This is a genomic window from Pseudoalteromonas sp. SA25 (assembly GCF_011378705.1).
Taxonomy (GTDB): domain Bacteria; phylum Pseudomonadota; class Gammaproteobacteria; order Enterobacterales; family Alteromonadaceae; genus Pseudoalteromonas; species Pseudoalteromonas arctica.
In genome coordinates this window covers 1-57,671 of the sequence record NZ_WTKV01000027.1, presented here as the reverse complement: position 1 = coordinate 57,671, position 57,671 = coordinate 1, and the positions used below count along the sequence as shown (strand labels likewise).

Annotated in this window: 39 protein-coding genes and 1 pseudogene (1 of these 40 running past the window's edge); 26 read left to right on the top strand and 14 right to left on the bottom strand. The window is 39.5% G+C overall.

The features are described from left to right. Positions 1-1,648, top strand: partial view of a type I DNA topoisomerase gene (topA, locus tag GQR45_RS18465; protein ID WP_024592543.1) — the 3' portion only. Its footprint begins 1,061 nt before the window's first position; only the last 1,648 of its 2,709 coding nucleotides appear in the window; the start codon falls outside the window, past its left edge; its stop codon occupies positions 1,646-1,648. Between the two features lie 316 nt (positions 1,649-1,964). On the opposite strand, the gene GQR45_RS18460 is transcribed toward topA, so the two are convergent. Then, positions 1,965-2,207: a hypothetical protein gene (locus GQR45_RS18460; protein WP_165726692.1), complete on the bottom strand. Its 243-nt coding sequence runs from the start codon at positions 2,205-2,207 to the stop codon at positions 1,965-1,967. 240 nt (positions 2,208-2,447) lie between these two features. Here GQR45_RS18460 and GQR45_RS18455 point away from each other — a divergent pair, with 240 nt between their 5' ends. Continuing rightward, positions 2,448-2,993, top strand: coding sequence for a TIGR00645 family protein (locus tag GQR45_RS18455; RefSeq protein ID WP_007582598.1), 546 nt, complete (start codon positions 2,448-2,450; stop codon positions 2,991-2,993). 92 nt (positions 2,994-3,085) lie between these two features. On the opposite strand, the gene GQR45_RS18450 is transcribed toward GQR45_RS18455, so the two are convergent. Continuing rightward, positions 3,086-4,708: an alpha-glucosidase family protein gene (locus GQR45_RS18450; protein WP_165726691.1), complete on the bottom strand. Its 1,623-nt coding sequence runs from the start codon at positions 4,706-4,708 to the stop codon at positions 3,086-3,088. Positions 4,709-5,370: 662 nt separating this feature from the next. Between GQR45_RS18450 and GQR45_RS18445 the strand changes: the two genes are divergently transcribed. The 6 genes from GQR45_RS18445 (at position 5,371) to GQR45_RS18420 (ending at position 17,497) form a co-directional block, all read left to right on the top strand. Beyond that, positions 5,371-8,154, top strand: coding sequence for a TonB-dependent receptor (locus GQR45_RS18445; protein WP_165726690.1), 2,784 nt, complete (start codon positions 5,371-5,373; stop codon positions 8,152-8,154). 132 nt (positions 8,155-8,286) lie between these two features. Then, a complete protein-coding gene (locus GQR45_RS18440; protein WP_165726689.1) occupies positions 8,287-9,777 on the top strand; it encodes a tryptophan halogenase family protein in 1,491 nt (496 codons plus the stop codon). A 2-nt stretch (positions 9,778-9,779) separates the two neighbouring features. Continuing rightward, positions 9,780-11,630, top strand: a complete 1,851-nt coding sequence (locus tag GQR45_RS18435; RefSeq protein WP_165726688.1) for a glycoside hydrolase family 13 protein — start codon at positions 9,780-9,782, stop codon at positions 11,628-11,630. Positions 11,631-11,720: 90 nt separating this feature from the next. After that, positions 11,721-13,580, top strand: a complete 1,860-nt coding sequence (locus GQR45_RS18430; protein ID WP_165726687.1) for an alpha-amylase family glycosyl hydrolase — start codon at positions 11,721-11,723, stop codon at positions 13,578-13,580. Beyond that, the gene (locus GQR45_RS18425; protein ID WP_165726686.1) at positions 13,573-15,078 is read left to right on the top strand and encodes an MFS transporter; all 1,506 of its coding nucleotides are present in this window, start codon (positions 13,573-13,575) and stop codon (positions 15,076-15,078) included. The genes GQR45_RS18430 and GQR45_RS18425 overlap by 8 nt, the downstream gene beginning before the upstream one ends. 10 nt (positions 15,079-15,088) lie before the next feature. Then, positions 15,089-17,497 (top strand): glucan 1,4-alpha-glucosidase, encoded by a 2,409-nt coding sequence (locus tag GQR45_RS18420; protein ID WP_165726685.1) that lies wholly within the window; start codon positions 15,089-15,091, stop codon positions 17,495-17,497. A gap of 128 nt (positions 17,498-17,625) precedes the next feature. On the opposite strand, the gene GQR45_RS18415 is transcribed toward GQR45_RS18420, so the two are convergent. From GQR45_RS18415 to GQR45_RS21440, 3 genes and pseudogenes are all read right to left on the bottom strand, one after another. Further along, complete coding sequence (locus tag GQR45_RS18415; RefSeq protein WP_165726684.1) at positions 17,626-19,533, bottom strand: prolyl oligopeptidase family serine peptidase; 1,908 nt, start codon at positions 19,531-19,533, stop codon at positions 17,626-17,628. Positions 19,534-19,606: 73 nt separating this feature from the next. Continuing rightward, on the bottom strand, positions 19,607-22,792 hold the full coding sequence (locus GQR45_RS18410; protein WP_076923930.1) for a TonB-dependent receptor: 3,186 nt from the start codon (positions 22,790-22,792) through the stop codon (positions 19,607-19,609). A gap of 318 nt (positions 22,793-23,110) precedes the next feature. Next, positions 23,111-23,434: pseudogene (locus tag GQR45_RS21440) on the bottom strand (substrate-binding domain-containing protein); the annotation flags it as partial. A gap of 779 nt (positions 23,435-24,213) precedes the next feature. Between GQR45_RS21440 and GQR45_RS18400 the strand changes: the two are divergent. Further along, positions 24,214-27,141, top strand: a complete 2,928-nt coding sequence (locus GQR45_RS18400; RefSeq protein WP_165726683.1) for a TonB-dependent receptor — start codon at positions 24,214-24,216, stop codon at positions 27,139-27,141. Positions 27,142-27,348: 207 nt separating this feature from the next. Here GQR45_RS18400 and GQR45_RS18395 read toward each other — a convergent pair whose 3' ends face one another. Continuing rightward, positions 27,349-28,365: a LacI family DNA-binding transcriptional regulator gene (locus GQR45_RS18395; protein WP_007582612.1), complete on the bottom strand. Its 1,017-nt coding sequence runs from the start codon at positions 28,363-28,365 to the stop codon at positions 27,349-27,351. Positions 28,366-28,654: 289 nt separating this feature from the next. On the opposite strand from GQR45_RS18395, the gene glk reads away from it, so the two are divergent. The 6 genes from glk to GQR45_RS18365 all read left to right on the top strand — a co-directional run bounded on the left by glk (position 28,655) and on the right by GQR45_RS18365 (position 35,889). Continuing rightward, on the top strand, positions 28,655-29,647 hold the full coding sequence (glk, locus tag GQR45_RS18390) for a glucokinase (RefSeq protein WP_010555044.1): 993 nt from the start codon (positions 28,655-28,657) through the stop codon (positions 29,645-29,647). A 36-nt stretch (positions 29,648-29,683) separates the two neighbouring features. Further along, positions 29,684-30,697, top strand: coding sequence for a LacI family DNA-binding transcriptional regulator (locus GQR45_RS18385; protein ID WP_010555045.1), 1,014 nt, complete (start codon positions 29,684-29,686; stop codon positions 30,695-30,697). Positions 30,698-31,033: 336 nt separating this feature from the next. Next, positions 31,034-32,884, top strand: a complete 1,851-nt coding sequence (edd, locus tag GQR45_RS18380; RefSeq protein WP_007582619.1) for a phosphogluconate dehydratase — start codon at positions 31,034-31,036, stop codon at positions 32,882-32,884. A gap of 33 nt (positions 32,885-32,917) precedes the next feature. Continuing rightward, positions 32,918-33,538, top strand: coding sequence for a bifunctional 4-hydroxy-2-oxoglutarate aldolase/2-dehydro-3-deoxy-phosphogluconate aldolase (gene eda, locus GQR45_RS18375; RefSeq protein WP_002959756.1), 621 nt, complete (start codon positions 32,918-32,920; stop codon positions 33,536-33,538). 9 nt (positions 33,539-33,547) lie between these two features. Further along, positions 33,548-34,552, top strand: coding sequence for a type I glyceraldehyde-3-phosphate dehydrogenase (gap, locus tag GQR45_RS18370; protein ID WP_007582622.1), 1,005 nt, complete (start codon positions 33,548-33,550; stop codon positions 34,550-34,552). Positions 34,553-34,764: 212 nt separating this feature from the next. Continuing rightward, a complete protein-coding gene (locus GQR45_RS18365; RefSeq protein ID WP_010555047.1) occupies positions 34,765-35,889 on the top strand; it encodes a sterol desaturase family protein in 1,125 nt (374 codons plus the stop codon). Between the two features lie 77 nt (positions 35,890-35,966). Here GQR45_RS18365 and GQR45_RS18360 read toward each other — a convergent pair whose 3' ends face one another. The 4 genes from GQR45_RS18360 to GQR45_RS18345 all read right to left on the bottom strand — a co-directional run bounded on the left by GQR45_RS18360 (position 35,967) and on the right by GQR45_RS18345 (position 42,388). Continuing rightward, the gene (locus GQR45_RS18360) at positions 35,967-37,292 is read right to left on the bottom strand and encodes a leucine-rich repeat-containing protein kinase family protein (RefSeq protein ID WP_165726682.1); all 1,326 of its coding nucleotides are present in this window, start codon (positions 37,290-37,292) and stop codon (positions 35,967-35,969) included. A 41-nt stretch (positions 37,293-37,333) separates the two neighbouring features. Next, positions 37,334-38,047, bottom strand: coding sequence for a YebC/PmpR family DNA-binding transcriptional regulator (locus GQR45_RS18355; RefSeq protein ID WP_010555049.1), 714 nt, complete (start codon positions 38,045-38,047; stop codon positions 37,334-37,336). A 246-nt stretch (positions 38,048-38,293) separates the two neighbouring features. Then, the gene (locus tag GQR45_RS18350) at positions 38,294-40,372 is read right to left on the bottom strand and encodes a M13 family metallopeptidase (RefSeq protein WP_165726681.1); all 2,079 of its coding nucleotides are present in this window, start codon (positions 40,370-40,372) and stop codon (positions 38,294-38,296) included. Between the two features lie 240 nt (positions 40,373-40,612). Next, complete coding sequence (locus tag GQR45_RS18345) at positions 40,613-42,388, bottom strand: ABC transporter ATP-binding protein/permease (RefSeq protein WP_165726680.1); 1,776 nt, start codon at positions 42,386-42,388, stop codon at positions 40,613-40,615. 108 nt (positions 42,389-42,496) lie between these two features. On the opposite strand from GQR45_RS18345, the gene GQR45_RS18340 reads away from it, so the two are divergent. The 7 genes from GQR45_RS18340 (at position 42,497) to GQR45_RS18310 (ending at position 47,824) form a co-directional block, all read left to right on the top strand. Then, positions 42,497-42,958, top strand: a complete 462-nt coding sequence (locus tag GQR45_RS18340) for a hypothetical protein (protein WP_165726679.1) — start codon at positions 42,497-42,499, stop codon at positions 42,956-42,958. Between the two features lie 108 nt (positions 42,959-43,066). Continuing rightward, positions 43,067-44,905 (top strand): protein translocase subunit SecD, encoded by a 1,839-nt coding sequence (gene secD, locus GQR45_RS18335; protein ID WP_165726678.1) that lies wholly within the window; start codon positions 43,067-43,069, stop codon positions 44,903-44,905. Further along, positions 44,898-45,869, top strand: a complete 972-nt coding sequence (secF, locus tag GQR45_RS18330) for a protein translocase subunit SecF (protein ID WP_165726677.1) — start codon at positions 44,898-44,900, stop codon at positions 45,867-45,869. The genes secD and secF overlap by 8 nt, the downstream gene beginning before the upstream one ends. A gap of 183 nt (positions 45,870-46,052) precedes the next feature. Next, on the top strand, positions 46,053-46,529 hold the full coding sequence (locus GQR45_RS18325) for a GreA/GreB family elongation factor (protein ID WP_010555055.1): 477 nt from the start codon (positions 46,053-46,055) through the stop codon (positions 46,527-46,529). Between the two features lie 324 nt (positions 46,530-46,853). Next, complete coding sequence (locus tag GQR45_RS18320; protein WP_033015021.1) at positions 46,854-47,111, top strand: type II toxin-antitoxin system Phd/YefM family antitoxin; 258 nt, start codon at positions 46,854-46,856, stop codon at positions 47,109-47,111. Then, entirely contained in the window at positions 47,099-47,416 is a 318-nt protein-coding gene (locus GQR45_RS18315; protein WP_165726676.1) for a type II toxin-antitoxin system RelE/ParE family toxin, read from the top strand. Before GQR45_RS18320 ends, GQR45_RS18315 begins: the two co-directional genes overlap by 13 nt. Before the next feature lie 198 nt (positions 47,417-47,614). Continuing rightward, positions 47,615-47,824, top strand: coding sequence for a zinc ribbon domain-containing protein (locus tag GQR45_RS18310; RefSeq protein WP_007582647.1), 210 nt, complete (start codon positions 47,615-47,617; stop codon positions 47,822-47,824). 273 nt (positions 47,825-48,097) lie between these two features. Here GQR45_RS18310 and GQR45_RS18305 read toward each other — a convergent pair whose 3' ends face one another. Next, positions 48,098-48,436, bottom strand: a complete 339-nt coding sequence (locus tag GQR45_RS18305; protein WP_165726675.1) for a zinc ribbon domain-containing protein YjdM — start codon at positions 48,434-48,436, stop codon at positions 48,098-48,100. Positions 48,437-48,740: 304 nt separating this feature from the next. Between GQR45_RS18305 and GQR45_RS18300 the strand changes: the two genes are divergently transcribed. The 3 genes from GQR45_RS18300 to GQR45_RS18290 are packed head-to-tail and all read left to right on the top strand — an operon-like array spanning position 48,741 to position 51,773. Beyond that, complete coding sequence (locus tag GQR45_RS18300) at positions 48,741-50,135, top strand: RimK family protein (RefSeq protein WP_165726674.1); 1,395 nt, start codon at positions 48,741-48,743, stop codon at positions 50,133-50,135. A gap of 4 nt (positions 50,136-50,139) precedes the next feature. Next, positions 50,140-51,252 (top strand): GNAT family N-acetyltransferase/peptidase C39 family protein, encoded by a 1,113-nt coding sequence (locus GQR45_RS18295; protein ID WP_165726673.1) that lies wholly within the window; start codon positions 50,140-50,142, stop codon positions 51,250-51,252. Between the two features lie 8 nt (positions 51,253-51,260). Continuing rightward, positions 51,261-51,773: an MgtC/SapB family protein gene (locus GQR45_RS18290; RefSeq protein WP_007582656.1), complete on the top strand. Its 513-nt coding sequence runs from the start codon at positions 51,261-51,263 to the stop codon at positions 51,771-51,773. Positions 51,774-51,789: 16 nt separating this feature from the next. Here the strand turns inward: GQR45_RS18290 and GQR45_RS18285 are convergent, their stop codons facing one another. Together GQR45_RS18285 and GQR45_RS18280 are read right to left on the bottom strand one after the other, a co-directional pair. Beyond that, complete coding sequence (locus GQR45_RS18285) at positions 51,790-53,016, bottom strand: EAL domain-containing protein (RefSeq protein WP_165726672.1); 1,227 nt, start codon at positions 53,014-53,016, stop codon at positions 51,790-51,792. 88 nt (positions 53,017-53,104) lie between these two features. Next, positions 53,105-54,115: a helix-turn-helix domain-containing protein gene (locus GQR45_RS18280; RefSeq protein ID WP_007582660.1), complete on the bottom strand. Its 1,011-nt coding sequence runs from the start codon at positions 54,113-54,115 to the stop codon at positions 53,105-53,107. Between the two features lie 126 nt (positions 54,116-54,241). Between GQR45_RS18280 and GQR45_RS18275 the strand changes: the two genes are divergently transcribed. Further along, on the top strand, positions 54,242-56,149 hold the full coding sequence (locus tag GQR45_RS18275; RefSeq protein ID WP_165726671.1) for a beta-ketoacyl synthase: 1,908 nt from the start codon (positions 54,242-54,244) through the stop codon (positions 56,147-56,149). A gap of 44 nt (positions 56,150-56,193) precedes the next feature. Here the strand turns inward: GQR45_RS18275 and GQR45_RS18270 are convergent, their stop codons facing one another. Beyond that, positions 56,194-57,567, bottom strand: coding sequence for an IS4 family transposase (locus tag GQR45_RS18270; RefSeq protein WP_096058041.1), 1,374 nt, complete (start codon positions 57,565-57,567; stop codon positions 56,194-56,196). Between the last annotated feature and the right edge of the window lie 104 nt (positions 57,568-57,671).

Sequence of the window (57,671 nt, the reverse complement as noted above, 5' to 3'; positions counted from 1 at the left end):
ATACTTACCAAAAGATCCAATTAGCTACAGCTCTAAAGGCAATGCACAAGAAGCGCATGAGGCAATACGTCCTTCAAGCGTTACCGTGTTATCTGGTCATGTTGAAGGTGTAGACGCCGATGCTAAAAAGCTGTACGAGCTAATTTGGCGTCAATTTGTAGCGTGCCAAATGGTACCTGCTGAATACGATTTAACAACACTAACTGTTGCAGCTAACGACTTCCAGCTTAAAGCGAAAGGCCGTGTGCTCCGCTTTGATGGTTGGACAAAAGTACAACCTGCAATACGTAAGAAAAACGAAGAAGATCAATCACTACCGGCTGTTAAAGAAGGTGAAGTCCTTACTTTAATCGAACTTGATCCTAAGCAACATTTTACTAAACCGCCAGCGCGCTTTAGTGAAGCAAGTTTAGTAAAAGAGCTTGAAAAACGCGGTATTGGTCGTCCATCTACTTATGCGTCAATTATATCAACGATTCAAGATCGTGGTTATGTACGTGTAGAAAACCGCCGTTTCTTTGCTGAAAAAATGGGTGAAATAGTTACCGATCGCTTGGTTGAAAATTTCACTGATTTAATGAACTTTGATTTTACAGCTAAAATGGAAGGCCGTTTAGATGATATCGCTGAAGGCGAGCGTGTATGGACTCAAGTTCTAGATAAGTTTTATGCTGATTTTTCAACGCAATTAACTGTTGCTAAAGACGAGCCAGAGAACGGTGGCATGCGTCTTAACGAGATGGTTGAAACCGATATTGAATGTCCTACGTGTAGCCGAAAAATGGGTATACGAACGGCATCAACTGGTGTTTTCCTAGGGTGTACTGGTTACAGCCTTCCGCCAAAAGAGCGTTGTACTACAACAATGAACTTGGTGTCGGGTGATGAAGCAGTTGCAGCTGATGTAGAAGATGTAGAAACTGAAAAGTTAATGCAGATGAAGCGTTGTCCTATTTGTGAAACTGCAATGGATTCATACCTAATCGACGAAACCCGTAAATTACATGTGTGTGGTAATAACCCGGCATGTAAAGGGCATATAGTTGAAGAAGGTACCTTTAAAATTAAAGGCTATGACGGACCAATTATCGAATGTGATAAATGTGGCTCTGACATGGAACTTAAATCGGGTCGTTTTGGTAAGTATTTTGGCTGTAATAATGACGAGTGTAAAAACACACGTAAACTACTTAAAAGCGGCGAAGCTGCTCCACCAAAAGAAGACCCTGTTCACATTACTGAATTAGAGTGTGAAAAGTCAGATGCGTATTTTGTATTACGTGATGGCGCCGCTGGTATATTTTTAGCTGCAAATACTTTTCCTAAGTCTCGTGAAACACGTGCACCTAAGGTAGAAGAGTTAAAACGCTTTAGAGACCGTATCTCGCCTAAGTTTTATTACTTAGCAGATGCACCTGCTAAAGATCCTGATGGTAATCTTGCTGTTGTACGCTACAGCCGTAAAAATAAAGCTCAGTATGTTATGACTGAAGTTGACGGTAAAGCTACTGGGTGGACTGCTCATTATGAAGCAGGTAAATGGACAGAAGAAGCGAAGAAAAAGGCAGCACCTAAAAAGAAAGCTGCAGCAAAAAAGGCACCAGCTAAAGCAAAGCCTAAAGCGAAAGCTAAAAAAGAAGATGAATAAGCACGTTATCGCTTATTCATAACTTTTTATAGGTTTTAAAAAACCATAAAAAAACCGGAACGCACAGCTTGTGTCTATTCCGGTTTTTTTGTGCCTAGTTAAATATTTTCGCAACGGCTTTATTAGCAGTACATTCAACTAAGCGTATTAGAGATACCAATTTTATTAAAAAATGGTCATTATATTGCACTAAATAACCCACTCACTGCGTTAAAAAACATTCATATAAAACAACTATATGTCATGCTATTTCACTTGCTATTGAGCTGTTTTCTTAGCGCTAAAATAGATCACTAATTTAATGCAATTGGTATGATTAAATCTTAACAGAAGATACTTTTTTATAGCCTTCAGATTCAAGCTCATCATTTACGCATTTTAATACGTAGGCATTTAGCTCTTCATTGCTTACGTCATCATCTTTAGCCCAGTTAACACACATTTCTGTGTATTCTTTTACCATTTCGGCTGAAGCTGTTGGCGCATCGTCTGCTACCGCGTAAGTCGCAGATACAACAAATAGTGGAGCTACGATTAATGCTAGCAATGCTTTTTTCATTCGTTTATTCCTAAAAAAATGGTGTGATGACTGATTTACCCAGTTTAAGATTAGGTTTAAACCAGTAGTGCCCAATCCAGAACAACTCTGTTGGTATACTGATTTTTAAACGAAAACGAAATAAAAGATAACGAAATTTTTTTATCGTGAGGATGAGTAATTTACTTGTCAGGATTTCGCAGCATTGTGTTGCAGTGGTTTATAAGCTAAGGTCGCTTTTTTTAATTAAAAGACAAATCAATGTCATCACACACCCCTAATAAAAAACCACGCCAAGCTAATAAAGTAGAGCATGCATTAGAATCTTTTATTTTTAAAGGGCGTTGGCTACTAGCCCCATTTTTTGTGGGTTTACTATTTGCAGTTGTACTGTTGTTAATAAAGTTTTTTAAGCAGCTTTATTTAATGGGTATTGCGACATTTACAGCAACAAATCAAGAGTTACTTGTCGGTATTCTAACTTTAGTTGATACGGCATTATTAGCGGGGTTATTGCTGATCATTACATTTAGCGGTTACGAGAACTTTGTTTCTAAGCTTAATATTGATAATCATGAAGACAGACCATCTTGGATGGGAAAGGTTGGTTTTTCAGGTCTAAAGATGAAATTAATAAGTGCGATAGTCGCTATTTCTGCTGTTGAGTTATTAAAAGTATTTATAAACTCAGGCGCATATCCAAGTGATGAGCTACTTTGGAAAGTAACTATTCATGTCACGTTTGTAATGTCAGGCGTTTTATTTGCTTTAACTGACTACTTAAACAGTAAAACCCAAAGTCATTAGAAAAATTAAATGCACAAAAAAGCCCAAGTAATTTACTTGGGCTTTTTATGTTTAGAGCTTAGCTGTAATATTAAGTGTAATTATTGATGTCATTAACACTTTGCATAAAAGCAAGCGAAAGGCTCAAGCGTAAGTGTGTCTTGGCTTAATTTTGCGCTGTGGTGGCTAAGCTCATTGTATTCTTTAACGATTGATGTTGGCATATCAATACTTGTTTGTTGAGAGCTTAGATTAAATATGCACAGCATTTTTTGCGGTCCAAGCGTTCTATAAAAAGCAAGCACAGGCTCAGGCGTTTCAATAAACTCAATATCACCCTCAAGTAAAACAGTTTGGCTCTTGCGCCACGCCATAAACTCACGATAGGCGTTTAAAATTGAGTTGCTATCATTAGTTTGCACAGCGACTGATTGCTGTTTGTGTGCATCATCAACAGGTAGCCAAGGTTTTACGTCACTAAAACTCGCATGAGGTGAATCAGCTTGCTCCCAAGGCATTGGCGTTCTACAGCCATCACGCCCTTTAAAGTTAGGCCAAAATGTAATGCCATATGGGTCTTGTAAGTCTTCAAAGGCAACACTTGCTTCACCTAAACCTAATTCTTCACCTTGGTACATACATACACTGCCACGAAGGGAGGCAAGTAGGGCGGTTAGCATTTTACATTGCTGAGGGTTTATTTCGCCATTTTCGCTCCAGCGACTTGCTACGCGCTCTACATCATGGTTGCTAAATGCCCAACACGGCCAACCCTCAGTCATACGTTGTTCAAGAGTTTGAACCGTAGTTCTAATATATTCACTTGAATAATCATTTGTTAAGAGCTCAAAGCTATATCCCATGTGCAGCTTATCGCCACCTTGGGTGTACTGCGCCATTGTCGCCAATGAATCCTCTGATGAGATTTCGCCAAGCGATACAGTACCTGGGTATTTATTAAGTAATGTGCGAATGTCTTGCATAAACTCAATATTTTCTGGCTGAGTGTTGTTGTAGTAATGATACTGAAATGCGTATGGGTTATCTTCACTAAAACCACGACCCTGGCGCTTATCTTTTGGTTTAGCTGGGTTATCGCGAAGTTGTGCATCGTGATAACAAAAGTTAATAGCATCTAATCTAAAGCCATCAACGCCTTTTTTAAGCCAAAACTCTACGTTATCAAGTACAGCTTGTCTTACGTCAGGATTATGAAAGTTTAAATCGGGTTGTTCGGTTAAAAAGTTATGTAAATAATATTGCCCACGGCGAGGTTCCCACTGCCACGCGCCACCACCAAAAATAGACAGCCAATTATTAGGTGCTGTGCCGTCATCTTTAGCTTCAGCCCAAACATACCAATCCGCTTTATCGTTATTTTGATTTTCGCGGCTATCTGTAAACCATTGGTGTTGATCTGATGTATGGCTTAGTACTTGGTCAATTATAATTTTAATGTTGCGATCATGGGCTTGGCTAATAAGTTCATCAAAATCGTTTAAATCACCAAAAAGCGGGTCAATGTCACGGTAGTCACTAATATCGTAGCCAAAGTCTTTCATCGGCGATTTGAAAAAAGGTGAAATCCAAATTGCATCAACGCCTAAGCTTTTAATGTAATCAATACGATTAATAATCCCTTTTAAGTCACCAATACCATCGTTGTTGCTATCTTGAAAGCTACGCGGATAAACTTGATAAATAACCGCACCTTTATACCACTGCTTTTGGGTCATGCTTTTCTCCGTCATTCCACACAGTATTTAGACTATTCTTTATTGTGATTACGATTAATCACGTTATTTTCAAAAAGCATACGTGAAGCCTTTAATTCTGTAAAAAGTCTGCATACGTATGCACTAAAAATAATGCAATAAAATTATTTAAAATAAGCGCTTAGCGCCTCTTTGGCGGTGTTCGTTTTGTGTGTTTAATGTTTACCAATTATGTTATTCATTCATTTTTTAGTTAAATTTAACCTAACAGTTTGTACTATAAAGGAAATATACCCTTGGTTTTACTAAAAATGGTCTGACCAATTTAACACTTAGTGAATGTGCAATTGTTTAAACGTTATATAACAGCGCTAATTAATTTCATCTTGTTTACATTCAAGTAGGAAGGCTATTAGTTTTCTACAGAATAGATTTAATCTGCCATACTCTTTCAGTGTTTTTTGTTTTGTTTATTTTTAATTAAATCATATAGTTAAAATTATATGTGTGTAATTTATGTTAATGTTAGGCTATATTGAGATTGTTGAATACGTATGCATAAAGTTGTTAATAAAATAAATCTGGCGTTAATATTCATCCTGACAACAAAATTAGCTCGCCTTGTTTAACTATCACTTAAACATTGAACGCGGGTATCACAATATGGGTAACGGGAAAACATTATGTCTATGTTCAAACCAAGTATATTAACTTTGGCATTAACAGCTGCAGGCTTATCAAGCTTTGCTACACAGGCTGCTCAAGAAGATACAATAAAAAAAGATGATGTAGAAGTTATCGAAGTTAAAGGCTTTCGTGGCAGTGTGGTTGAGTCTATTAACACAAAACGCTTCTCTACACAGGTTGTAGAATCTATATCGGCTGAAGACATTGGCAAATTGCCAGATTCTTCAATTGCTGAATCGATTGCGCGTTTACCCGGTTTAACCGCCCAGCGCTTAGACGGGCGAGCAAGTCGTGTCTCTATTCGTGGTTTTGGCGAGAATGAAAGTGGCACAACGTTTAACGGTCGTGAGCAGGTATCGATTGGTGATAACCGCGGCGTAGAGTTTGACCTTTACCCATCAGAAATAATGAGCGGTGTAACTGTTTATAAAACGCCAAATGCAAGTATTGATGCTGAAGGTATTGCCGGTGTTATTAATATGCAAACCGTGCGCCCTTTAAGTAAAGGCGAGCGTGTTGTGCAAGTAAATGGGCAGTATGAGCAAACCAGCTTTGGTAAATTAAATCCAGACGGTAATGATGACGGCTATCGAGGCACTATCTCATACATTGATCAGTTTGCTGACGATACAATTGGCGTTGCATTTGCTTTAAATACAATGAGTTCACCAAATCAAGAAAAACGTTGGAACTCGTGGGGCTACCCAGAATTCACCGAAAATGGTAACGATTATTCAATTTTAGGCGGCGCTAAACCATTTGTACGTTCATCAACCCTTGAGCGTGATTCGGCAATGCTTGTTTTAGAAGCCGCCCCTACAGACAAATTAAACATGACGTTTGATGCATTATATGTAGATTTTACAGATGAAAAAATTCTACGCGGTATTGAAATTCCATTTGCATGGGGTCAAGGTAGTATTGATGCAAATAGTGTTGTAGTTGATGAAGCATCTGGCTTTATAACAAGTGCAGTAACACAAGGCCAACGTGTAGTAGTTCGAAACGATTATGAAGAACGCGAAGCGGAACTTACAGCTTTTGGTTTTAATACTAAATATGATATTGACGATTCGTGGTCAGTAGAGTTTGATGCAAGTTATTCACAAGTAGACCGTAAAATCTGGAGTGTTGAGAGCTACTCAGGTACAGGGCGTGGTGATGCTCGCGGTGTTGCAGATAACTTAGGTTATACATTTAATGGTGGAAATACCGGCGCAAGTTTTACTCATGACTTAGATTATAGCGATTATGGTTTAATACAGTTAGGTGGCCCGCTATCGTGGGGTGCAAGCTCTGCACTTAACGATAAATATGGTTTAACTGGTACTGAGTATGAAAACCAAGCGCAAGATGGTTTTATTAATGCACCGACCATTGAAGATGAGCTATCAACATTAAAAATAGCGGCTTCAAAGGTATTAGAAAACGAGTACATAAGTTCTATTGAATTTGGTATGTCTTACAAAGAACGTGAGAAAACAAAAGATTCAGAAGGTTACTTTATGACGTTATCTAGCTTTTCGCTTGATAACCCAGGCATGCTTAATGTGCCAGAACAGTACCGTAACGGAAGTGTTGATTTAGGTTTTATAGGCATGGGCGATATGATTGCTTATGACGTAAATGGCTTAGTTAACGACGGTTATTACGACTTACTGGCAGAGAGCTTAACAAATACAAGTCATGCGACTAAATCGTGGACTGTAAAAGAAGAAATTACTTCTGCATTTGTTCAAGCTAATATTAATGCTGAAGTAAGCGGCCTTGCATTAACGGGTAACGTGGGCGTGCGTTATGTACAAACTGATCAATCATCACAAGGTAATGCATTTAGTACTGTTGATGGTGTGGTTGTTACATCACCTACAAACATAAGTCATGATTACTCGCACGTATTACCTAGCTTAAACTTGTCACTTGCGATTGATGAGCAGCAAACGATACGTTTTGGTGCTGCTAAAACAATTTCTCGTGCACGCTTAGATGAAATGAATTCATCAGTTAATGCTTCATATAATCAAACACCTGATGAAAATGGCAACTATTGGTCTGTATCGGGTGGTAACCCAAATTTAGAACCTAAAGAAGCAACCGGCTACGATTTTACTTACGAGAATTACTTTAGCGATGAAGGTTACTTCTCTGCTGCGTTTTTCTATAAAGATTTAACTCAGTGGATTTTTGACGGCACGTACGCAATTGATATGTCAGGCGTAGCTGACCCTTCAACAGGTGAAGTTCCTGCAACATCATCAGGTACAGGCAGCGGTAAAATAAATGGCGGCGGTGGCGATTTATATGGTTACGAGCTTTCACTGGCGTTACCATTTAAAATATTCCATCCATCTCTTGAAGGTTTTGGTTTAATTGCCAGCCATACTGGTATTGAGTCTGATATTGAAGATCAAAACGGTAACGATTACGAGCTACCAGGTCTTTCGGATAAAATTCAAAGCTTAACAGTTTACTACGAAATGCATGGTATGCAATTACGTACCAGTATGCGCAAACGCAGTGCCTTTAAAGGTGATGTATATGGTTTAGGTTTTAACACTGAACAAGTTGATATTTCAGGTGAAACTATTTGGGATGTTCAAGCAGGTTATGACTTCTCTGAGGCCGGTATTGAAAGCCTTGAAGGTTTATCTGTTCAGTTTCAAGTACAAAACTTAACTGAAGAACCGTTTACGTCACTTTCTGGCGATAATGCTCTACAAGTACGTGACTACCAAGATTACGGTCGTACTTACTTGTTAGGCTTTAGTTACAAGCTATAATAAAAGTTGTGTGTAGAAGCCCTTGTGATTTGTTTTACAAGGGCTTTTTTATAGCTAGTTTATCAAACACTGATTAATACCAATTCGCTTAATTAAGTTTATTGAGCGCTGTATTAAAGCGTGGGCAATAATATGAAACCAATAAAACATGTCGTAATTGCAGGCGGTGGTACCGCAGGGTGGATAACAGCAGCACTGCTTAATAAAGTGTTAGGTAAAGTAATTAATATCACACTAATAGAATCATCAGCTATTGGTACGGTAGGAGTGGGTGAAGCAACGATACCGCCCATTATTCAACTTAATAACGCGCTGGGTATAAACGAGCAAGATTTTATTAATGCCACTAATGCTTCAATAAAATTAGGTATAGAGTTCGAAAACTGGAAAACGCCAGGGCATAGCTACATGCATGCGTTTGGCTCGTTAGGTAAAGATTTTCCCTTTTGCGATTTTTATAACTTTTGGTTAAAAGGTCAAATTACGGGTTGCGAAGACGACTTATGGGATTTTTCACTCAATTACCAAGCGGCTAAACAGCATAAATTTGCACCCCTCAATACAATTCCTAATACCCAACTACCTGGGCTGAGTTACGCATATCATTTTGATGCGACGCTTTACGCTGAATACTTAAAAAAGTTGGCTATATCGCGCGGTGTTAAACACATAGATGCAAAAATAAGCCACATTGAACAATGCGATACAGGCAATGTTAAAAGCCTAGCACTGGATAACGACAGTCAAATTAGTGGGGATTTATTTATAGATTGCACCGGGCTGCGTGCACTATTAATTGAACAAACACTAAATACAGGGTTTATTGATTGGTCTCATTACTTACCATGCGATAGTGCAGTAGCCGTACAAACAAAAAGTACTCATGAGCTTAAGCCCTATACGCGATCTATTGCACATAGTGCTGGTTGGCAATGGCAAATACCACTGCAAAATCGTATTGGTAATGGCCTTGTTTATTGCAGTAGATACTTGTCAGATGATGATGCTAAGCAGTTACTGCTAAAAAGCTTACCCGCTGAGCCAATTACAGAGCCCCGTATTATAAAATTCAAAACAGGTCGGCGTTTAAAGCAATGGCATAAAAATGTGGTGTCGGTTGGCCTCTCAAGTGGTTTTTTAGAGCCGCTAGAGTCAACCAGTATTCATTTAATTCAAACTGCGGTTACGCGTTTAATTAAGCTATTTCCACACAACGGTATTAGCGATGCGTTAGTAACGGAGTTTAATAAACAAAGCGTTATTGAATTAGAGCACATACGTGATTTTATTATTTTGCATTATAAACTCACCGAGCGAGAAGACTCCCCGTTTTGGCGTCAATGCATGCAAATGGATATACCAAATTCCCTTACCCATAAACTGAATTTATTTAAACACACAGGCAAAGTAATACGTGAAGATGATGAACTATTCGCCGAAGTTGCTTGGCAGCAAGTCATGATAGGGCAAGGGCTTATCCCTGATGACTATAACAGTATTGTTGATTCACTAAGTGATGATCAACTGAGCGATTTATTCTCTACTTTAAAAACGTTGATCAGCTCAACTGTAACGCAGTTACCAACTCACCAGAATTTTTTAGCCAGCATTAAAAAGGTATAACAATGCGATTTTTAAACACACTTTTACTAGTAAGCGCATGTAGCTTACCAAGCTTTAGTTATGCACTTAATGTAGAGCCTGCCAATTGGTGGGTAGGCATGAATAAAAATAACATTACAGTACTCGTGCATGAGCAAAATATAGCTAACGAAGAATTTAAATTAGATAAGTATAAAGGGGTTGAACTTAATAACGTAACACGTACCGACAACCCTAATTATGCTTTCCTACATTTAAATATTAGCGATAACGCAAAAGCAGGAACGCTCAAGTTTAACAGCACTAATACAGCGCATAGCTTTGAGTTTCCTTTATTTACCCGAGATAAAAATAGCGCGCAACGCCAAGGTTTCACAAGTGCAGATGCTTTATATTTAATTAACCCAGATCGCTTTGTAAATGGCGACTCCACAAATGACACCGTTAAAAGCATGCTAGAAGCTGCAAACCCAGGTTTTAAAGGCGGGCGACATGGAGGGGATATTCAAGGTGTGATTAACGCATTACCGTATTTAAATAATTTAGGTGTAACACAGCTTTGGCTTACTCCAGTGCTTGAAAACAACATGCCAGATTACTCTTATCATGGTTACGCGATTACAGACTTTTACAACGTTGATCCGCGAATGGGATCAAATAATTTATACAAAACGTTATCAATAAAGGCTAAAGAGCAGGGCATTGGGCTTGTTATGGATATGGTGCTTAATCACTTTGGTGCTGAGCACCCGTGGATGAAGGATAAACCAACTCAAGATTGGATTAACTTTAATGGGCAGTTTGAAAGTGGCAAAAATGCCACAAGCCATGCGCGCCAAACAATTCAAGATCCACACGCAAGTAACTACGATAAACGCCAGTTTAGCGATGGTTGGTTTGTCGCTAGCATGCCCGATTTAAACCAGCGCCAACCATTATTAAATGAGTATTTAATTCAAAATGCAATTTGGTGGATTGAATACGCAGATTTAAGCGGTATTCGTGTAGATACCTATTCTTATTCAGATAAAGTGTTTTTAAGTGATTGGACCAAGGCCATTATGGATGAATACCCACACTTTAATATTGTTGGCGAAGAGTGGACTTCAAACCCTGCAATAGCGTCGTATTGGCAGCGCGGTAAAGTAAATCGAGATGGGTATGTGTCAAGCTTACCCAGTGTGATGGACTTTTCGTTGCAAGAGGCGGTAATTAGAGCTTTAAATGAAGACGAGGGTTGGAGTACAGGCTGGGTTAAAGTATATCAGTCATTAGCTAACGATTTTTTATACCCAGACACCAATAATATTATGGTGTTTGCTGATAACCACGATATGAGCCGTGTATATACGGAGCTTGGGCAAGACTTAGCTAAAACTAAAATGGCGATGACTTTGTTTTTAACAACGCGCGGCATTGCTCAAATATATTATGGAACCGAAATATTATTGGATAATACGCCGAGTAAAGATCATGGTGATATACGCATTGATTTTCCTGGTGGGTTCGAAAATCAAAACGCTAATGCGTTTACTGGAGTCGGGTTAAGTAAAGATCAGCGCGATATGCATGAAACTATAAGCACGCTACTTAACTTTAGAAAGCAAAGCCCGGCGCTTGCAAAGGGTAAGCTCGTTCATTTCAGTCCGAACAATGGTGTTTATAGTTATGCTCGCGTTAGTGATACGCAAACAGTATTGGTTTTTATGAATAAAAACAAAGTAACACAAAAGCATAATCTTGATTACATGCAAGAAGCCATACCAAAAAATGCCAATGCGCAGGTATTATTCACACAACACACTTTTAAACTAACTAACAGTATTAACTTAGAGCCAATGACTGCTACGGTATTAGTGATTAATACGCCGTGAATGTTTAAGTGAATACGTATGCAGCAACTGTATGCTTGCTGCAGATATCTTTAGTATAAAGCTATAACACTACTGACAAAAAGACACACAATGAAAAAATCAGTTTATGTACCCGCATTACTGTGTAGCGCACTTATAACAAGTGCGTGCTCAGACAATAATGAAACCGAACAACAGCAAGCCCCTAAACAGGCACAAAATGAGTTAACAAAGCCTGTTGTATACCAAGTATTTACACGCTTATTTGGTAACACACAGACCGCGAATGTGCCCTGGGGTACAAAAGAGCAAAATGGCGTAGGTAAATTTGCCGACTTTAACGATGCTGCACTTAAAGGTATTAAAGAATTGGGTACGACCCATGTTTGGTATACCGGTGTTTTACATCATGCGCTAGTGGGCGATTATACCGAGTATGGGATTACGCAAGACGACCCTGATGTAGTTAAAGGCCGTGCAGGTTCACCTTATGCAATAAAAGATTACTACGACGTAAACCCAGATTTAGCCATAAATGTGACCAATAGAATGGGTGAGTTTAGTGATCTGATTGAGCGCACTCATGAGCATGGCATGAAAGTGGTTATAGATATTGTACCTAACCATGTGGCTCGTAATTATAAATCAGTAGCAAAACCAAAGGGAATAAAAGACTTTGGTGAGCAAGACGACACCAGCAAAGAGTACGACAAAAATAATAACTTTTACTATGTCCCGGGTCAGTCTTTTCAGGTTCCAACATCACAAAGCTATACAGTTTTAGGGGGTAATACTCACCCTTTAGCTGACGGTTTTTTTGATGAAACGCCAGCGATATGGACGGGGAATGGTGCGCGTGCACCCAAGCCAGATATTAACGATTGGTACGAAACCGTAAGAGTGAATTATGGCGTTAAGCCTGATGGCAGCTATGACTTTCCTGTATTACCTAAAGAGCTAGAAAACCAAGATTATCGCGCTCATTATGCGTTTTGGCAAAATAAAGAGCTTCCTAATAGTTGGTATAAATTTAGAGACATCACTTTGTACTGGCTTGATAAAGGCGTAGATGGCTTTAGGTACGATATGGCCGAAATGGTGCCGGTTGAATTTTGGAGCTTTTTAAATTCATCAATAAAAATGCAAAAGCCCGATGCGTTTTTATTGGCTGAAGTTTACAACCCACAAATGTACAGAGCGTATATTCAGCAAGGAAAAATGGATTACTTGTATGACAAAGTCGGCTTTTACGACACATTAAAAGCCATTATGCAGGGTAAGCAAGCGGCTAATACTATTTTTGCAGCCCAAAGCCAAGTGGCTGATATTGAAGCGCACATGCTGCACTTTTTAGAAAATCACGACGAACAACGCATTGCTAGCCCTGATTTTGCAGGTGATGCACGCTGGGGGAAACCAGCAATGGTCGTTTCTAGCTTAATGAGTCGCGCACCTACTTTATTATATTTTGCCCAAGATGTGGGGGAGGACGGATCTGAAAACGCAGGTTTTGGCACATCTACTCGCACCAGCATTTTTGACTATATTGGTGTACCAGCGCATCAAGCATGGATGAACAACGGAAAATTCGACGGCGCTAACTTATCGAGCGAGCAAGCATCACTTCGTGATTATTATAAATCAATAATGGCTCTTAATCGTTTACCCGCTGTTGTAGGTGGAACCATGTCAGAGCTTTCACTTAGCAATAGCGAACGCGTTGTTGGTTTTGTACGCTCGCTGGGACAGCAATCTGTTTATGTTTTTAGTAATTTTAGTGAGGAGCCACAAACGGTATTAATTAATTTAACACCAGAGCAAGCAAATACCTTTGAGCGAAATAAACCGCTACACGACTTACTTGAACAAAACACGGTAAAGATCATCACTGACAAAGAAGTTACAAAGCTTATGCTTTCGCTAGATGCATTTAGTAGCGCAGTTTTAACTAATAAGGCTAATCATGAATAATCAAAATAATAATTATGACAGCAACAAACCAAATCTAAGTTTTTGGCAAATATGGAATATGTGCTTTGGCTTTTTAGGTATTCAATTTGGTTTTGCACTACAAAACGGCAATGTGAGCCGTATTTTTCAAACCCTAGGCGCACAAGTGGATGATATTCCTATTTTATGGGTTGCAGCACCGCTAACGGGCTTAATAGTGCAACCAATAATTGGTTATTGGAGTGATAAAACATGGGGGCGTTTTGGTCGTCGTCGTCCATTCTTTTTCATAGGGGCGGTACTTACTACTATCTCACTCTTTATCATGCCGCATTCACCAACTCTTTGGATTGCTGCAGGTATGTTATGGATTATGGATGCCTCAATCAATGTCACTATGGAACCTTTTAGAGCACTTGTAGGCGATAACCTGCCAGAAAAACAACGTGCTACGGGCTATGGCTTGCAAAGCTTTTTTATTGGTATTGGTGCGGTATTAGCCTCAGCGCTACCATGGATGATGACCAATTGGTTTGACGTAAGTAATACCGCTGCGCCAGGGCAAATCCCTGAATCTGTTAAATATTCATTTTATTGGGGTGGAGTCGTATTGCTAGTCGCAGTTCTTTGGACAGTTATGCGAACCAAAGAATATAGCCCTGAGCAATTAGCTGCTTTTGAAAACCACACTGCCAAACCGACTAACACCGCATTAGTAGATATCAACTTCAATAAAGGTGCCATTATTTTTGTGGTACTAGGTTTAGCAACCCTTGCATTAGTAATGGGTTTATCGCTTGAAAAAGAGTTATACCTACTTGCTGGTGGCTTACTAGCGTTTGGTATTGTGCAGTGGATTGCAGCAGCGCTTAAAAGTGCTAACAAAACTCGAGGTGGTTTTTACCAAGTAGTACAAGATGTATTTACCATGCCAGAAGCCATGAAGCAGCTTGCATGGGTGCAGTTTTTTAGCTGGTTTACGTTATTTGCCATGTGGATTTATACCACAGCCGCAGTAACAAGCTTTCATTACGGCAGCAGTGATGCAACAAGTAAAGCCTTTAACGATGGGGCTGATTGGGTCGGTATTTTATTTGCAGCTTACAATGGCTTTGCAGCTATTGCCGCTATGTGTATTCCATTTTTAGTTAAAAAAATGGGCTTAAAAGGCGCACATTGCTTTAACTTATTACTAGGCGCATTGGGCCTTGCGAGCTTTATGTTTATAACAGATCCAAAAATGCTCCTTATTCCAATGATAGGCGTTGGCTTTGCATGGGCTTCTATTTTATCGCTTCCTTATGCAATGTTAAGTAACGCACTACCGAGTAATAAAATGGGCGTGTATATGGGGATTTTTAACTTCTTTATTGTTATACCGCAATTGCTTGCTGCTAGTATTTTAGGGCTTATTTTACGCCACGTATTTTCTAACCAGCCTATTTACGCATTATTAATTGGTGCTGCATCATTCGTTGTTGCTGCGATTGCTGTAATGCGCGTTAAAAATTCAAACTAAGGGTCACACAATGAAAAAATATAACCTTATTACTACCGCTCTTTTAACTTTGGGCTTAACAGCCTGTGGTGCACAAAATACGAATAACGAAAATATTGACGCTACAGTTTCAGCAGCTCCTGGCGCACCAGGTGTTGAACCATTTTGGGCTTACGCGGGTAAAACCGGAATTGGTACTTCTTTTGAGCAATACCAAAACGGCCAATATAATAACAACGCTGCGACAGGTGAAGTATCAAAAGTATGGTTTTCAATTGCCAAAGGTATGATCACCGAAACTATGTTTGGACTCATTCACCAAGCTCAAATTAAAGATATGCAGTTTGTAGTAACCGGTAAAGATTTTACAGTCACTGAAGCTGACGACTTAGACGTTACAATTGATTACTTACATAAAGACGATAAAGGCAGACCACTATCGCTTGCTTACAAAGTAACAAGTACAGATAAGAAAGGGCGTTTTACCCTCGAAAAACACATATTCACCGACCCTGACGGACAAACATTGTTTGTACGCAGTATTTTTAATACATCACTTAAAGGCGTGAAAGCGTATGTTGCTGTTAATCCTTATATAAACAACAACGGCTTAGGTGATTTTGCAAAAACCACTGAGCAAGGCTTAGTAGCATGGGAAGATGATAATTTTTTAACGTTGCAATCATCTACGTCATTCAAAATGCAAAGTGTAGGCTTTACAGGTGTGAGCGATGGCATCACCTCACTTAAAAAACAACACACACTAAGCAAAAAATATTCAAACACAGGCGATAAGGCCGGTAACGTCACTCTGCTGGCAGAGCTTGGTACTATCGATAGTAATACCACATTTGATTTAGCACTAAGCTTTGGTAAAACGCAGCAGCAAAGCCAGCAACAAGGTGCACAGAGCTTATCTAAAGGTTATCAAAATGTGCTTGATGCCTACAACGGTAAAGGTGAAGCGCTAGGCTGGGAAGATTATTTACAAAGCCTTGAGCCATTAAATACAATGGTTAAGCAAACAGCCGATGACGGTAAGCTACTTTATACCAGTGCAATGGTACTAAAAGCGCAAGAAGACAAAACTAATGCAGGTGCGCTCATTGCCTCACTTTCTAATCCTTGGGGTGAAACTGTTTCAGCCAAAGAGGGTTCGACTGGTTACAAAGCGGTATGGGTTCGTGATTTTTATCAAGTAGCGATGGCATTTATGGCCTTAGGCGATACAGCGACAGCAAAAACGGCCTTCGAATACCTTGAAAAAGTACAAGTTACTAGTAAAACCCCGGGTAACAATGGTGATACAGGATGGTTTTTACAAAAAACACATGTTGACGGTGAACTTGAATGGGTAGGGGTACAGCTAGATCAAACGGCTATGCCAATTATGCTCGCGTGGAAGTTACATCAAGCAAACGTACTAAGTGATAACGAACTTAAAGATTGGTACGCACGCATGCTAAAACCGGCAGCTGACTTTTTAGTTGATGGCGGAAGAGCTAAAATTTTATGGAACAACATGCAAATCACTCCACCTGCAACACAGCAAGAGCGCTGGGAAGAGCAAAGTGGTTATTCTCCCTCTACAACGGCTGCCGTTGTTGCTGGCCTTATAACAGCCAGTGACATAGCAACACTCAGTGGTGATACTCAAAATGCAGATCGTTATTTAGCAACGGCTAAAAAGTACAACAGTGATATAGAATCGCAAATGTTTACCACCGAAGGTAATTTAAAAGGTGATAGCACCGATGGCGAGTATTTTATTCGTATAGGTCAAGACACCGACGCTAACTCTAATACTAAAATTAACGCCAACAATGGCCGTGAAGGTTTTAACAAAAAGCAGATTTTAGACGGTGGTTTTTTAGAATTAGTCCGCTATGGAGTAAGAAGTGCCAACGATTCAAGTATAGTTAAAACCCTGCCTGAGTATGACGACGAAACGCTTGAAGATAACTTACAAGTTAAATACAGCTTTAACTTTACCGATGGTAGCGGCACATTTGCAGGCTATCGCCGTTATGGCAACGACGGTTACGGCGAAGATGAAACCACAGGTACTAATTACGCCGAAAGTGGGAGCAACACGCCAGGCCAACGTGGTCGTGTATGGCCATTTTTTACAGGCGAACGCGGACACTATGAAATAGCGGCCGCAAACGCAAATAATACGCTAGATGATGCAAAACAAGCGGACATTAAAAATAGCTACGTAAAAGGCTTAGAGCAGTTTGCCAATAGCGGCATGATGCTACCTGAGCAGGTATGGGATGGCGTTGGCGTAAATAAAGCAGGTTATGCGTTAGGCGAGGGCACAAACTCAGCAACACCTCTAGCTTGGACACACGCAGAATACATCAAGCTTGTACGCTCACTCAGTGATAAACAAGTTTGGGATTATTACCCTGTGGTTGCCGAATCGCTTAAAGACTAATATAAAGCATGCTGTAGTTATTAAAAAAGGCTTCTAAATAAATTTAGAAGCCTTTTTGTTATGTACTCACTTAATATTAAAACAAAAGAATGCTCTTCAAATAAAATGAGTGTCACTTTTTAGTTACATTATTTGAGGCCACACTTATTATCAAACCATGATAACAACTCGGTATAAAATTCTTTTTTATGATCGTAGAAAAGCGTATCAGAAAAGTGATCGGCATCTTCAAGCTCAATATATTTAAAGTCTTTTTTGTACTTTTCAAGCTCAGATACGAAGTCTCTACTGTGTTTTACTGGAACACGACTGTCGATATCACCATGCACAACCAGTATAGGAATATTTACTTTATTTACTTGCTCTACAGGGGATACACCTGTAATCGTAGGGCGTTGTAAAATACTTAAAAAGCGATTTTCGTTAAGAGTTGCATTAATACGGCTTAAATCACTTACCCCTGCACCGGCAACAACACATTTATATATGTTGTTTTCACGCATAGATGCAGCAAATGCAGCATAACCGCCATAACTCCAACCAAATAAAGCAAGCTTATCTTTTGTTGCTAAACCTTTATCTATTAAATATTGTGCCGCGTCGTCTAAATCATCTTGTTTTTTCAAACCCCAGTTATTATCACCGGCTATCCAATGCTCCAGACCGTACCCCGTAGATCCACGATAGTTTGGTTGAATAACTACGTAACCATGATAGGCGAGTAACTGCGCCCAGTCATCAAATACAACAGAGTCACGCACCCAAGGACCACCGTGAGGAAGTACTATCGCAGGGTAAGGACCTTTAGTCGCAGGGATGGTTACATACGCTTTTATTTTGCGTCCATCTCTTGCTTTATAAGAGATATATTTAACGGATCCTAATTTACTTTTATCAATAAACGGAAGTCGGTCACCAATTTTAGTCAGCTTCTGCTTATTAGTAACAATGTAATAGCTGCCTGGGTTATCGTCAGCAGATACTCTGACCACTAATACGTTATCGTTATCAGAGCTACTAATGATTTGTACAAATTTATCTTTAAATAAAGAAGCAACAGATTCGTTAAGTGCTTGAAGGTTTGGGTCTGTGAAATAAAACTTAGGCTGCTTGGTTGTATAGCGAAAGCCTTGTAAAGTACCGTCGGTATCAAGTATAACACCGTCTGTATCTACAGATTTAAGACCAAATTGACGTTCAGAATACTGACCTGTTTTAATATTGTAAATATAAATGCCAGTCGTATTTTCGCCTAAGTTGGCGTTAACATAAACTTCGTTAGGATTACCTTTTGCAAATCCTAATATCTCAAAGTTTTCACGCTTTTTAGGACTAACTTGCTTAATTACTTTCCAATCATCATTGCCTTTATCTCGGGCATAATAATCGATTGCGTTATCAGATTTATTCCAACCTTGGGCTATTCTTATTTCACCATCGTAGTCAGAAACAAACGAGCCTGATACTTTTTCATTTCCGCGCATTACAGTAACGCTTCGTCCAGTGTTAATATTAAATCTCACTACATCTGGAATGTAGTTATTATTAATATCAACTTCTACAAGTACTTCATCTTTTTTGTCTGGAAGTATATTTATTATATTAAATTGAACATTTCGCTTTTTCTTAAATGGTAATAACCAGTCGCCTTTACCATCAGCATCAGTTATTGCAAACTTATTAACCCAGTATTTGCGACTTCCATCTTCTAGTATTTGTCTAAACATAACGCCAATTTTTTCATCGTTTAACCATACGATGGAAGATATCAGCATTTTATCAGCGCCCAACCTTACGGGGTCTGCTTCTAGGTTATTTGGATCTCTTATCTCAATTATATAGTCACCATTTTTGGTAGTCGCTCTTAAAATAGCAAGCTTCTTACCATCAGGTGATGCTACAACACTACGGATAGCCGATGACATTGAGAAAGCATCGATACTGCTCATTTGTGTCGCATCTTCAGTTTCGCTATTAGCGAAAGAAGATAGGCTTAGTAAGGTAAATCCTACTAACATTCTTTTTTTAAGTTTCATTTTTTATTCCCTCAAAAAAAATGGCCTAAAATTTTAGGCCATCTGGATTGAATATATACTCAGCCAATTCTAATTAAAAAGAAGCTGTAAAACTGATGTATGGGCTACGTCCTGAAGTATCATAACCAACACCTAGAGGGATGTTAGTATTTGAGAAAGAGCCACTTGGATCTACTTTTGGTGGAGCTTCATTAAATACGTTACGTACACCAAAGTTCACTTTATAAGCATCGTTAGACCAAGTCATACCGATGTTATGTACAAAGTAGTCATCGGTGAAACCAACAGGGCGACATTTAAGTGGAGCACCATTTGCGTCAGTTAAACCACGACAACCTGCAGTACCTTCTTCGAATTCACCTAAATCATCTTCATCTTCACGACCTTTACCGATGAAACGTGTTTCCCAGTTAAATCTAAAATCAGAATATTTAAGTTGTAAGCGTGCTGTACCGCGCCATTCTGGTGAATCTGGCTCACCCATATTGTCATCAATAGTACCAAGTACATCAAAAACTTGCTCTGTCATGCGCGTAGCTTGAAGGTCTAGTGTAATACCTAAGTTTTCTTCTGCAATTACCGTATCTGTTTCAAAGTAGATATTGTAATCAAAACCTTTAGATGAGATTAAACCAATATTGATAAAGCTAGCATCAACTAAATCAATTTGACCATTTTCGTCACGGCCGATACGGCTACAGAAAGCATCATTACCATCAGCAGAATAACACTGACCAATACTGTAACCAGCGCTTGGCTCTGCAATACTATTTGTTACTTCAATATCAAAACGAGTTAATGACATTGTTAAATCAAATGCATCAGTGAACGGTTGTTCAAAGATAAAACCGTATGTTTTAGCCACTGATGTTTCAGCACTAAGCTCAGTTGTACCGCCAGTTTCAATCTCAGCGCTATAAGTTCCAGTATATGAATCAGTCCCACCTTGACCTAAACCAAGAGTAGTTGGATCAATACCTGATGCTTGACAAGCGTTTAGTACCGCTGTATCACGTGTTTCTTCAGCCGCATTATATGTAGCTGCTGAACCTGGGTTCAATGGGTCTATATTACGAGCATCTTCCGGAACAACACATGGATCGGCAACTGTATTAAAACCAGACGTACCGTTTAAGAAACGTTCACGTAAGTTTGGCGCTCTATAAGAAGTACCTTTTGTTGCACGTAAAGTAAACCAATCAACAGGACGGTAGATAGTTTTAAGACTATAAGTTGATTCAGCATCGTAGAAAGATTCTTCAGAAACACGGCCAGAAGCTGTAAATGTAAGTTCTTCAGCACCTTTAACTCCTTTAAGTAAAGGGAAGTCAACTTCTGTGAATATTTCTTTTAGATTACGAGAACCATCAGCACCTTGGTCAGCAAAGTAGCCCCATAGTAAGCCTTGTGATGCTGCTGCATTAGGATTTGATTCAATCTCATCACGACGATATTCAATACCAACGATACCTGCAACAGTTTCGTTATTCCATGGTAGTGCAAAGAAGTCACCACCCATGAATGCATTAAAAACAAACTGGTTTACTTTAGTTTCGATGTCGCGATCAATAAATAAATAGGCCGCTTCTTCAGGTGAAAGCGTACCGCCGCCTTCTTGGTAAATACTGTCTGCAAATAAATTAACAGGAACACATCCATCAGAACCCGTACCACAGGTAACAGTCCCATCATCATTAAGAACAGCGGTTTCTAATGAGTTAATTAAGCGCTCTTCATCAATACCAACACGGTGGTCAGTACCTTTTGATGCGCTGTACGATACAGACGCGTCGTAGTACCAATTGTCTAAACCAATGTTTTCAAACATACCGAGGTTACCAGTAACACCAGTAACTAAACGATATTGTGAAACTTCAACCTCAGTTTGATCACGGTCACCACGAATGTTGATGATTGGCTGAACGGCTTCAGGTCCACCAGGGCCCACACCTAACACGCCAAAACAGTCAATACCGTTTGTACCACAAGGGTTATACGGATTTGATGCCGCTACTTGTTGAAATATTTGTGCACCAGGGCTAAAAATTGGTGATTTACGACTAGCGTATAAACCTTCATAGTAGAAAGTTGTGTCGTTATCGTCTTGGAAGTTGTATTCACCATTAAGCATTAGTGAAATACGTTCATTTTTACTTCTGTAATCACCACTTTTGTAGTAATCAGATTGTTGGAAAGCGTATAGAGGGTCTTGGAAATCAACGTCACGGAAACCATCTCCGTTACCATCAACAAATACACCATCATTAATACCATCGCCATCGAAATCGCCAGCTACCCATGAAGGTAAAAATCCTTCAAGACTTGATGGTACAGTTGATTCGCTGAAGTTTGGAATACCAGTGTTTGTAAAGTTAGGAGTGTAATAAACACTACCAAAGAAAGAAGGTACGCTAATACGGTTTGTTAGAGGGAAAATATCACATGAATCTTCACCACTCGCCACAGGACCATAGCCACTGTTTCTCGTTACGATACTGCCATCTTCAGCTTCCCAAATACGCTCTTCACACCCTTTAACAAAAGGGTTACCAGATAAAGATTGAGATTTTTGTTCTGAATATTCAACGCCTACAGTGATAAAACCATTATCCATGGTTTTGCCCCACATACCCGAAAGTACAGTTTCTTCACCGCCTTCACCTTTAGGTTGACGATAAGATGCATCAAAAATAAAACCTTCCACATCTTTTTTTAATATTACGTTAGCTACACCCGCTACCGCATCAGAACCATAAACGGTTGATGCGCCATCAAATAAATTCTCTACACGCTCAATCATTACGCCAGGTATTAAGTTCAAATCAGGGGATGTTGGTGCACCACCAACGCCAGCAGGAGCCATTCTTCGGCCATTAATAAGTACAAGAGTTCGTTCAGCACCTAAACCACGAAATCCGATTGTTGCAGCGCCCGGACCGTTATCTAGTACAAAACCACCAAATGTATTATCTATTTGAGCACCAGCCGCTTGGCTGGTCGATTGAAGCATTGAGCCTGCATCAAATAAACCCATTTCACGAGATAAGTCGCCATTGATAATTTGAATTGGTGATGCATTTGAAAATTCAGCTTTTCTTATACGTGAGCCTGTTACAACTATTCGTTCAGGTGCTTCTTCTTCTAATTCTACGTCTGAATTCAAGTCATTTTCTTGAGCTAGCGCGTTAGGCGCTAAGGCTACAGAGCCTAGCAATAAAGAGTATCTTATTGCATTTGATAGAGCTTTAGTTTTAAACATATGTAAATCCCTGAGATATTGTTGTTATTTAGGCTATAAAGTTACAGATCAAGATCATAGCGGCACAATAAATTTACATTATAGAAACAAAATAGTAAATGCAGTTAACAGTTTGCTGTTGCTAAGGAATGTGTAATTGATGTTTTTTTGATGAAAAAGTATAGTTTTTTGGGTGGTGTTTTTTTTAATTTATTGTTTATTATATGATTTTATTGTTTGTAAATGAATGTGAACAGATGTAATCAGTATTTGCTTAATTAAGAAGGCTCAGCTTGACCTTTTAGGAGTGAGAATAGGATTTAATAGGGCACTTTGTACTTATTCACCACATATCAATTTTAATAAGTTCTCTACTACATTTGCCCAGCAACAGTGGTGTTTCGATCTATTGTAGTTAGTTGTGAGTTTACGTAATTTGCAATGACTGTAATAACAAAGCCGATGCAACAAATTTTGGTACGTTAATATTAGCTTCTTTAAGTGCACGTATAGCGCCAATAGCAATTAAGTCGCTTGCAGCAAATAAGGCGTTAAATTTAATATTATTAGCGATAAGTGAACGGCGTGATACCTCAATTATTCAGTGGGTATAGTATTAGCCATTTTTCGCTCTCTTATTTTAACGTTATTAGCAAGTAATGCGCTAAATGATGTAAAACAAGCTGATATTAAAAATAGTTATGTAAAAGAGTTAGGGTAATTTGCTAATAGCGGCATTTTTTTACCAAAATAAGCGTGGGATGTATAGGTGTAAATAAAGCAGGTTATAAGTTGGGTGAGGACACAAACTCAGCTACACCTAAAGTCTGGATACATGCAAAATATATTAAGCAGGTACTTTTACTCAGTGGTAAACGAGTTTGGGATCATTATTTGGTGGTTTTCGAGTCATTTAAGTAATGATTTTGAAATTATATGACATAAAAAAAGATTTTAATTAGGCGTTTTTTTTTCTAAATTAAATTCCGTTTTTTGCAACGGTATAGGGTTTGTGAAGTGTGGTGTGAATATTTATGCTAATTAAGTGGGATAGTATTTTGATAGGAGTTTTAAGTCAATTGTATAAGAGTTTTTCTTTAATAGTGTTTATGGCGCTGTTTTTATAAATAATGAAGCCTGCTTTTTATTCATTTTGTTGGTTTTGCAAACAACCAACAATGTAAATTATATGTTTATTTTTTTTTGTTTTTATTTTGTTTTTTGGTTTTATCCTTGGTTTTTTGTTAATTTATTGTTTTTTATGGTGATTTTCCTGTTAATTGCTGTCGCATTTTGTTGGTAAGTTTGTTTTTATTGTGTTATTAATTTGTTTCTCCTTACACGTTAAGGGGGTTAAATACTTTAAATTAGTAGGCGTTATATAAAGTATTTAACGTAAGACATAAAAAATAATAATCTAATTATCTAGGGATAAATCAAAAATGAACCATAATTTTTCTAAGACATTTAAACGCTCATTCACTGCTGCAGCAGTTGCAATGACGTTAAGTGCGGCAATGCCAGCAATGGCAGATAACGTTAATGGCGCTATCAAAGGTAGCTTAACGGCTCAGTCAGGTGTTTCATTAGCGGGTGCATCAATAACAATAACAGATAAAAGCAAAGGTTATTCTAAAACACTAACTGCTGATGCAAATGGTGAGTTTGATCTTAAGCAAGTGCCAGTAGGTAAGTATGATATTACAGTATCCCAATCTGGTTTTGACCAAGCTCAAGTTAAAGATGTTGTTATAGGGGTAGGTAAAACAGCTCTCATTCAAATTCCACTAACTACAGGTAATATCGAAAGAATTGCTGTTGTAGGTGGCTCTATTCGTGCAATAGATGTTTCTGCATCAGAGTCTTCATTAAATATTAGCTCTGAAGAACTAGCGCTACTACCAATATCTCGCTCAGTAACTTCAGTAGCATTGCTTGCGCCTGGCGCAACTGAAGGGGATAGTCGTTTTGGCGACCAAGCTTCATTTGGTGGTGCTTCTGTAGCTGAAAATGCTTATTACGTGAATGGTCTAAATATGACTAATTTCCGAAATGGTCTTGGCGGTGCAACAATCCCATTCACCGCGTACGATAGCTTTCAAGTTAAAACGGGTGGTTATTCTGCAGAGTTCGGGCGTACTACCGGTGGATTAATCTCATCAGTTACTAAATCTGGTTCTAATGATTTTCACTTTGGTGTTGAAACGATTTATTCATCTGACTCGTTAAGTGAGCAAGCTCCTGATTCACTTTACAAACAAAATGATCGTTGTGACGATGCAGACGGGCATTGTATTGGTGATTTATATGTTAATAACCAAGACGACTACGACAATTCATTTGAAACAAGTATTTATGCTTCAGGTGCAATAGTTGAAGACACATTATTCTTCTATGGTATTTACACTGCAAGAGATAATGACTATGAATACGGTAATGCATCACAAACAGATTTAACAGTTGAAAAAGATGATGACCCATATTACCTAGCTCGTTTTGATTGGAATATTAACGAAGATCATCAGCTAATGCTTTGGGGCTTTAGTGATAAGCGAACTTATTCTGAAAAAACAATTTCAGATCCTGAAGGAAATGGTAATTATACTGAAGATGGCGGTACAGCTTTTCACAAGCGAGGCGGAGAAAGTTTTGCAGTTCGTTATACTGGTAATCTAACAGATGACCTAAGTATGTCAGCAATGTATGGTCAGGTTAAGTTTTCAGAAACTGATTACTCAGACTTTGATGATTGTCCTACAGGTTATGATGCCGATTTAGGTGAGGATACTACGTGTTATGTAAACTTTACCGTTGGTGAAAATGAAGATAAACGTGAGCAATTGCGCGTTGACTTTGATTACTACCTAAACGATGAGCATACGTTAAAATTTGGTTATGATTCTGAAACTAATACAGCTGATTCAACAACACAAAACTCTGGTGGCGTTTACTACTATTATCGTACATACGAAGAAGGCGCTAGACTGGCTAATGGTTATGTCTTACCTGAAGAAATGAAGACAACACGTGTACGCGATTATAAAAATGGCGGTTCGTTTGAAGTAGAAAACTGGGCTATTTATATTGAAGATCAATGGTCAGTTACTGAAGATTTAACATTAACATTAGGCCTTCGTAATGATAGTTTTACTAACTACAATGCAGATGGCGAAGAGTTTGTTTCTATCGATAACCAAATTGCCCCTCGTATAGGTGGTTCTTGGGATATTAATGGAGATGGCGATAGTAAGTTATTCTTCACTGCTGGTCGTTATTACCTACCGGTAGCAGCTAATACAAATATTCGTTTAGCGGGTGCAGAAACATTTATCCAAACTTGGTACGCTTTTGAAGGGTTAAATGCTGACGGTACTCCTGTAGGTTTAGGTACTCAGCTAGGTGATCCTGCTATTTCTAATGGTGGTGACGGTACTGCAAAACCATCAAATACCTTATCTGATAAAGATCTTGAACCAATGTATAACGATGAGTATATGATTGGTTATCAAGCAGCAATTAATGATGATTGGTCATGGGGTATCAAGGCAACTTACCGTGTTTTAGGTAATCAAATTGATGATGGTTCTTATATCTTTAATGATGAAAATGGTGAGTATTTAGGTGAGAACTGGTTCTTATTTAATCCTGGTAATGGCGCTACTTTCAATTTCGATCTTGATGGTGACGGTACCACTGAAGAATATAGCTTTACTGCACAAGAGTTAGGTTACCCGGAAGCTAAGCGTAAATACGCATCAGTTGATTTAACATTAGAGAAAACATGGGATCAGGTTTGGTCTTTAAAAGCGCTATACACATGGTCTCACAACTATGGTAATACAGAAGGTTTTGTTAAATCTGATAATGGTCAAGATGATGCTGGTCTTACGCAAGATTGGGATTACCCTTATTTAATGGATGGTGCTAATGGTAATCTACCTGCAGATCGTCGTCATAACATTAAAATTTATGGTGCTTTTGCTGTTACAGAAGACTTCCTAATTGGTGCTAATGTTAATATCGCATCTGGACGTCCTTGGACTGCTTTAGGCCAAGGTTATACTCCAGATCCTGATCAATACCAATATGGTGATACTTACTACGTAGGTGACAAACGTTTCCCTCGTGGCAGCATGGGTACTACACCATGGACAGCTCGTTTAGATCTTAACTTTACTTATAACCTTCGCTTTAACGATCAGAAAGTTCGTTTAGCTATGGATGTATTTAACGTATTTGATGCTTCTACTGAAACTCGTTACGACGAAGCTGCAGAAATAGCTGCTGGCGATGGAAATGCTACATTTGGTTTAGCTCAGTCTTACCAGTCTCCTCGTAGAATTCAATTATCAGCGTCTTACGATTTCTAATAACTTGCTAGTATGAGTTAAAAGTTGTTTAATAAAAAAGCCTCGTTAGAGGCTTTTTTTATATCTAAATTTTGAATTTTTTTGAGATATGAATACATCAGAAAGAAAAGTGAAATGAATAGATAAAAATATACTGAATAAAATTTAAGTAGTTGTAACTGCCAATTAAAATGGTTTGTTAATTCTGCTTTATTTTATCAGGCAGGCTCAGCTTGACCTTCTAGGAATTAGAATAGGAGCTAATAGGGTACTTTGCACTTCTTCACCACGTATCAGTTTTAATAAGTTCTCTACGAGCATTTGCCCAGCAACAGTGGTGTTTTGCTCTATCGTCGTCAGCGGTGGGTTTACATAACTAGCAATGGCTATGTTATCAAAGCCGACTACCGCAACATCTTTTGGCACGTTAATATTTGCTTCTTTAAGTGCACGTATAGCCCCAATAGCAATTAAGTCACTTGCAGCAAATAAGGCGTTAAATTTAATATTATTAGCGATAAGCGAACGAGTGGCGTGATATCCAGATTCTTCAGTAGATATAGCATTAGCCATTTTACGTTCGTTTATTTTTACGTTGTTAGCCAGTAGCTCATCTTTAAAGCCCTGAAAACGACTAAAGAATTCAGGGCTATGATCAGATGCATCACCAATAAAAGCGCAGTCAGTTCTGCTGTGAGCAATAAAGTGCTCAGCGGCAAGCTTACCGCCACCGTAGTTATCACAACAAACAGTTAAATCTGGGCGATTATCGACCGTTGCACCCCAACAAACAAACTTAGTGTTTTGTTCAAGTAAGGTATTAAATTTTGGTTGGTAATCAATGTAATCGCCATAACCGAGTAAAATAATACCATCGGCTCTGTGGCTATCTTCATAGTCTGCTTGCCAATCAGCACTGGCCGATTGAAATGATACTAATAAATCGTAACCTTCTTTAGCGCAAGCACGGGTAATGCTGCCAAGCATGGCTAAAAAGAAAGGATTAATTTGTGACTCATCAGAAGTAGGGTCTTCGAAAAGAAGTAATGCAAGTGTGCTGCTTTGTTGTGTACGCAAGTTGCTGGCATTTTTATCAACTTTATAATTAAGCTTTTTAGCTATATCGAAAACACGCTTACGTGTTTCTTCATTAACAAGGTGGCTGTTACGTAAAGCGCGAGATACAGTTGATTGAGATACCCCAGCATAGTGGGCAATATCAAATGAGGTGGCTTTACCTTTCATTGTTACAACTTAATTAATTTGATAAATAATTGTGTCATTTTCGTTTATTAATGAATAATTTCAAGCTTTTTGTGAATTAACGTATATTTTTATTGATAAACGGCTGACACCGGTGTCATAATGTAAATGTTTTATCATTTTGTTGTCAAAACGTATTCGCTGTTTATATATTTTAGGCAGCATTTTTTACTGTGATAGCTACTTTGAGGTGATAGCTCAAAGTATAAATAACAATGGTATACCATTGTAAAATAATAAGCACGAGTCGCTTAACAAAAGAGATAATACTATGAGCCTAAACTCTTCTGCCCAATTTGATCCCATCTTAGTTGCTGATGTTGGCGGCACTAATGCCCGCTTTGCTTTAATAACTGCTTTTAATGAGCACACTAACCAATTTGTAATAGAGCACATTAATATTTTTCCTAGTGCTAATTTTGGTTCACTTGAAAGTGCGCTTGAGCAATATTTACAAACAGTCTCGCATATTACACCCAAACGCGCATGTTTAGCCGTTGCAGGTCCAATAAAAGCTGGGCAGGTACATTTAACCAATTTAGGTTGGCATTTTAGTGTTAGTGAATTTAAAACTCATTTTGATTTACAGCAACTAGAAGTCATTAACGATTTTGCTGCTTTTGCATATGCGGCTCCTTACTTAGATCCTAAACAAAATGTCATTGTTAAATCAGGTCAAGCTGATGACAATGCTAACATTGGTGTTATAGGTCCAGGTACTGGTTTTGGTGCCGCGTGCTTAGTTAGAACGTCGCAATCTACCGCTGTTTTAAGTTCAGAAGGGGGGCATATATCGCTTGCACCTGTTAATGAACTCGATACTTTACTATTAAATGAATTACGTAAAGATCATCCCCATGTTTCTATTGAAACTGTATTTTCAGGCCCTGGCATAACGCATTTATACAAAGCGATGTCTGCGGTTAAGGGTGTAACAGCTAAAAATTTAGATGCTGCGCAAATAAGTAGCCTAGCAAATAGCGGTGAATGTGCTGTGTGCGATGCAACTCTTAATCAATTTTGTGATTGGATCGGCAGTGTAGCTGGCGATTTAGCCGTTGTTTACGGTGCTTTAGGCGGACTATTTATTGGCGGTGGAATACTGCCTCGTATGCAAGCAAGACTTCTTGAGAGTCGTTTTGTTGAACGATTTTCTCAAAAGGGTATTATGTCGCAATACGCAGGGCAAATTCCTGTAATACTTGTAACACAAGATAATATTCCACTAATTGGTGCCGCAGCGTGTTTGCACAACAGCAAATAAGGAGCTTTCCTTGTTCGCATTTGGAAAAATAGAGTGATGAAAAAAGTAACAATAAACAGTGTGGCAAGTCATGCTGGTGTTTCTAAAAAAACCGTATCACGCGTTTTAAATAACGAGCCTAATGTTAGTGCTGCAACCCGAGAAAAGGTGCTTGCGGTATTTAAAGAACTCGATTACACCCCAAATCCAATTGCACGAGGCCTCGCACAAAATCGTAGCTTTATTATTGGGTGTCTTTACGATAACCCAAGTAAAAGCTACATTACTCGCGTGCAAACGGGTGCTCTAGAAGCATGCAAAGAAAATAACTATAATTTATTGATACACCCTTGTGAGTTTCGTGGTGAAGCCCTTATAAATAATATTGAGCAATTACTACAGACTTCTCGATTAGATGGCATTGTGCTAACACCTCCTTTTGGTGATTTTGCTGAGCTTGTTGCTTTTTTAAAATCTAAAAAAATTCCTTACGCAAGAGTTGCGTCAGCTTTACTCCAAGATGATTCTATTTCAGTTCGTAGTAATGATGAGCAAGGCGCATTTGAAATTACTGAACATCTAATCAGTCTTGGGCATAAATCTATAGCGTTTATTAAAGGACATCCAGATCACAGTGCCACGCAACAACGCTTTAAAGGCTACAGGCGTTCACTTGCAAGCCATGGAATAGAGTTTGATGAGCGCTTAGTAGAGGAGGGTAACTTTAGTTATCACTCAGGTGTAGATAGTGCACGCAGTATTTTAGATTTGTCTCCTAGGCCAACAGCTGTATTTGCATCAAACGATTACATGGCGGCAGCGGTATTAAAATTAGCTACCCAGCGCCAATTAAAAGTGCCTGATGATATTTCAATAGCCGGCTTTGATAATGCACCCATTGCACGTCATATTTGGCCTGGTTTAACGACTATTGCACAGCCTGTTGAAGAGATGACTAAACAAGCCGTAACTCAACTTATTTCACACATAGCTCAACCGCAAGAACAGCCGTATCAGGTAACGCTTGAGTCACGCTTGATTACACGCGAGTCTACCTCTGCGATAAAATAGTGAGTTAAAAACACTTTCACAGTAGCCCGAATATGAGTGACGCTTATTCGGGCTTTTTTTTGCTCTGAACTTGCTAAAATATACTTTGTGCCTAAAAATCAATTAGGTCATTATTCGGTCATGTTAAAATATTAAACTATTTTTGTTACCTGGGGTTGACACCGGTGTCATTGCTATGCGTTAATACAGTGACACCGGTGTCAGGGCTGTTGTGAGAGGCTCCCTGGTAGCGTACCTTTGAACGGGTAAATCAAAGATGCTCAGTACAGTTATTTACGTGGAGTCTGTAGTTGCTACTGAGCCTTTATCCTCTAACTAATAGAGATGAGTTAAATTATGTTACATCCTCGTATTCAAGAAGTTACCCAGCGCGTTATCGAACGCAGTAAAAATACCCGTCAAGATTATTTAGAACGTATTTCGCACGCAAAAAAACAAACAAGAGTTCGTGCCGGTTTAGGTTGCGGAAATATAGCCCATGTTATGGCTGCATGTAGCAGTGATGACAAAGCGCGCTTAAAGGCTGATGAGCAGCCAAATCTTGCTATTATCAACTCATATAACGATATGTTATCGGCTCATGTGCCATACAAAGACTACCCAGATTTAATTAAAGACATTGCTACCAAATACGATGCTACAGCACAAGTTGCTGGTGGCGTTCCTGCAATGTGTGATGGTGTTACGCAAGGGCGTGACGGCATGGAACTTTCGCTTTTTTCTCGTGATGTAATTGCTATGTCTACGGCAATTTCTCTTTCACACGATGTGTTTGATGGCGTTTTTTGTTTAGGCGTTTGCGACAAAATCGTTCCGGGTTTATTAATTGGTGCATTGTCGTTTGGTCATTTACCTGTGTTCTTTTTACCAGCAGGTCCAATGCAATCAGGTATTCCTAATAAAGAAAAAGCACGTATTCGTCAAAAATTTGCACAAGGTCTAGTAAGTCGCGAAGACTTATTAGAGGCTGAAAGCGCGTCTTACCACAGCGCAGGTACTTGTACGTTCTACGGTACTGCAAACTCAAACCAAATGTTAATGGAAATAATGGGCTTACACCTTCCAGGTAGTTCGTTTATTAATCCTTACACTGAGCTTCGCGATGGTCTTACAGGTAATGCTGTAGAAACTATGCTTAAGCAGCTTACAGATGATAAAGAAAGCCCGTGTTTGGCCGATGTGATCAGCGAAAAAACGATCATAAACGGTTTAGTAGGTCTTCTTTCTACAGGTGGTTCTACTAACCATGCAATTCATATTGTTGCGATAGCAAAAGCGGCGGGCATTCAGGTTACGTGGAAAGATATGTCTGATTTATCAGAAGTTGTACCACTACTTACACGTATTTACCCTAACGGCTCTGCAGATGTAAACCACTTCCAAGCAGCTGGTGGTATGGGTTTCTTAATGCGAGAGCTAGCAAGCGCTGGTTACTTACACACAGACGTTAAAACAATGCTAGGCGATGGTTTAGCACCTTACATGACAGAGCCTCGTTTGGATAAAGACGATAGTCTGATCATGAGCAACTCAACCGGCCCAACTAAAGTTAAATGGGTAGATTGCCCAGCAAACTCACATGATGAAGAAGTACTTCGCCCAGTGAGTAACCCTTTTAGTAAGCAAGGTGGTCTGCAACTTCTAACGGGTAACTTAGGTAAAGCTGTTATTAAAGTGTCAGCTGTTGCTATCGAACATCAGGTTGTTACTGCTCCTGCAAAAGTATTTAGCTCACAAAGTGCTCTGCAAGATGCATACACGCGTGGCGAATTAAACCAAGACTTTATTGCCGTACTAAAAGAGCAAGGTCCTAAAGCGAAAGGTATGCCAGAGCTACATAAATTAACGCCAGTAATGGCAACGCTTCAAGATGAAGGCTTTAAAGTAGCCATTGTTACTGACGGTCGTATGTCGGGTGCATCAGGTAAAGTACCAGCTGCTATTCACTTAGCACCAGAGGCAGTAGAAGGCGGCATTATTGCTAAAATCCGAGAAGGTGATTTAGTGACACTTGATGCGCCAAACGGAATATTAAAAGTACACGTTAGCGACGAAGAACTTGCTAAACGTGAAGCAGAACTTAGCCTGCCAAGTGCAACATTTGGTACAGGTCGCGAATTATTTACTGGATTTAGAAATATCGTAAGCAGTGCCGATTTAGGCGCGAGTGCTTTTGGACTTGAATAAATATTAGCCATACTGGGTAATGAGGAACAAGTAATGAGTATTGAAAAAATCTTAGCATCGGCACCAGTGGTGCCAGTGGTTGTAATCGAAAAATTAGAAGATGCAGCACCACTTGCAAGAGCGTTATATAACGGTGGCTTAAAAGCCTTAGAGATCACACTTCGTACACCTATTGCTGCAGAAGCTGTAAAGCTGATGAAAGCAGAAGTACCTGAAGCCTATGTAGGTACTGGTACGGTAGTAGATAAAGCAAGTTTTGATCTTTCGGTTGCCGCAGGTGCAGATTTTATGGTGAGTCCAGGTGTGAGCGATGAGCTTATTGCTTTGGCTAAAACATCAGATATACCATTTTTACCGGGCGCTGCAACTGCAAGTGAAGTTATGCAACTTGCGTCGCATGGTTTTAAGTATTTAAAATTCTTTCCTGCAGAAGCTGCAGGCGGAACAGCAATGCTTAAATCAATCGGTGGCCCATTACCACATATTACTTTTTGCCCAACTGGCGGCATTAGCCTAGCAACTGCACCGAACTATTTAGCGCTTAACAACGTTATTTGTGTTGGTGGTACGTGGATGCTAGATAAACAACTAATTGAAAATAAAGACTGGCAAGCAATTGAAGCGCTTGCTCGCCAAGCAAGTGAACTTAAATAGGAGTCTAAAATGATTAATGTAGCAATTAACGGTTACGGCCGTATCGGTAGAAATGTTTTACGTGCACTTTATGAGTCAGCTCAAAACAGCGAAATTAAAATTGTAGCAATTAACGATTTAGCACCTGCTAACGTTAATGCACATTTAACGCAGTATGACTCAGTTCATGGTCAATTTTCTAAAAAAGTAACACTTGAAAATAACACCATGTTAATTGACGATGACGTAATTACGTTAACGCAAGAACGCGACCCTGCAAATTTACCGTGGAAAGCATTAAACGTAGATATCGTTTTAGAATGTACTGGCTTTTTCACTAAACGTGATGACGCTGCTAAGCACATTACAGCGGGTGCTAAAAAAGTAATCGTTTCTGCTCCAGGTAAAGATATGGATGCAACAGTGGTTCATGGTGTAAACAGCGATGTAATTAACGCTGATAGCCAAATCATCTCAAATGCATCGTGTACTACTAACTGTTTAGCACCACTTGCAAAAGCAATTAACGACACCGTAGGTATTGAAAAGGGGAGTATGACAACGATTCATTCTTATACGAATGATCAAAACTTATCTGACGTATACCACCCAGATCTATACCGTGCTCGTAGTGCAACTCAATCTATGATCCCAACTAAAACAGGTGCTGCGGCAGCTGTTGGTTTAGTATTACCAGAACTTGCAGGTAAATTAGACGGTATGTCGGTACGTGTACCAACAATCAACGTATCTTTAGTTGATTTTACGTTTATTACTAAGCGCGATACGACTGCAGAAGAAATCAACGCAATCATGAAAGAAGCATCAACGGGTTCAATGAAAGATATTTTACAATATAATGAGCTTCCGCTTGTTTCTATCGACTTTAACCATAACCCAGCGTCATCTATCTTTGATGCAACGCAAACTAAAGCCGATGGCAATCTAGTTAAAGTAATGGCTTGGTACGACAACGAATGGGGTTTCTCAAACCGCATGTTAGACCAAGTTAAAGCATTAGGTGCGTTTTTATAATACAGCCCTAATGATGTAAAGTTTTAGCTTTATCCAACCAAGCCACGCATTGCGTGGCTTTTTTGCGTTTGGTTTATCTGTATATTTGCAACTCAGACTATGGAGGGAACTATTTGTATTTTTTATACCCTAAATTTTGTTAATATGTGGGTGTGTAAATCAATGGAATTTCGTTGTATTTAATCAACTCAACGAAGCAAGGAATAATAAAAATGATCAGAGCTTTATCACGAAAGGTATTTCGCACAAATCATCTTCAGATAGGTGAGGGCAACATAAGTGGCTACATAGCCTGCTTTTTAGCAATACTGAGTTGCTTAGGCGTATTAGCGTTTCACTTTCCTGAATACTTAACCACACCAGAACTGAGAAAAAGCTACAGTGTCGACTTTTTACGTCAGCTTATGTTTGCATCATTATTGGTCTCGGGCAGTTTAGGATTACTTAACTTTGTACGCAATACCAATAAGCGTTTAGGGGCTACAGCGTGGTTTTTTATTATTCTGGCAATTATGTTTGGCGGACCAAACGTTGAGGTAAACGAGTTTGCCACCGACACACCTTACATAGGGCTCGATTGGTTTATTTTAGATTTACTCGGCTCAACACTCATATTTATTGTTATTGAAAAGCTGCTACCCCATCGAAAAGAGCAAAAAATATTACGTAGCGAATGGCGAGGCGATTTAAATCACTTTTTTGTAAACCATTTAATTATTGGTTTTGTATTACTCGTTACTAACCACTTTGTGCATTATGGCTTTGGCTGGGCTGTATCATCTACAGTACAAGGTTATATAGAGCAAACACCATTTGTAGTGCAGTTGTTTTTAATAATACTCGTGGCCGATTTAATGCAGTATTGGGTGCATCGTGCTTATCACGAAGTTCCTTTATTATGGCGCTTTCATGGCGTACATCACAGTGCTAAAGAAATGGATTGGTTAGCGGGCTCTCGCCAGCATATTTTTGAAATACTCGTAACGCGCAGTTTAGTGCTCACGCCCATATTTGTACTTGGATTTTCACAGCAAATAATTAGTTTATACGTAATAATTGTGGGTTTACAGGCTGTGTTTAACCATGCAAATGTACGTGTGAAATTTGGTTGGCTAAAATACTTTATGGTTACACCGCAGTTTCACCATTGGCATCATGCGTCAGATAAAGCCGCGATTGACCGCAATTACGCTGCGCATTTTTCGTTTTTAGACTACGCGTTTGGTACTGCTGTTAAAGGCCAAAAAGAGTGGCCAGAAGCGTATGGTGTAGTCGGGGATTACATGCCGGTAGGTATGCTTAAACAACAGGTTTACCCATTTAAGCGCACTAAATGAGCTCGATTAATTCAATAAACATAAACTAAAAAAGTAGCAACGTGCTACGCGTTGCTCTTTTTTATGACTCTACTCAATTATATGTTCAGCTCTTCTAATAACTCAGTAAATGTAGGTCTTTGATTTAATGAAGGTTGCATAGCACACTTTGCCATATCGGACATTTCACCAAATAGCTCACTTTGCCTATCATTGCCGGTTACTGTGCCTAATAAGTCTTCAATTAAACAGCCCAAAGCTCTTACTTCTATCCACTCTAGTTGCTTTTGTTGATACTCACTTAGCATCGTTAAATTAGTTGCAGCACCAAAATCACCAAACAGAACGTCATGGTTTTGGTTAACCATAGTGTTATGCGCATAAATGTCGCCGTGACTTACTTTACGAACATGTAAGTGATGCAGTGTATTTACCATTTGCTGTGCAATTTTTAAAATAGCGTGAGTTGAGTAATGGCAATCATTGTTAAAGGTATCACGCGTACAGGTTTCAAGGCTTGGAGGCAGACCTAAATTAGCAAAGCTTTTATCTATTAGCTCCATCACTAAACCTAACTGATCACTTTGTTCAATGTAGGCAAGTACTTTAATTAAATTAGCGTGATCGCCTGCTTGTAAGCAGCAATTTACTTCATCAAGCGGGTAGCCGTCGCTGGTAATTGCACCTTTAAATAATTTAATTGCTACAGCGCTATTAGCAGCTTGCGCTAAATGAATAACGCCCGATGCACCTTGGCCAATAACATGACTAAGCGTGTAATCGTCAAGAGGCTTATTTTCTAAGCTGCACTTTGTAAGGCACTGGGCTTTATTAAAATCGTTACCGGCAAACGCAAGCCAAGCAAGTTTAGGCAGTTCAAACAGCCAGTCGTCTACGTGTGTTAAGTTATTAGCAGAGAGCCTAACAAGCTCGAGGTTTTTACACTGCGCCATACTACTTGGCAGTTGCTTAAGTTGATTGCCCGCAAGCGCGAGCTTTTTAAGCTGGGTGTAATTACCAAAGTCTTCAGGCAATTCGCTTAACGTATTATCGGTGAGTATGAGCCACTCAATATTTTTTGGCAGGCTGTTTAAAGCAAATTCAGAAATTTGGTTACCTTTAAACGCAACCATAATTAAAGCAGGGCATTTAGCCAGCACAGCAGGAATATGCTTAAACTGATTAAATGACAAAAATACTCGCTTAAGGCGTGTTAAGCAGGCAAATTCATCAGGTAGTGTTGATAAGTTATTATTTGATAAATCGAGTACTTCGAGCGTGTCAGCTAAGCTAAAAATCTCTTCAGGGAATATTGTTAACTCTTCTACTAATTGCAGGTGAGTAGCACCAGCAAGTTTGCCACTTTTAAGCTCTTTAAGGGAGTTCATATTTATACCACGTTCTAAAAATGAAAAAGCCAACATAGCTGTTGGCTTAAAGTCGTTCTAACTTACTAAATCGTTCTTTAGAATTGCGCGTTATGGTAAACGTTTTGTACGTCGTCGCAATCTTCTAACATTGCTAAAAAGCGTTCCATAACTTCAACGTCTTCGCCTTCAATCGGCGTTTCAATTTGTGGCACAAAGCTAATTAGGTCTTCGTCAAATTCAGTCACACCCATTTCTTCAAGCGCTGTACGCGTATTGTTGTACTCTGTGTGAGGAGCAAAAACAGTAACTTTACCGTCATCAACTTCTACGTCAGTTACATCAACATCAGCCATCATTAATGCTTCAAGTACTGCTTCGTCGTCATCACCGTCAAATACAAAAATAGCAAGGTGATCAAATAAATGTGAAACAGAGTTTTGAGCGCCAATTTTAGCATTTGCTTTGGTAAAACAAACACGTACATCAGCAAAGGTACGCTTGTTGTTGTCTGTTAAACAGTCAACAATAATCATACAGTTACCAGGGCCGTAACCTTCGTAACGTGTTGCTGAGTAGTCTTCGCCGCCGCCACCTTTTGCTTTGTCGATTGCGCGGTCAATAACGTGTGCTGGTACTTGGTCTTTTTTAGCGCGTTCAATTAAACGACGTAATGATAAGTTACCATCTGGATCTACACCGCCGTTTTTAGCACAAATATAAATTTCTTTGCCGTACTTAGAATAAACTTTAGTTTTAGCACCCGCAGTCTTAGCCATTGAATCTTTTTTGTTTTGGTAAGCTCTTCCCATCTGCGTTTCGCCTTAATATATGTAAATAATAGAATAAAATTATAATGCGTATTCTAAAGGTAAATGCATTCAAGGGCTAGTAAGTATTAAAGCCGATTAAAACTGTAGCGTTTAAAGTCCATCTAAAGTGCATTTTAGTGAGGGATTTAGACGTTGGAATTATATCTATTATTGTAAATTTAACTCAATAAAAAAGGCAACCTGTATAACAGGTTGCCTTACTAAGTAATAAAAAGTAAGAATTACTTACCAAATACGTACACGTTCATCTTCAGGAAGGTATAACTCATCGCCTGGTTTTACATCAAACGCTTTGTACCATGCATCGTGGTTACGTGGCGCTTGTGCTCTAAAGCGACCTGGGGCATGTGTGCCACCACGAAGTTGGTTAAGCATGCTTTGCTCAGTACGTTTTTCTTTCCATACTTGTGCCCACGCAAGGAAGAAACGTTGATCCCCAGTAACGCCGTCAATAACAGGCGCTTCTTTACCATTTAAACTTAGCTTGTAAGCGTGATAAGCCATCGACAAACCACCCACATCACCAATATTTTCGCCAAGGCTATTGCGACCATTAACAAAATTACCTTCAATTGGCTCGTATTTACTGTACTGCGCAGCCAGTTGATCGGCTTTTTTGTCAAATGCAGCGCGGTCAGCATCAGTCCACCAATTACGTTGCACACCGTTTTCGTCTGATTTTGAACCCTGATCGTCAAATCCATGACCCATTTCGTGACCAATTACAGCGCCAATACCGCCATAGTTTACAGCCGGATCGGCATTTGGATCGAAAAACGGCGGTTGTAATATCGCAGCCGGAAATACAATTTCATTAAACGAGCTATTGTAGTAAGCGTTTACGCGTTGTGGCGTCATGCCCCAGCGGTTACGGTCTGTTTTTTGTAGCTCTTTTTCAACACTTTCTGCGTGGAAAAACTCACGCATGTTTTTCACATTACCAATTAAATCGTTTTTAGTAATGCTTAAACCGTCATAAGACTGCCATACATCGGGGTAACCAATTTTTGGTACAAATGCAGCCAGTTTAGCGCGCGCATTTACTTTAGTTGCATCGCCCATCCACTCTAGGTTATCAATACGTTCACCAAGGGCTGTACGAAGGTTTTCAACTAGCTCTGACATTTGTTGTTTTGATGACTCAGGGAAGTAACGCGCTACGTATATTTTACCAATAGCAAAACCAAGCGAACTTGTGCCCGACATTTCACTTATTGCACGTTTCCATCGAGGACGAGGTTCTTGTTGTCCGTTTAATTCTGTACCAAAAAAAGCAAAATTAGTATTAAATACGTCTTCTGATAGTAAACCTGCGTTACCGCTAATAGCGTGATACGTTAGGTAGTCTTTCCATACTGCAATATCTTCTTGATTGATTAGCTCAATCATCGCTTTTATTGGCTCAGGCTGAGATACATTTAACTGAGGTACTTTATAACCTGTTTGCGCAAAGTATAAATCCCAGTTAAAGCCAGGGTAAGCAGTGCTTAAATCGGCACGTTCAACTTGGTTTAGGGTTAAATCGCGATTACGGCGCTTTTCACGAGGCCAGTGACCTTGTGCAATTTTGGTTTCAAGGTCAAGAATAGCTTGAGCGCGCTCAGTTGCATTTTCAGTGCCTGCAAACTCAAGCATGTCAGCAATGTGAGCAACATAAGCTGTACGGGTTTTTACAAAGCGCTCAGCGTCTTCAAGGTAGTAAGAGCGATCTGGTAAGCCTAACCCACCCGCACCTAGTGACATTTCATATTTGTTAGGGTCTAGGCGATTAAACCACATGCCGCCGCCCAAAGGGGCTTTATTACCGGTTAACCAAGACTTACCAAACATTTCAGCTAAATCGTCAGTTGACGCTATATCACTAATTTCACTTAACAATGGCTTAATAGGCGCTACACCGAGTTTATTAAGTGTTTCGGTATCCATATACGCATTGTAAAAATCAGCGACTAGTTTTTCTTCTGCGTTTAAATCTTTACGTGCGGCTATTTCTTCAATAATAGCTTTAACATCGTCTTCACTGCGCTCAGCTAATCCTGAAAATGCACCGTAGCGGGTTTTATCTGCAGGCATTACGTAGTTGTCATACCACGTGCCACTGGCATACATAAAAAAGTCATCGCCTGGTTTCACGGCTTCGTTACGGGCTGTTAGGTCAACACCAAAACTACCTAACTCTGCTTTTTGTGTCACTGCTGCAGTGGCTACTTTAGATTGTTGCTCGTCTGTTTTTGTTGTTTGCGGCTCTGAACAACCGATAATAAATGTGGCAGCTAATGCTGCGGCAATTAAACTCTTTTTCATTACTTACTCCTGAGTATCACTGATTGAATTAAAGCAGCAGTGAATCATTTTTATTGTTACGAATATTTAACTTATCGATTGTTATTGATATTAATCATACAAACAAACCTTTTGAGGTGAATCACCACAGTGCTCGATAAAACTAATATAGAGGAAAAGAGAAAGGCTAATAGGTGCTATAAAAGCTTTATTTAGCTCGAATACTTGAAAGTATCCGAGCTAAGAGGGGTCACACACTATTTATTTTTTATGCTGAAGCTCCCACATACGGGCATATTCTCCGGCGAGAGTAAGTAACTCGTCGTGTTTACCTTGCTCAATAATTTTTCCGGCTTTGAGCACAATAATAGTGTCTGCATCGGTAATAGTAGAAAGGCGATGAGCAATAACAACGCTAGTATGGTTACTGGCAACTTCACGCATTGCTGCTAGTATTGCTTGCTCAGAATGAGAATCGAGTGCAGATGTTGCTTCATCAAAAATTAAAATAGGGGACTTTTTCAAAATAGCGCGTGCAATGGCAATACGTTGTTTTTCGCCGCCGGATACTTTTAAACCACGCTCGCCAACCAGCGTTTTATCGCCTTTATCAAGTGTTGCTATAAAGTCTTTTAAATGCGCCATTGCAATGGCTTCGTCAATTTCAGCATCGCTTGCTGATGGTCTACCGTAAGCGATATTTTCACGAATGGTGGTGTTAAACAGCACGGTGTCTTGCGGCACAATAGCAATGGCTTTTCGTAAACTATTAAGTGTTACTGAGTTTATTGCTTGATTATCGATACTAATTTCACCGGCGCTTACATCATAAAAACGATAAAGCAGTCGCGCTAATGAGCTTTTACCAGCTCCGCTGGCACCAACAATGGCTACTTTGCTGCCTGCTTTAACGCTAAAGCTAAGGTTATTAAGAATAGGGCGATGGGTATCGTAACTAAAATTTACATTATTAAATGTTATTTCACCTTGGCTAATATTGAGCTCTTTAGCATTAAGTGCATCGGTTATTTGTGGTTTTTTGTTAAGTAGCCCAAGCATGTTTTCAAGGTCGGTTAGGGCGCGTCTTATTTCGCGGTACACAAAACCTAAAAAGTTAAGTGGTAAAAATAGCTGAATCATATACGCGTTAATCATCACAAGTTCACCAATAGAAAGCGTACCTGCAACTACCTCGGTTGAGCCCAACCACATTAAAGCGGTAATAGCACAAGCGATAATAAGTGCTTGGCCTGAGTTAAGAGCGAGCAACGACATTCTATTTTTTAAACGGGCTTTTTCCCAGTTTGCTAAAAAGGTGTCGTACGTTTTTGCTTCAAACTGCTCATTATTAAAATACTTTACAGTTTCATAATTAAGCAGGCTGTCTATGGCGCGGGTATTACTTTGATTGTCGGCAGCATTTGCTTCTCTAATAAAGCGGTTTCTCCACTGAGTAACCACCACAGTAAAGGTAATATAAATAGCAACTGCCAGTAATGTAATAAGCGCAAACCAAACAGAAAACAACGTGCCAAAAATAATAGCGACAGTTAGTATTTCAAATAAGGTAGGCACAATATTAAACATTAAAAAGCGCATTAAAAAGCTTAACCCGCTAGTACCGCGCTCTATATCACGGCTTATACCACCAGTTTGCCTGTCTAAATGAAAGGCAAGCTCAAGCGAATGTAAATGCTTAAATACCTTTAAACCAATATCGCGCATGGCGTGTTCGGTAACGCGAGAAAATACAGCATCTCTTATTTCACCTAAAAACACGCTAGCAAAACGCAGCGCGCCGTACATCAATAATAAAGCAGGAATAACTAACAGTGGGTTAATCGACTTATCTACCGAGTCTATTATTTCTTTAAGCGCCCAAGGCATTAAAAGCGTGGCACCTTTTGCGCCTATAAGCGCCATAAGTGCAATAAAAACACGGCCTTTAAATTTTGTAAGGTAGGGCCACAGTGTTTTTACACTTTGGCGTAAATTCATGGCGTCTGGTCGTTTTTCACTGCTTTGTCTGGGGCGCATTAAAAGTCTCAGTAAAATTAAATTAGATAGTAAATAGCTAAGGGCTATTGTATTTCAAATACTAGCCCTTATATACTACGCATCCCTTATTTTAGTTTTAAAACGTGAATGTTTAAATTTAGAGTGTTTTTAACTGCCTTTTTGCTACTTGCTGCACTTTTTAGTGTGCAGAGCAATGCTATGGGCGCCTCACAAAATTTAAATATCAATATTAGTACGCAGGTTTCGCTTACTGATATTGGCGATTTAACTAAAATACAGCCTATTAGTAAGTCTGTAGATATTCCGCAACATAAAAAAACGCATCAAACCGATTTTGACGCGCACCAACCAAGGTTAACTGCCAATAATTCATCATTGTTTTTGCACACTGTTCAAAGTGAGCCAGAATACGATGTGGTTTTTGAATTTTTTGCTCAAAATCTTGTTAGGCATATATTTTTAAAACCACGCGCTGTTAACCCTATACAACCTTGGTATACGTTTGTAACTAATAGTAAAAAGTCGCGTTTGAGTGGCTGGAAAGACGTTAACTTACTCTACAAAGCTGTAACTACCTACCACGCTTAATTTTCCTTATTTAATTTTATTAGGTTTTAACTTTTAAAGTTTTAGCCTGCAGATTAATTGTGCTTTTAAAAAGTACGTTGCTAGCTTTGCTGGCAATAAGGATTCAACATGTTAAGTTTTAAAAAAGATAAAAAGCCGTCTACGGCTAAGTTCAAATTAAGCTATATAGCCATGCTAATTGTATTGGTTTTATTAGCTATCAGCGCATTACCAAACCTATATCCAAATAAATCGTGGTTGCACGTAAGTAGTACGCCGCACAGCGAAACGCAATCTTTACCAAGCACTAAAACCCTAGTTACTTTTTTAAATAACCAAGGGTTAGAGGTTGAGCAGGGCTTAGATAAGCAATCAACTATTAATATACTTTTAAACGAGCCAACTAAAAGCGCTCAGGCGCAAGCGGCTATAAAAGCGCAGTACCCAAACACGCAAGTTAAAATTGTTGAGCATGCAACCAGCCCTACATGGTTACAAGATTTTGGTTTATCACCAATAAAGCTGGGCCTTGATTTAAATGGCGGTGTGCTATTTGTACTAGACGTAGATTTAGATAAAGCCGTTGATGAGCAATTAGTCAGTGCGTATCAACAAGCTAAATCAATCATTATTAAGCAAAAAGCACATGGCGTAAAAGCGAAGCAAACTCAGCACGGGTTTGAAATAAACGCATTGCCTAATGCAACCGACAAGTTAACCCCCGTTATTAAAGAGCTACAAAGCCGATTTGCTAATTTAGCCGTTGTAACAAGCAATAATGGCAGCGTTAAAACTGCCAAATTTAGTTATTCAGAGCAAGGCCGCAGCAGCTTTGATAAAGAAGTAATGGGGCAAACACTTACAACCCTTCGTTCACGTATTGAAGAGTTAGGCATTACCGAAGCGGTAACACAGCAACAAGGCAAACATCGCATTCGTATAGAGCTTCCTGGCGTGCAAGATCCAACCGAAGCTAAGCGTATTATTGGTGCAACAGCATCGCTTGGTTTTTATCAATTAAAAGAAATAGGCGGACAAACATTTAATATGCAATCGGGCGGAACGATAAAGCTCGATCCTGTGCCAATTTTTACAGGGGACCATATTAATAATGCAAACATAGGCCGCGACGATTGGGGTAAACCACTTGTACAACTAAGCCTAGACGGCCAAGGTGGGGATGCAATGTCGGCATTTTCAAAAGCCAATATTGGTAAGCCAATGGCGACGGTTTACTCTGAGTACTCTCAAAATGCTAAAGGTGAAGTAGTTAAAAAAAGCGAAGTTATTAATGTTGCCAATATTGCTCAGCATTTAAGTTCGCGTTTTAGTATTACCAATATGAAAAGCCAGCAAGCGGCAGCCGATCTGGCATTGTTATTACGTGCAGGCTCGCTTACCGCCCCCGTTACAATTGTGCACGAACAAACAATAGGGCCAAGCCTCGGCCAAGAAAACATTAGTAATGGCTTAGCCGCGCTTATGTTAGGCATGGGTATTACCCTTGCATTTATGGCGCTTTGGTATCGCCGTTTAGGCCTTATTGCAAACGTAGCACTTATATTAAACTTAACGTCCCTTGTGGGCTTAATGTCATTATTACCAGGGGTTGTATTAACGCTTCCGGGTATTGCAGGCCTAGTATTAACCATAGGTATGGCGGTAGACACTAACGTAATAATTTTTGAACGTATTAAAGAAGAACGTCGCCAAGGCCGTGCACCATATCAAGCTATTCAAGAGGGTTATAAACAAGCCGGAAATACAATATTTGATGCCAATATAACCACCATGATCACCGCACTTATTTTATACGGCATAGGCTATGGGCCCGTTAAAGGTTTTGCCATTACATTAGCACTGGGGCTTTTAACGTCTGTATTTACAGGTGTGTACGTATCAAAAATATTAAGTCAAACGTTGTATTTAAAAATGGGTAAAAAAGCAGGAGTAAAAGCACATGCTTAACACTTTTTTGAAAGGTGAAAAGGGTACACGTTTACGTTTTATAGGCATGCTTTTAAGCGCCATGTTAGTGTTGCTATCCGTATTTACGCTTACGCAAAAAGGTCTAAATTTTGGCCTAGATTTTACCGGCGGTTATTTAACTGAGTTTACAACCAGCCAAAGTGTAGATCTAAAAGAGCTTAAATCGTTTATTGCTAAAAATCACAGCGGTGAGTTTGAGCTAACCGCGCAAGGTAATAGCCATTTTCAATTAAGAGAAGCGCCAAGTGCATCAACAACATCAACAACATCAACAACATCAACAACATCAACAACAGCTAATAGCCCTGATTGGCAAAGCGCTGTTACACAAAACGATGATATAAACGCACAGGTTTTATCGTCAGCTTATATTGGCTCACAAGTGGGCGATGAGTTATTTGATCAAGGCTGTTTAGCCATGTTTGCTGCAATGATTGCGGTAATGATTTACCTTGCAGTGCGTTTTGAATGGCGCTTAGCGGTAGGGTCTGTGGTAGCGCTAATGCATGATTTAATACTCGTACTTGGGTTGTTTTCACTATTACAAATTGAGTTTAACCTGACCGTGCTGGCCAGCTTACTGGCTATTATTGGCTACTCACTTAACGACTCAATAATAGTAGGGGATAGAGTGCGTGAGCTTTTACGTGTTCAATCAAACAATATACTTAGCCCAGCGACTATTATTAATAATGCGATTAAAAGCACACTAACACGTACCTTAATAACGTCGGGTACCACACTTGCAACGGTTGCGAGCGTTTGGTTACTTGCAGGCGCACCACTGCAAGGTTTTGCTATTGCATTATTTACCGGCATTGTAGTAGGTACGTTCTCGTCTATTTGTATAGCGGCAACCTTGCCGGAGCTATTGGGCTTAAGCGCTAAAAACTACGAAGTTAAAGTAGATGCCCACACGCAGACATTGTTAGATATGCCATAAGGTTTTTAATAAAGCACAAGCAAAGAGCTGCACCAACTAACGGCTCTTTGCTTGTTTAATGTTTATTTAAACCCCGCACAAGTATTCCCACCTAACTTGCGGGGTTTAAAACAATGGTTTTAAGCCTCGCAAAAATGTTAAACTAGCGGCCTTATTTTTACAGCCTGTATTTTACTAATCCCCATGAATAAAACCCACGTTATCGAACACCTTCGTTTTGCGCTAGAAGCGCAGCTTACAACAGCAAAAGTAGCGGCAAAAACCGCGCACGACACCGCCACACATGAAGAAAACATAGCCGAAAATAAATACGATACCCTAGGGCTCGAAGCCGCTTATTTAGCACAAGGCCAAGCCCAGCGCGTAAACGATTGCTATAAAAGCATAGAATTGTTTGAGCCTGCCTTTAACGAAAAACCAACCGACAAAATAGCTATCGGTTCGCTGGTGTGTTTAGAAGATGATAACGCAGCGCAAAAATGGTTTTATTTAGGCCCTGCAGCTGGTGGTTTAACAGTAAACGTTAAAAAGCACGCAATTGCTGTTGTAACACCCGGCGCACCAATGGGTAAGCAGTTATTAAATAAACAGATTGATGATGAAATTACGTTAACAATTGCAGGTAAAGCCCACGAATATGTGGTGGTAGAGATCTTATAAAGCTTTGGTTTTTTAAGAGAAGCGTTTGCTGGCAGAGCCATACCAACGTAATAATCGCTTATTTATATTCATAAATTAATTGTCGAATGGCATGGCTCCGCCATTTATCCAACCTACAGCTATGTTTTTATAGCGTAACGTGGTGTGTATTTCAATTTCTACAAAGGCATATAATGAGAAGTACCTAATAGTTTAAAAGTGAGCAGGGTTGACGTTAGGTGCTCCCTTTTTAATTGATTTTAGTGGTTAAACAGCCTCGTTAGTTGTATTTCCCAAGTTGGCTACTCGGTGCTACTATAGTGATACATTTGTTTGGGGATTATTATGAGAGTAGAACTAGTAACAACATTGAAGCGTCAAGCAACGAAGATATTATCTGAACTTCATTCCTCTAAAGAACCTGTGTTGATAACTGAACATGGACAACCATCTGCATACTTAGTAGATGTTGATGATTATGAATTTATGCAAAAGCGTATGCAAATTCTTGAGTCTCTTGCAAAAGGAGAGCAGGCAATAAGTCGTGGTGAAACCATCTCGAATGTTGAAGCTAAAGATAAAATGAATAAATGGCTGAAATAATTTGGACTAATCCAGCTTTGGATGATCTTAACGATATCGCTGAATATATCGCATTAAGCAATTTGCAGTCAGCGAAAAAATTGGTTGCCAAAATATTTGAAAAAGTTGAACGTCTCGAACTCTTTCCTGAATCAGGTAAAAAACCAATTGAATTAGCTAACCTAAATTATCTTGAATTGGTCGTGGATCCTTGTCGTATATTTTACAAAAAAGATAATGATAAAGTATATATTTTGCACGTAATGAGACAAGAACGAGACTTACGAAAATTTTTGTTGTTAACGCAATATACAGCTAACAAGTAGGTAATCCCTGAGTGAAATTAGTATGACCCTCATACTAATTATTATAAAAAGCAATTATTAAAAAGCCATCCAAACATCTATCAAAATTCCAACTTAACCAATATAAGAACTAAATTATGGTTTGTTTATTAAAAAAATTGCTACACACGTTCCTTAAGTGTTTAATATACCGTACATAAATAATATGGAGGTTGAAATATGAGACATAACAATTGGTCTTGCTCTAAGTGTAATAATAACGAATTTGATACCGGTGAAATAAGAGTTTCGGGTGGCTTTTGGTCAAGAATTTTTGATGTTCAAAATAAAAAGTACACCGCTGTGACATGCAGTCGATGTAGTTTTACTGAATTTTATAAAGGTTCATCATCAACACTTGGTAACGTATTTGATTTCTTTACTGGGTAATCAAAGCTTAAAAAGCACTTTAACTGAAATGTAAACTGATCAGTTCAAGAGATACCTCCTCATTAAGCTGAGGAGGTTAAATGCTTAAATATACCTAAGCGATAATTCGCCTTATTAAATGTATGGTGGACCTTTAGATATACACCAACTAATAGCAGTTAAACAAAATCTATTACACGCACTAATAATAGGCTTCAATAACAGGCCATAAGGCTTGGATGAATTTATTTTTATGATTTTTCATCTAACATCCTATATTTTAAATATTTAATTTTAGGTAGTTTTTTTCACAAACTTCGCTGTTACCATCATTTCGCCAATGCCTTCTACTTTACAATCAAGCTCGTGATCTTTTTTATCAAGCACTCTTCTAACTACCGCTTTGGTGCCAATTTTAATTACTTGCGAGCTGCCTTTAATTTTTAAATCTTTGGCTACTGTCACTTTATCGCCATCATTAAGTAATGTGCCGTTGGCATCTTTAACTAAAATAGCGTCTTCATCGTTTGTATTATTTGGGTTCCACTCATGGGCGCACTCGGGGCAAATAAGCAGTTGTTGGTCCTCGTAAACATATTCACATTGGCATTTTGGGCAAGCAGGCAGCGACATTTTTAAACTCTCATAAGGTATTGTTTTGCGTATTTTAATCTGCATTTATAGGAAAATATAGTTAATCAATATTTTTCATCTTCACGCTAAAAATATCTCGTTTGTGCGTTTTTAAAAAAGGGCATATAAAGCACATGTCGCTTAAGCAATTTAAGCGCTAACTCGTACAGTAGGTACCTGTTAAAGCACCCATCATATTAAGTGATTCGCGCAATGCCCACTTAGTACGATGGGTGTTTCTATTTATAATGCTTAGTATTTTACTAAGCATGCTTTTTATATTTTGACTTAACTAGGAAAAGTCGTGTTTAAAACCTTAATTGTGGTTGATAACAACGAGCAAACGCTTGCTCAATCGTTCGAAAATGTAATTACGTTTAATACCTACTTACGTGATTACCCAAAACATAACGAACCAAAAACACGCATTATTAATCTGTGCGACTCAAGCCAATACTTGAGCAAAGGTTACTATTGCTCGTTACTTGCAGAGGCGCGCAAGCACCAAGTTTTACCCAGTGTAAAAACCATTAATGCTCTTCGTAGTGGCCAAGCACCTATGTCAAATGTGGGCCAAATAGATGGCACACTTTACTTTGGCAATGCCCAAAACGATTTACAATCAAAAGCGGCAAAGTCGGTATTTAAACAATACCCAACGCCTATTTTATTTGTTGATGAGCAAGGCTTATTACAACAAGGCTCGATGTCGTCTTTAAGCGAGCAACAGTACAGCGAATTTGTAGCCAAGCTAGATAACTTTACTAAAACGCAGTGGCGTATTAGTTCGGTACAACGTCGTTTTAGATGGGACATGGCAATACTTGTTGATCATAACGAAAAAGTACCGCCGAGTGATAAAGACGCCATTGCACGTTTTATTAAAGCCGCGGCTAAACACGGCATTAATGCACAAGCATTAAGCTTTGACGAAATTGATAACATAGCCCAGTTTGATGCGTTATTTATTCGCCAAACTACAGCGATTGACCATCCAACGTATCGCCTTGCAAGCAAAGCGCAAAGCCTTGGTTTAGTGGTTATTGACGATGCTGAGTCTATTTTACGTTGTTGTAATAAAGTGTATTTACACGATGCGTTTAATTACCAAAAAGTGCCAAGTTTAAAAACGGTTGTAGTGGCTGATCAAGCAAATGAAACGCTTGAGCAATTAGAAGAAACGTTTACGTATCCGCTTGTTTTAAAAATGCCTGAAGGGTCGTTCTCAAAAGGTGTATTTAAAGTTTCAAACCGTGATGAGCTAGCAGCTAAGCTTACAGAGCTGTTTGAGTTTAGCGCATTAGTGCTTGCACAAGAGTACATGTATACCGAATACGATTGGCGAGTGGGTGTGTTAAATGGCCGTGCAATTTATGCATGCCGCTATTTAATGGCGCGTAACCATTGGCAAATTTATAACCACGACGCGAAACGGTTTTTCTCTGGCGGCTTTGAAACTCTACCAACCTTTGAGTTACCAAAAGCGGTATTAGATGCAGCATTAAAAGCATGTAAAACAGTGGGTAGGGGTTTATATGGCGTAGATGTTAAAGAGCATCAAGGCAAAGCATACGTGCTTGAAGTAAACGACAACCCAAGTATTGATCACAAAGTAGAAGACGGCTATTTAGGCGATGAGTTATACATGATCATTATGGATGAGTTTAAACAACGCTTAGAAGCACGAGGCCGTGGGTAATAACATGAGCAACCTTGTTATTCGAAAGGCGCTTAGCAGTGATTTGAACGCACTGATTGACGTTGAAAACGCCTGCTTTAATAACGATAAATTAAGCCCGCGTAGTCTAAAGCGCTGGCTTAGTGCAAAACACGGTATTTTGCTCGTTGCAGAAAATAGCGAGCAAGTATGTGGATATGGGCTAGTGTGGTGCCATAAAGGCACGCGTTTAGCGCGTTTATATTCGCTTGCTGTAAAACCCACAATGCAAGGTAAGGGGATTGCAAAAGCACTGCTTACTAGCCTAGAAAAAGAAACGTGTGAGCGGGCTCGTATTTACCTTCGTTTAGAAGTGGCTGTAAATAACGAAGGTGCGATTGGGCTTTATAAAAGCTTAGGCTACAGAGTATTTGGTCAATATAGCGATTATTACGACGACCACAGTGACGCACTACGAATGCAAAAAAACATTCGACAAACGAGTGAGTTAAAAGTGGCGCGTTTAACGCCGTGGTATCAGCAAACTACCGAGTTTACGTGCGGACCTGCTGCACTATTAATGGCAATGGGCGCACTTGAGCCTACTACTGAGCTTAGCCAATCACATGAGCTGGCACTTTGGCGTGAAGGTACCACCATTTTTATGACATCGGGTCATGGAGGGTGCCATCCATTTGGTTTGGCACTTGCCGCTAATAAGCGTGGTTTTAAAAGCGAAGTAATGGTTAATACCACCGAGCCTTTGTTTTTAGATGGCGTACGCAACGAGAACAAAAAAGTGGTACTTGCCACCGTGCATCAACAATTTGTAGATGGTATTGCACAGGCAAATATACCGCTTACACATAAAGATGTAGAGCTTGAGCATATTGAGCAGTGGTTAAGTAAAGGCTTTAGTGTGCTGTTATTAATTAGCACATACAGTTTTGATGGTAAAAAATCGCCACATTGGGTGTGTGTAACGCACCTTGATGAGCACTGCGTGTATGTTCACGATCCGTTTTGTGAGCCCGGTAACGATAAACAGCTCGCAATAGATTGCCAGTATGTACCTATTGCACGAAGTGATTTTAGTAAAATGTCAGCGTTTGGTAGCCAACGTTTAAGAACGGCGGTGGCTATAGCTAATAAAATATAAGGTTAACAGTGACTTTTTTAGATTTAATTGATGTAGCCCCGTATTCGTGGGCAGCTATTGGTACTGCGGCTTTTTGCGGTGCCATTATTGGTATAGAGCGCCAGTTGCGCGGCAAACCTGTAGGCATTCGTACCTCTGCGTTAATAACCTTGGGTACGTATTTGTTTTTATCCACTGCGTTTAATTTACAAGGGGATGTAATAGATCATTCTCGTGTAGTTGGGCAAATAATTACAGGTATTGGCTTTTTAGGGGCAGGCGTTATGCTCGCAAAAGATGGTGCGGTAGTTGGCGTTACATCAGCTGCAACCATTTGGGTGCTTGCATCAATAGGCGTTATGATAGCGACCGAAAACCTTGGCGCTGCAATAAAACTCTCGGTGCTGGTGGTCGGTATTTTATACGGTGTTGACGTACTTGAGGCTAAATTTAAAAGCTTAAGCAAAGGCGTACACACTAAAGTAAAAAACTATCAAAAGCGTTATTATCGAAAGGAATTTAACGACACAGAACGCCACTAAAAGTGGCGTTTTTTAATTAGAGCGTAATTGTTTGATATCGGATGGCATCTTCAATAGGAGCTGGGCGCCCAATAAAATAGCCTTGTACGTTATCAACGCCTAGTTTTCTGAGTGTGTTTAATTCATCTTGATTTTCTATACCCTCAGCTACAATTGAGCAATTAATAGCTTTAACAAATCCGCATAGTGCTTTAGCTAATAAAAACTTTCTACGGTCTGTGTTTATATTTTGAGTGAGGCTTATGTCTAACTTAATGATATCTGCCTCTAATTCTAAAATATGCTGAAAAGATGAAAATCCAGCACCTACATCATCGATAGCTAGCTTTAAACCCCGGTTTCTTAATGGTCGAAGTGCGGTTCTCATAGCTTGGTAGTCTAAAATAGGTGAATGTTCAGTCACTTCTAAAATTATTCTATTACAATCAATGCTTTGTAATACTTTGTCTATTGAGCCTGATAAAATATGCTGAGGTGAAGTATTTATAGTGATATAAGCTTTTTCATCAAATTGATCTAAGCAATGTAATGTATTTTGTATAGCAAGTATTTCTAATGCTTCTCCTAAACCCAGTTTTTCAGCATCTTTAAACCAAATATCAGGTGTTTTATAGGGTTCAATAAAAAAGCGTGACAGAGACTCATAACCCGAAAGTTGATTGGTTGATAAATTAAATATGGGCTGAAAATAAATCGTAATATCGTTTGTTTTTATAATATTTTCAATAAGCGACTTTGACTCATTATTTAAAATGTCAGATTGAACTTTTTTTTCGATTAACTCAGTAGCTATTTCAGAAATCAGCCTAAGAAATGACAAATCTCTGTCGTTCAAGGTATTGTCTAATACGGTTTTATAACAGCAAAAAGTTCCATAAATCTTTCCGGTGGATAAGATAATGGGTACACCAATATAAGAGCCAATATTTAGCTTTTCTGTCACTGGCATGTTGCGGGTTATTGGGTGCTCAAGAGTATTAGGGATTATTTGTTCTAGCTCGTTATCGGATATTTTTTTACAGTAAGTTTCGCAAATTGGATCTGAATTACCTACTGATACGCAGGTATTTGTAGTTTGGTTATCTACCACTTTAAAAACGCGATCAGTATTGGTGAATTCTGAAATAAACGCGACTTCCATACTCAAATGTTTTCGTACAAGTGAAAGTAACTTTAATAACTTTGATTCAATAGAAGCATCGCTTTGTGGATCAAAAAGGTGCTTACTAAGTTTATCTCTCATGCAGTTACCTTGGTATGGCGTAAATTATATTATTGATAAGAGTATAATTTATGTATAAAAAAATGCCAATTTAGAGTGCCGTCGCTGGTTAGCCAAATAACTTTCGTCTAACTACTTTTCTGTAGCCACTGGGTGTTTGGCTTAATACTTTTTTAAACACGCGTGTTAAATGACCTTGGTCGTTATATCCCACTTCTAAAGCCACTTCTTGAATTGATAAATTTGATGATGCTAATAACTCTTTCGCACCTTCTACGCGTAATTGTTGCCAATACTCAATAGGGCTTTGATTAGTTGCGGCTCTAAAACGGCGGGTAAAAGTACGGTAGCTCAAGCTAAATTGTGCAGCGACTTCTTGCAGATTTAACTCGGTGGCTAAATTGGTTTTTAGCCAAAATTGAATTTGTGCAATTAGCTCGTCGGGGTGACGGTCAACTGCACCCTCGAGATAGCGTTGATCTTCGTAGGGTTTGCGTATTTCGTGCGAAAAATTACGCTCTACATGTTGAGCGGCGGCTTTTCCATAGTACTGACTAATAATATGTACGATCACATCTGCAAGGGCATTAAGACTGGCTACCGTATACATGCGCTCTGACTGAGTTATAAAAAAGTCGGGTTTTAAACGCACTAACGGGTAGTCGTGGCTAAATTGTTTGGCGTAATGCCAATGGGTGGTAGCAGGGTGCCCATCAAGTAAGCCAGCCTCTGCTAATAAACAGTTGCCAGTACCGACACCAATTATATGGCTGCCTGTACTAAAGCTTTCGCTTAGCCAATCAACTATTTCTTGATTTGTACGTACTACTGGGCGCGGATTTCGCCAAATACCCGGCACTATAATTAAATCGCTGTAGGACGCGTTAGTTGTTATGCAATCAGGATTTATAGCAAGGCCTGCGCGAGTGGGTATAGATTCAGCATTTTTAGCCACTAAATTTATAGCAAGCGGTCTAAAGCTTTGCTTATCAAGATGGCCTTTAGCAAAGGCCTCGCCGGCTCTTAACATCTCAATAGGCAGCGTTAAACTAGTCACTAATAAATGCGGATAAACCGCTATAGCAATGTTTAATGGTGGATTAGTGTTTTTTTCAGTCATATAAATGCTCCGACCAGTACATTTTGGCCTTTTGTGCTGAATATTTGGCTATTAAAGCACAATGTATGGTTCATAATCCATTTAAACTGCTTCTTCTTCTAATAACACGTTTTTTAAAGGTAAATTATGACTGCATTACCCGTTATAGTAGGCATGGGTGGCATTAACGCCGCTGGCCGTACTTCTTTTCATCAAGGTTATCGCCGTATCGTGTTAGATAGTTTAAATGCTCAAGATCGCAGTGAAACATTCTTAGGCCTCGCCACACTGATGAATCTAGTAAGCGTTGTAAACGGCCAATTACAAGATGCACAAGGTAATAATGTTGAGCAAAGCGACATAGAAGCACGCTTTGGTGAGCAAATTATTGCTGGTACGCTTATTCGTAAAATTGAAAAAGAACACTTTGATGCCGATGCCACACCGTGGCAGCAAAAAATGACGCTAAACGCATCAAGCGATAACGCAATTGTGTTTGAAACGCGCGCTCGCGACTTACCTACACCTGTTCCAGCTAGCTGGCAAGTTGAAGAACTTGAAGGCAAAAAAGTAAAAGTAACTATTGCAGCCGACTTAGATGTTAAGCATGACTCAACACGTGATAACCCGATTAAATCTGCAGGGCAATTTCCGACTGGGTTTGATCCGTCTGTTATGTATAACAGCCGCTATCAGCCTCGTGGTCTGCAAGCTACTATTTTTGCAGCTACCGATGCTATTAAATCAACAGGGCTTGATTGGCAGCATATTATGAATAGCGTAGAGCCAGATAAAATTGGTACCTATTCAGCATCGGTAATTGGCCAAATGGACGACAAAGGCCTAGGCGGTTTAGTAAAGGCGCGCCAACAAGGCGACCGTGTTAGTACTAAGCAGTTAGCACTGGGTTTAAATACAATGTCGACCGACTTTATTAACGCGTATGTTACGGGCAATGTAGGGACTACGTTTTCGACCTCGGGGGCCTGTGCTACGTTTTTATACAACTTACGTGCAGCGGTTAACGACATACAGGCAGGGCGTACACGCGTTGCGGTTGTCGCAAGTGTTGAGTGTGCTATTACACCAGAAGTGATTGAAGGCTTTGGTAACATGAGCGCACTTGCAAATGTCGAAGGTTTGCGCCGTTTAGATAACTTATCAAGTGATGAAGAACCAGATTATCGCAAAAGTAGCCGCCCATTTGGCGACAACTGCGGCTTTACATTAGGTGAAGGCGCACAAGTTGCTATTTTAATGGACGATGCTTTAGCCCTTGAACTAGGCGCCGACATTATGGGCTGCGTACCGGATGTCTTTGTAAATGCAGATGGCATAAAAAAATCAATCACGTCACCTGGCCCTGGTAACTATATTACCATGGCTAAATCGGCTGCTTTAGCAACGAGCCTTTTAGGCAAAGAAGCTTTGCAAGAACGTAGCTTTATTTTAGCGCATGGCTCAAGTACACCACTAAACCGCGTAACAGAGTCGCTGATATATCACAAAGTGGCACAAACGTTCGCTATTGATAATTGGAAAGTGACAGCGCCAAAAGCCTATGTTGGTCATACTATAGCTCCTGCAAGTGGCGACCAATTAGCGATAGCTCTAGGTGTATTTAGCCATAATATTATGCCGGGTATTACCACAATTGATAAAGTGGCTGATGATGTTTACACCGATCATCTTGATATTCGTAATAGCCATTACGAATGCGCCGATATGGATATTGCTTTTATAAATTCAAAAGGCTTTGGCGGTAATAATGCAACAGCTACCGTACTTTCACCAAAAGTAACAATGCAAATGCTCGCTAAGCGCTATGGCGATCAAGTTATGACTAGTTACGCGCAGAAAAACGTGGCAATTAAAGCCGCGCAACAAACGTATCAAGCTCAAGCTGATTTAGGCCAGTACGAACTTATTTACCGCTTTGGCGACGGACTCATTGACGACAACGATATTGTAATAGACGAGCAAAGTATTCAGTTACCGGGCTTTAAAAAAGCAATTACGTTTAGCACAACAAATTCCTATCAAGATATGTTTTAAGCACACATACTTGTTAGCAAGGCGCTTTTTAAGCTGTCTCTTGATCACAAGTCTGACTCAAGAGATTTTGCTAAATCGTAGCCTTCCAGGATGGCTTGTAACTTAAGCCATCCTTGCCATAACACTTTCACAGATGCACGCCCTGTGCGCTTGGTATCTTTCCAGCCTCCTAACTTTGCCAGTTCCTGATACGCCCATGACATATTTGGAGCAGTTTCAGGCAATGGTGTTTTTATTCTCTTTAACCACAATAACTTCCATGCTTTGGGAGATAACAGTTGTTCACAACTTGGAGAATCAGGCTGCTCATTGGTGAACTTTAGTTGCAATATTCGCGTCGCAATAAAGCCATTAATCGTCACCAATCTTTCCATGTTATCTTGGCTTTGAAGGCGTAAACTTTCGATATCCGTACCATCACTTTTCCAGACTTTATGGTATTCCTCTACAAGCCAACGGTGCTCATAGTAGGTGATGATAGCTAAAGCGTCTTCTTTGCTGGTGACTGGTTCACTGGTTAATAGGTGCCAGCTTAAGCCGTTCTCAGCGTTTCCTCGCTCTGCACAGCCGACATAGTAAACTGGGAGGGAGTGTCCTTTCTTATTGTAAGGCGCTTTGAGTGTCACTGGCGCATAGGTGATATCCAGTGTTGCGCTTCGGGCTTTTCTTCCTCCTTTTTGTGCAATGTGGATGTGTTTGGTGCCTGCACTCATCAGCTCGCTTGCAAACGCATAGAGCTTATCCTCACCTTCTTCAATATGACGACTTTGCATCGAGCGTACGACGAATCGTTGCTGCTCGCTCAGTTTATACTGCAAGTATTCGTAGATGTCCGCTTCGCGGTCACACACCGATATCACGTTCGCCATTTGTCCTTGCAGCCGCTCTGCCATCGCTCGTGACGCTGACTCCCACTTGTAACTTTCTTTTTCTTCGTAAGAAGTCGTCGCGTGTTTTTCTCTTTTTCCAATCGTGTTGATATCACGACTCCAGCGAGACTGTTCAATTAATCCCACAACTTGCTTTGTGTCTGGCGCAAACAGTAATACGCTATGAGCTAACAAGCCTCGTTGTTTTGCTCCTCGTCCGACATGACCCAAATCATCTCGAATGGAGGAATGTTTATAAATTAGTGTGGTCGTGTCTTCTAATGCGAGTAATAAGTTATGACTTTTTGCTTGTTCAACCGTGGCTTTAAAGCCTGACTCTGCTATAGCCGTTGCGTCAATATTCTCGTTGCGAATAAAGCGGTAGGCACCTTCCATATCGGCGGGGGATTGAGTGATGTTCACAAGTGGTTTTCCTGGTTCATTTGCAAGCGTTGATGCTAACTTTACCAGACGCGCTGTTCTTCTTGGATCACCTAAGTCCGATTTACCGAATTGTTGTTTTGCCCAATGAGTATGTTCGTTAATCATAATGTGCCCTCAAACAAGATTTGAAGATCTGATCATGACATTGAGATTTAGTTCAAAAAAATCCCCGCTAATTTCTTAGCAGGGATTTGTGTATAAGAGACAGC

Excerpts from the sequence above, each read along its gene's own strand:
- GQR45_RS18310 (WP_007582647.1), top strand. The coding sequence starts at position 47,615 with ATGAGACATAACAATTGGTCTTGCTCTAAGTGTAATAATAACGAATTT.
- GQR45_RS18445 (WP_165726690.1), top strand. The coding sequence starts at position 5,371 with ATGTCTATGTTCAAACCAAGTATATTAACTTTGGCATTAACAGCTGCA.
- GQR45_RS18320 (WP_033015021.1), top strand. The coding sequence starts at position 46,854 with ATGAGAGTAGAACTAGTAACAACATTGAAGCGTCAAGCAACGAAGATA.
- GQR45_RS18345 (WP_165726680.1), bottom strand. The coding sequence starts at position 42,388 with ATGCGCCCCAGACAAAGCAGTGAAAAACGACCAGACGCCATGAATTTA.
- GQR45_RS18275 (WP_165726671.1), top strand. The coding sequence starts at position 54,242 with ATGACTGCATTACCCGTTATAGTAGGCATGGGTGGCATTAACGCCGCT.
- GQR45_RS18340 (WP_165726679.1), top strand. The coding sequence starts at position 42,497 with ATGTTTAAATTTAGAGTGTTTTTAACTGCCTTTTTGCTACTTGCTGCA.
- GQR45_RS18420 (WP_165726685.1), top strand. The coding sequence starts at position 15,089 with ATGAAAAAATATAACCTTATTACTACCGCTCTTTTAACTTTGGGCTTA.
- GQR45_RS18430 (WP_165726687.1), top strand. The coding sequence starts at position 11,721 with ATGAAAAAATCAGTTTATGTACCCGCATTACTGTGTAGCGCACTTATA.
- GQR45_RS18360 (WP_165726682.1), bottom strand. The coding sequence starts at position 37,292 with ATGTTGGCTTTTTCATTTTTAGAACGTGGTATAAATATGAACTCCCTT.
- GQR45_RS18295 (WP_165726673.1), top strand. The coding sequence starts at position 50,140 with ATGAGCAACCTTGTTATTCGAAAGGCGCTTAGCAGTGATTTGAACGCA.
- GQR45_RS18350 (WP_165726681.1), bottom strand. The coding sequence starts at position 40,372 with ATGAAAAAGAGTTTAATTGCCGCAGCATTAGCTGCCACATTTATTATC.
- edd (WP_007582619.1), top strand. The coding sequence starts at position 31,034 with ATGTTACATCCTCGTATTCAAGAAGTTACCCAGCGCGTTATCGAACGC.
- GQR45_RS18440 (WP_165726689.1), top strand. The coding sequence starts at position 8,287 with ATGAAACCAATAAAACATGTCGTAATTGCAGGCGGTGGTACCGCAGGG.
- GQR45_RS18435 (WP_165726688.1), top strand. The coding sequence starts at position 9,780 with ATGCGATTTTTAAACACACTTTTACTAGTAAGCGCATGTAGCTTACCA.
- secD (WP_165726678.1), top strand. The coding sequence starts at position 43,067 with ATGTTAAGTTTTAAAAAAGATAAAAAGCCGTCTACGGCTAAGTTCAAA.
- GQR45_RS18415 (WP_165726684.1), bottom strand. The coding sequence starts at position 19,533 with ATGAAACTTAAAAAAAGAATGTTAGTAGGATTTACCTTACTAAGCCTA.
- GQR45_RS18355 (WP_010555049.1), bottom strand. The coding sequence starts at position 38,047 with ATGGGAAGAGCTTACCAAAACAAAAAAGATTCAATGGCTAAGACTGCG.
- GQR45_RS18425 (WP_165726686.1), top strand. The coding sequence starts at position 13,573 with ATGAATAATCAAAATAATAATTATGACAGCAACAAACCAAATCTAAGT.
- GQR45_RS18450 (WP_165726691.1), bottom strand. The coding sequence starts at position 4,708 with ATGACCCAAAAGCAGTGGTATAAAGGTGCGGTTATTTATCAAGTTTAT.
- GQR45_RS18385 (WP_010555045.1), top strand. The coding sequence starts at position 29,684 with ATGAAAAAAGTAACAATAAACAGTGTGGCAAGTCATGCTGGTGTTTCT.
- gap (WP_007582622.1), top strand. The coding sequence starts at position 33,548 with ATGATTAATGTAGCAATTAACGGTTACGGCCGTATCGGTAGAAATGTT.
- GQR45_RS18400 (WP_165726683.1), top strand. The coding sequence starts at position 24,214 with ATGAACCATAATTTTTCTAAGACATTTAAACGCTCATTCACTGCTGCA.
- eda (WP_002959756.1), top strand. The coding sequence starts at position 32,918 with ATGAGTATTGAAAAAATCTTAGCATCGGCACCAGTGGTGCCAGTGGTT.
- GQR45_RS18455 (WP_007582598.1), top strand. The coding sequence starts at position 2,448 with ATGTCATCACACACCCCTAATAAAAAACCACGCCAAGCTAATAAAGTA.
- GQR45_RS18270 (WP_096058041.1), bottom strand. The coding sequence starts at position 57,567 with ATGATTAACGAACATACTCATTGGGCAAAACAACAATTCGGTAAATCG.
- GQR45_RS18395 (WP_007582612.1), bottom strand. The coding sequence starts at position 28,365 with ATGAAAGGTAAAGCCACCTCATTTGATATTGCCCACTATGCTGGGGTA.
- glk (WP_010555044.1), top strand. The coding sequence starts at position 28,655 with ATGAGCCTAAACTCTTCTGCCCAATTTGATCCCATCTTAGTTGCTGAT.
- GQR45_RS18305 (WP_165726675.1), bottom strand. The coding sequence starts at position 48,436 with ATGTCGCTGCCTGCTTGCCCAAAATGCCAATGTGAATATGTTTACGAG.
- GQR45_RS18285 (WP_165726672.1), bottom strand. The coding sequence starts at position 53,016 with ATGAGAGATAAACTTAGTAAGCACCTTTTTGATCCACAAAGCGATGCT.
- secF (WP_165726677.1), top strand. The coding sequence starts at position 44,898 with ATGCTTAACACTTTTTTGAAAGGTGAAAAGGGTACACGTTTACGTTTT.
- GQR45_RS18410 (WP_076923930.1), bottom strand. The coding sequence starts at position 22,792 with ATGTTTAAAACTAAAGCTCTATCAAATGCAATAAGATACTCTTTATTG.
- GQR45_RS18315 (WP_165726676.1), top strand. The coding sequence starts at position 47,099 with ATGGCTGAAATAATTTGGACTAATCCAGCTTTGGATGATCTTAACGAT.
- GQR45_RS18280 (WP_007582660.1), bottom strand. The coding sequence starts at position 54,115 with ATGACTGAAAAAAACACTAATCCACCATTAAACATTGCTATAGCGGTT.
- GQR45_RS18325 (WP_010555055.1), top strand. The coding sequence starts at position 46,053 with ATGAATAAAACCCACGTTATCGAACACCTTCGTTTTGCGCTAGAAGCG.
- GQR45_RS18460 (WP_165726692.1), bottom strand. The coding sequence starts at position 2,207 with ATGAAAAAAGCATTGCTAGCATTAATCGTAGCTCCACTATTTGTTGTA.
- GQR45_RS18365 (WP_010555047.1), top strand. The coding sequence starts at position 34,765 with ATGATCAGAGCTTTATCACGAAAGGTATTTCGCACAAATCATCTTCAG.